Origin of the sequence: Corynebacterium sp. NML180780, assembly GCF_007786415.1 — a bacterium.
GTDB classification, from domain to species: Bacteria; Actinomycetota; Actinomycetes; order Mycobacteriales; family Mycobacteriaceae; genus Corynebacterium; species Corynebacterium gottingense.
In genome coordinates this window covers 114,621-171,131 of sequence record NZ_VNKN01000002.1, presented here as the reverse complement: position 1 = coordinate 171,131, position 56,511 = coordinate 114,621, and the positions used below count along the sequence as shown (strand labels likewise).

Sequence of the window (56,511 nt, the reverse complement as noted above, 5' to 3'; positions counted from 1 at the left end):
CGTCGAAGATGCGCTTGTAGCGCTTCACGCGGTTCGCCACAGACTCGACGGATTCGAGGGTGCCTTCCTTCATCTCCATCGTGTCGGGGTTGTGGCAGTACAGGCAGCGCAGGGGGCAGCCGGACAGGAAGATGGTCATGCGGGTGCCGGGGCCGTCGACGGCGGTGACGAGCTCCCACGAGTGGACGAGCCCGATGTCGCCGGTGCGCCGCGCCTCGAGCAGCTCGGGTCGGGTGATTTCCATGTCGGCGTCGGCGGTGCCGCCAAGGCCCGCGGCGACGCCTCTGATGCGTTCGCCCTGCTGGGGTTCGAGTGTGACTACGCCGGTTGTGCCATCTTGCGCCATGGCTGGCCTCCTGTGCTGTGTGCTTATCGACGCGCCCCACCGCCCACCCCGAAGGGCGAGTCAGTGGGGCGCTACGTCCTGGTTACGCCGCTGGTTATGCGCCGCGGTGGAAGGTGCGCGAGATCACGTCGCGCTGCTGCTCCTTGGTGAGCTTGACAAAGTTCACCGCGTAGCCGGACACGCGAACCGTCAGGTTCGGGTAGTTCTCCGGGTGCTCCATTGCGTCCTCGAGGGTGTTCTGGTCCAGCACGTTGATGTTGGCGTGGTACAGACCGGAGTTCATGTTGTTGGCCTCGCGGGAGGACTTCATGGAAGCCATACGGTCTTCGAAGGTGTGGGTAGACATTGTGGTGTGCTCCTTTTCGGGGAAGTGGTGATTAGTGGGGTATTGAGTTGTCCGTTGCCGGTCGGCCGGTGGGCCGACCGGGCGGGCCCGGGTTTATGCCGGGTGGATCTCTGCGTCCGCGTTGTCCATGATGAAGCCCGCGTCGAGGACGCCGACCAGGTTCTTGACCTGCTCGTCCTTGTTACGGCCGAGGCCGGACGGGGTGATCGTGTTGGTCAGCGAGATGCCGTCCAGCGCGTCGTTGTAGTCGAGCTTACCCACGGACAGCATGGAGGCGACCATGCCGTGGTTGTCGGCGCCGTTCTCCGGGTTTGCGCCCGGTGCGAACGGAGTGCCGGCCTTGTGCCCGGACGGGAACGCACCGGTGGCCTTGCCGTAGACCACGTTGGAAGTGATGGTCAGGACGGACTGGGTCGGGATCGCGTCGCGGTACATCGGGATCTCTTTGATCTTCTGCATCACGGTGTGGACCACGGTGGCGGCGATGTCGTCAGCGCGGTCGTCGTCGTTGCCGTAGAACGGGAACTCGCCCTCGGTCTTGTAGTCGACGACCAGGCCGGATTCGTCGCGAATCGGCGTGACCTTCGCGTACTTGATGGCGGACAGCGAGTCGGCGACGATGGACAGGCCGGCGATGCCGCAGCCCATGGTGCGAACGATGTCGGAGTCGTGCAGCGCCATCTCGACGGCCTCGTACGCGTACTTGTCGTGGCAGTAGTGGATGATGTTCAGGGCCTCGACGTAGGTGCCGACAACCCAATCCAGCATCTCCTCGTACTTCTGCCAGACCTCGTCAAAGTCCAGCGGGCCGTCGCCGGTGATCGGGGTGTGGCCCTCGGTGACCTGCTTGCCGGTGACCTCGTCGCGGCCGCCGTTGATGGCGTACAGGAGGGACTTCGCCGCGTTGACGCGGGCGCCGAAGAACTGCATCTGCTTGCCCACCGGCATCGGGGAGACGCAGCATGCGATGGCGGCGTCGTCGCCCCACTGGTCACGAATCTGCTTGTCAGACTCGTACTGGATGGAGGAGGTCTCGATGGAGATGGCGGAGCAGAACTCCTTGTAGCCCTCCGGAAGCGCCGGGTCCCAGAAGATGGTGATGTTCGGCTCCGGTGCCGGGCCCAGGTTGCGCAGGGTCTGCAGGAGGCGGAACGAGGTCTTGGTGACCTGGTGGCGGCCGTCGGAGGAGAAGCCAGCGTCGGACCAGGTTGCCCAGTACGGGTCGCCGGAGAAGATCTGGTCGTAGTCCTCGGTGCGCAGGAAGCGGACGATGCGGAGCTTGAGCACCAGGGCGTCAATAATCTCCTGTGCGTCTTCCTCGGTCAGCGTGCCGTTGGCCAGGTCGCGCTCGAAGTAGATGTCGAAGAAGGGGGAGAGGCGGCCGATGGACATTGCGGCACCGTCCTGGCTCTTCACGGAGGCGAGGTAGCCGAAGTAGGTCCACTGCACGGCCTCGTGAGCGTTGGTCGCCGGGCCGGAGATGTCGAAGCCGTAGTCGGCTGCCATCTTCTTGAGCTTCTTCAGCGCCTTGATCTGCTCAGCGTGCTCCTCGCGGTAGCGTGCCCAGTGCTCGGAGAAGCCCTTGTCCAGGGAAGCGTCCTTGGCGGCGAGCTTGTCCTCGATGAGCTTGTCCACGCCGTAGAGGGCGACGCGGCGGTAGTCACCGATGATGCGGCCGCGGCCGTATGCGTCGGGCAGGCCGGTGACAATGTGGGAGGAGCGGGCCGCGCGGATGCGCGGGGTGTAGATGTCAAAGACAGCGTCGTTGTGGGTCTTGCGGTAGGAGGTGAAGATCTTCTTCACGTCCGGGTTGACCTCTTTGCCGGCCTCCTTGATGGCCTGCTCGACCATGCGCCAGCCACCGTTCGGCATCATCGCGCGCTTGGTCGGGACGTCGGTCTGCAGGCCGACGATCACGTTGTCGTCTTCAGAGATGTAGCCGGCCGGGAAGGCGTCGATGTCTGCCGGGGTCTCGGTGTCAACGTCGAAGACGCGACGCTCGCGCTCGACGGAGAGGTACTTCTTGTCCAGCGTGTCCCAAACGCGGAGGGTCTTTTCCGTCGGGCCGGCGAGGAACGATGCATCGCCGTCGAAGGGGGTGTAGTTGCGCTGGACGAAATCGCGAACATTGATCTCGTCGGTCCACGGGCCTTCGGCAAAGCCGTCCCATGCGGTGTTCTGCGATGCAGCAGTTGTAGCAGTCACTTTGAAAAACGATCCTTCTAGTCTCGAGGGTTTTCCACGATGGGGACGCGCTAGCACTTTCCCAGGTTCCCGTTCAACATCTGCCACCGGAAGTCGTTCCGGCCGATGATTTGAAGCGCTACCATCGTTGTGTCCCAATTATAAGGTGAGACCATTGCGAACCCGCTACTTTCAACCGTGTGACCTTGGCCACCGGGGGTGAATTACCCCCGCCGACACAGCAAAAGGCCCGGTCGTGTGGACCGGGCCTCGAATCGCGGGTGTAGGCGGGGGTACGCTACTGCACCCGACGGGGGGAGTGCTTAGTTTTCGCCGTTGGTATCGCGAACCTCTTCAAAGGTGTCCTCAGCGCCGTCGACGTTGGCGCGCAGCTTGTCCAGCGCGTTGCGGCCGTGCTGCTGCTGCAGCGTGGTGGCGAGGTTGTAGCGATTCGGGGTGAGCGCGTTGTTGGTCCAGGTGTACATGGACACCAGGCGGTTGCGCACGCCGACGAGGAAGGAGACGTGAACTGCCAGCCACATCATCCAGCCGAGGAAGCCTGCGACCTCGACCTTGCCCATCTTCACCACGGCGTTGTAGCGGGAGACGATCGCCATAGAGCCCTTGTCAAAGTACTCGAACTCGTCGCGGGCGGACGGCGCAACGTCGTGCTCGACCTGCTCCTTGATGATCCGACCGACGTACTCGCCGGACTGGATCGCCACCTGAGCAACGCCGGGGAGGCGGTTGCGGTTCATCATGTCGCCGATGATGAACAGGTTGTCCTTGTCGCCCACGGTGAGGTCCGCGTTGACCGGAACCTTGCCGTTGCGCTCTGCCTCGACGCCGACCTGCTCGGCGATCTGCTTGCCCAGCGGGGACGCCTGCACGCCTGCGGACCAGATCTTGGTCGCCGCGCGCAGCGTCGTCTCCTCGCCGGAATTGGTGTCCTTGTAGGTGACGCTGCCGGCATCCACGTTGGAAACCAGGGCGTTGAGGACGACGGTGACGCCCTTGCGCTCCAGCTCACGCTGCGCCTTCTTGCCCAGGCGCTTCCCAAATGGCGGGAGGACCTGCGGCATGCCGTCGATAAGCACGATCTTTGCTTGCGACGGAACGAAGTTCTTGAACTGGCCCTTGAAGGAGCGGTGGGCCATCTCGGCCACCTGGCCAGCCAGCTCGACGCCGGTCGGGCCTGCGCCGACGATGACGAAGGTGAGCAGCTCGTTGCGCTCTTCCTCGGTCTCGGCGAGCTCTGCGCGCTCGAAGGCGGAGACGAGGCGGGCACGGATTTCGAGGGCGTTGTCCACGGTCTTCAGGCCGGGGGCGAACTCGGCGAACTGGTCGTTGCCAAAGTAGGACTGGCCGGCGCCCGCGGCGACGACGAGGGAGTCGTACGCGTAGGAGCGGGTGAACGCGCCCTCGTTGGCGGTAACGGTCTGGCCCTCAACGTTGACGTCGGTGACGTCGCCACGTACGACGCTCACGTTGTCCTGGCCCGCGAGGATCTGGCGGACCGAGGTGGCAATCTCACCGCTGGAAAGCAGGCCGGTCGCCACCTGGTAGAGCAGCGGGGCGAAGAGGTGGTAGTTCGTGCGGTTGATCAGCGTGATGTCCACGTCCGCATCCGCGAGCTCGCGGGCGGCGAACAGGCCACCGAAACCAGCACCAATAATGACGACGTGGTGGCGGTTGCCTGCGGGACGGTACGGCGCTTCTGCCATAGGTAAGACTCCTTGTACCTAATTTAAAGACAAGTCTGGAAATTTCCCCTGCATATACTACGCCGAATTCTTTGAAGCTCCACAGGCGGGTGCCGACGTGGCATCGCCGGGATCCGGCGCGCACCCGCTACCATCAGCCGCGTGACCTCCCCACACGACATGAACGCGTCCAGCGTCCCCGAGCATTTGGCAATTATCGACGCCACCGCGTGGCCCAGCGTGGCCGCAGTCCCCGGAGGGCGACTCGATAGGTGGCGGGCGGGCCGGGCAGAGGCGCGCTTTGCGGCGGCGTGCGCCAACGCCGGCATCCGCGTTGACGGCGATGCCCCGGACGTCGTGGTGGATTACGCGGAGGTGTTCCAGCGCGTCGTCGCCAACGGCTGGGTCGGGCTGGCTGAGGGGTACTTGGCCGGGGAGTGGCACACGCCGGACTCTGAACGGCTTGTACAGGTGCTGCGCAAACTCGTCCAATCCGGCTACGTGCCGTCCACGCTGCGCGTCGCGCCGGCGAGGTCGCACGAGAGCGGGGAAGTGCCGCCCAGCCTGATTCAGCACTACGCGGGCGACGGCGTGAGCCCGTTCCAGGGCCACTTCGCCACCGGCGTGCCGACGCGGGAGCGGGTGCGCGTGAAGTCGTACGCGCGTGGCGCGGGGCATGGCAACGAGCCTGCGCGACACTTCGTGGACGTGACCGAGATCGCCGCGCCCCAGGACGAGGGGACGACCCGCTCGGATTTGGCGGACGCGCAGGCGCGATCCGTAGCAATGCTCCTGCAGGCGGCTGGTGTGCGCGACCGGTCCCGCGTGCTGGAGTATCCGGCGTCCGGACCCGCGGTCACGCTGGCGGCCGGGGACAAGGTCGAGTGCGTGACCAATTCGCCGGAGTCCGCGGACGCGCTGCGCGAGCAGCTCACGTTCGCGGGCGTACCGGGTCAGGTCAGGGTCAAGCGGCTCGGGCGCGGGTACGACGCGGCGGTGTCGCTCGAGCACCTCGAGACGCTGAGCGACGACGACAAAGCCGAGTTTCTCACGCAGCTCGGGTCTGCGGTTGCGCCGGGTGGCAAGGTGGCGATCCAGACGATCGTGGCAGGGCCGGAGATGAATAAGGCGGCGCGGGCGGCGTTGGCGTCGTTGAGGGCGTACGTGTGGCCGGGCCTGAGCTACGCATCCACGGAGACGTTGGCGCGGATTGTGGACCGCAAGACCGGGCTGCGCATCATCGCGGAGACGCACGCGCCTCAGCACCTGGCGACGTCGCTGGGATTGCAGCGCGCCACCTTTGATTCGCACCTGCGCGACGCGGCCGCGGACGGGTTCGATCCGGTGTACCGGCGACTGTGGGTGTGGCAGCTCGCGCTGCGTCAGGCGCTCGCGGAGCTGCGGATGATTGATCTCACGCAACTGACGCTCACGGCGCGGAACCGGCGGGGGCGGCGGTAGATGGAGGGGCGTGGTGGCGTCGAGAAGCGTGGGCCCGCGCGTTAGTTGACATAATGTACATTATCGGACAAATACGCATATATATTACGTCAAGTGACGTAATATAGGACGGCTACTGGTGCATGTTGAGGCGGATGTTGACCTCACCCTGCTCGTCAATCTTGGCCGCCACGAACTCCGGCGACTCGACGCCGTAATCCGCCCGGTTGATCGGGACATCGCCCGCGACGATCAGCGACGAGCCGGAGCGCGCGACGTCGAACTCGTGCGTCACCGTGTTTGTCTCGCCGTGGATGGTCATCTCGCCGGTGAGCTCCACCTTGGCCACGGAGCCGTCATCCGGCACCTGGGATACGTCCGCCGGCTCCGTGACGCGGAACGTCGCCTCCGGGAACTGGTCCGTGTGTAGGATCTTGCGGCGGACGTTGGAATCGCGGACGTCGCTATCGCTCGTCAGGTTGGTCATGTCGACGGTGATCTCGCCGGCAGTGAGCGTGCCGGCCTCAATGTCCGCCGAGCCGCTCACGCCCTCCGTCGAGCCCGAGGTGACCTTCTCTTGGCCCGGGAGGATCTCAAAGAACGTAAAGCCCGCCGACGAGCCGTTTGGGCCCGGGCGTGACGAGACTTCCCAGTGGCCGTCGAGAGGCGTATCGGCGGCCTTGAGGCGCGACTCATCAATGCCTTCGGTCTTCACGCCGTTTCCAAACAGCCCCCCGAGCGCGAGTGGGACGAACGCGACCGCAAGCAGGATGACCACGATGATCGACCCGGCGACGATGAGCAGCGTCCGCCTGCGCTTCAGTGCGGCCTCGTCGAAACTTTTGCCAGCTTCAGTGCCGTTGTGCATACCTGTTACCTTAACCTCTCGATGCTGTGGGACAGATTCACCATTTCGTCACATAAGTGACGTAATTCCTCCGGGGTTGCGCCCTCGCTTGCCGCGGTCTGGACGTCCTCCGCCGCGCACCGCAGCTGATATAGCTGATCGCGCAGGTCAGCAACCTTTTTCGGCGAGAGAATGACCGCGTCCGCCGGGATTTGGGTGCCGGAGAGCGAGTGCCGCTGCTCGTACGCGCGCTGCTTGCACGAGGCGCTACAGAACTTCCTCCGGCGGCCCCTACCCTGCTGCTCGGGCATTTGCCCTCCGCACCAGGCGCACGTGGGCGCCTGCTTTCCTTCGCTAGCCACACGGCAAGCCTAATACACGCCGCCGCGCCAAACCCCATCCGCGGGAACAATGCGGGCAGGTTGACCGTTATACTGTATCGACTGGGAATGCTTGCAATGGCTTGCAGTGACTCGCAATGAAGGGATTGATACAGCATGGCTGATCGTGTGCTCCGTGGAAGCCGCATGGGTGCAGTGAGCTACGAAACCGACAGGGACCACGACCTGGCCCCGCGCCAGATGGCAAAGTACCGTACCCCCGACGGGGAGGTTTTTGAGGTCCCCTTCGCTGATGATGCGGAGATCCCCGAGGAGTGGATGTGCAAGAACGGCCAGCTCGGCACCCTGATTGAGGGTGAGGGCGTGGAGTCCAAGCCGGCCAAGCCACCGCGCACCCACTGGGACATGCTGCGGGAGCGCCGCAGCATCGAGGAGCTTGACGTCCTGCTCGAGGAGCGCCTCGAGCACCTGCGCAAGCGCCGCCGCGCCGCCGCGCGACTGGCAAAGGAGCAGGGCGAGAAGTAAGCCCCGAACATACGCAACGGCCCGGCACAGTGAGTCCACTGTGGTCCGGGCCGTTGGTCGTTGGTGCTTAGCGCTGCTTCTTGGTCGCCTCGTAGCGCACGAGACCGAGGCCCTCGCTGATCATCTCAGTCGCCTGGCTCACCATGTCGGTGACCTTGCCCGGCACCTTGCGCAGGGGGCTGTTGTTCAGCTCGTAGTTGCCCAGCTTCGCGCCCTCGGAGATCATGTTGACCACCTGCTCCGGCAGCTGGTCGGCCTTCGCGCCGAGGCGGGAGAGCTTCGAGTTATCAAGCTCGTACTGAAGCAGCTTGCCGCCCTCCTTGGCCATCTCGCTGACCTTCCAGGACTTCTCCTTCACGCCCCACTTCGTTACCTCGATGAGGGACTGGCCGGCGAAGCTCGCGTCCAGCTTGGACTCGCCCAGCGTGCGGTCCTCAAAAGTAATGGGTACCTCGCGCACGTCGAAGCCGGCGTCGATGACCTTGTGCGCCAGGTCCACCTGGAAGATGTAGCCCTTGTTGGACAGCGCGTCCAGGTCGATGGCCTCGAGGACCTCGCGGCGGAACGCACGGTAGCCGGCGGTCATATCGGCGACGTCGTCACCGAGCGCCAGCGAGATGTACTGGTTGCCCAGCTTGGACAGCAGGTAGCGCTGGCGGGGCCAGTTCTTCGCCTCGCCGCCCTCGACGTAGCGGGAGCCGATCACCAGGTCGCCGCCGCGCTCAATCGCGGTGAGCAGTCGCGGCAGCTCCTCCGGCTTGTGGGAGCCGTCCGCGTCCATCTGGCACAGCACGGCGTAGTCACGCTCCAAGCCCCAGCGGAAGCCGGCGCGGTAGGCGGCGAGCAGGCCCTCCTTGCCAGCGCGGTGCAGGACGTGGACCTCATCGTGCTTCGCCGCCAGCTCATCAGCCTTGTCGCCGGTGCCGTCCGGAGAGTTATCGTCCACGATCAGTAGGTCGACCTCCGGGTTCGCCGTCAGTACGCGCTCCGTAATCAGCGGGATGTTCTCCAGCTCGTTGTAGGTGGGGATGATCACCAGCGTTGCGTTCGCCATGGGCGATTGACTCCTTTTGCAGATACGTCTTGTTGGGTATTCGTTTCGGTTCGCGGAAGTGGGTGCGGGCCTGTGGTGGGGCCGCGTGGGCGTCGCTAAGCCATACGCTCCTTCTCCGCGGGACTCTTAGCAGCATACTCGCGCTTGGGGCGCGCCACGGCACCGAGCGCGACCGCGGCACCGCCGAGTACTAACATCCACTCTAGCCACTGGCCGAACCGCACGGCTGGGGTGATGGAGTCCTTGAGCGGGAGCTCCTCCTGCAGGTGCGCGGCCTGGAAAATCTCGCTTTGTTGGGAGACGGAACCGTCTGGGTGCACGATCGCAGAGACCCCGGAGGTCGCGGCGACGACCACGGCGCGGTCGGTCTCGATCGCGCGCATGCGGCTCATGGCCAGCTGCTGGTAGGTCATGTCGGTGAAGCCGAAGGTCGCGTTGTTCGTCGGGGTGGCCAGCAGCTGCGCGCCGTTGCGCACCGCCATGCGGTAAGCCGGATCCTCCGCGACCTCGTAGCACGTGGCCACGCCGACGACCGTCGTTCCCATCCGGACCACGCCCGGGCCATCGCCGGGCTTGAAGTCCCCGGCCAGATCCACCATGTCGGAAAAGTTGCGGAAGAAGTCGCGCATGGGCATGTACTCGCCAAACGGCTGGAGGAAGCGCTTGTTGTGCCGCTCGCCCACCGAGCCGTCCGGGTTGATGACCACCATGGTGTTGCGCTCCCCCACCTGGTCGCGCGTGAGTGTGCCCACCAGGACGGGGACGCCGACGGCCGCAGCGGCCTCCTTGACCAGCGCGCCCGCCTCCGGGTCCGTAAACGGGTTGACGTCCGAGGCGTTCTCCGGCCAGATCACCAGGTCAAGCGGCTGTCCTTGATCCTTCGCGTCCTGCGCCAGCCGCTTGGTCTCCTCCACGTGATTGCTCAGCACCGCGCGGCGCTGCGCGTTGAAATCCAGCCCGAGCCGCGGGACGTTGCCCTGCACTGTCGCCGCGCGGGCCGTCCCAACCTCGTGGGCGGGCGTGTTGACCGCAGCCGACGCCGCCAGCCCCAAGACCAGCGGCGCCACGACCGCGACCCCGCCCGCAGCGCGTGCGCGCCCGTGGGCGACCACCAGCGCCGCCAGCCCTGCGCCGGCGAGCACCACCGCCAACGTCACGAGCGCGGGCCCGCCGAAATGCGCAAGGTTGCCAAGCGGACCGCCGATCTGCCCCCAAGCGAGCCGCACCCAGGCGAACCCACCGAACGGGAACGAGGAGCGACAGAACTCCACGGCCACGTAGACCAGTGCGAATGCGGCGAAGCCGTAGCGCCAGCGGGCAACGAGCGTGCCGAAGGCGCCGGTGGCCAGCGCGTACAGCGCCAGGAAGACGGAGAGCGCCACATACGGCATCGCGCCCACGAACTCACCGATCCACGGCAACAGCAGGAGGTAGCACACCAGCGCCTGGACGAGGCCGAGACCAGCGCCCGTCCACACCCCGGGCCGCGCGCTCCCCCACGGCGCGAGCGCGCCAAAGAGCAGCGCCATCGCGAGGACGCCCGCCCACCAGAGCCCGTGCGGTTCGTAGGACAGGTACGCCAGCGCGCCCGCCCCCGCAGCCAGCAGCAGTCGCAGCACTCCCTGCACCTACTTGTCCTTTCCGCCGTCGGGCTCTTTGCTTGTCGACGCCCCTCCGTCCCCGTCGCCACGATCACCCTCCGGACCTTCGGCGCGGAACATGGCCTCGAGCTCGTCGGCGTCAATGACGTCGTGCTCCGTGTCCTGCTCGTGCGCCTGGTGGCCGCCTGCCTGCCGGTCGGCGCCGAAGTTGCCGTAGCTGGTCTGGAACTGCGACAGCGGCGAGGTGTTGTACACGCGGACACCGAAGTTTTCCATGCTCCGGATCGTCCGCGTTCTGATGAAACGGCGCAGGAACCCGCGGGTGGGGCCGAAGATGAGCAGGAACCCGAGCAGGGAGCTGACGAAGCCGGGAATGATGCACAGCAGCCATCCCGTCATCAACAGGGCGGAGTCCCCCGCTACCCTGCCGAGCGACGAGCGCCCCTCGGCGGCGTTGACTAGCGTGCCACGCAGCGCGAGGCTGGCGAGCGCACCACCGAGAAACATCAGCGCGAAGATGGCGAGCAGTGCCCAGCCGACGCCGATGAGCTTGGCAACGCCGAAGAACGCGAGTGCCTCAATGAGAAAGTAGGCGAAAATAAACAGCGGCATGCGGCCAGACTACCTGTCCAGCTGTCGCACGAGCCATTTGACGTCACCCGCCAGATGTTGGAAATACGGGCCATAGTGGTTGACGCCAGTCCTGCCCGGCACGCGCGGCATGCGGCGCGTCTGCAGCGGAATCTCCCACGCGTCCGCAAGCGCGGTGAGCTGCGGGTACGGGATGATGTCGTCGTGGAGCGAGCCCCAGAACCGGGTCGGGATGCGCAGCGGCCGCCTGCGTCCGAGCGCGATCGACTCGAGGTGCTCGGAGGTGCCAGGGAGGGAGTGGAGGAGCTCCGCCATGCTGAGGCCACTGCGAGTCCACCGGGTCGTGTGCGCCCAGGGGCGGCGAAGCGACGCCCCGACGGCACAGAGGTCCGAGTCCGCCAGGATCGTCGCGGCACCTTCGGGGCTGAGGTGCGGCAGGATCTCATCCGCCAGATCCGGGTGGTGCGCCATGAGGCCCGCGACGGCGTAAAGGATCACTACGGAAGGCATGGCGCCGTCGACGTGGTCGAGCATCGGCACGAGCGCGGCCGGGGGCGCGCCGACGACGGCGGCTTGCGGCTGGAGCTCCGGGGCGTACTCCGGGCGTTCGAGCCAGGCGCCCACTGCCCCGCCGCCCTGGGAGAAGCCCCACAGGCCGAGCACGGTGGTGTCGACGGAGAGGGATGAGGCGGCGCGGGTGGCGTCGATGAGCGACTGCGCGGCGGCAACGTGGTTGCAGTAGAGCTGCACGTTCTCGGCCGGGTTGCGGGGGTAGTCGGTGAGCACGACGTTGGCGCCCGCCGCGAGCAGCAGGTTGATCGCCGGCTGCTCGTAGGCGGCGATGAGGTCCCACGGCGCGCGGCGCGGGGCGAGGCCGACGGTGCACGAGTACGAGGGGTTGCAGCGCGGGGCGACGCCCTGCGTGGAGGGGGCGAACGCGATGGTGGGGCGCGGGCCGTGGCCCGGCCAGGGGGTGCGCGAGCGGAAGACCGCCCCGGTGGCGGTGAGGGCGCGGCCGTCCTCGTCCGCAGTAACGTAGTCGATCCCCCAGACGTCGGCGGGGTTGAGACGCTTGGTCAGGCCTACGGCCTTGATTTCGCGGGCGTTGAGGAGGGATCCGGGAGTCATGCCCGTCACCCACGTCGGCGTGGTGTGCTTCGGCTCGGTGCGGCGGGGGTCGTGGAGGGCGTCGACAAGCAGCCCCGCGATTGTGCGGGTGAGAGGAAACATGTGTCCTACCTCGGCATATGACGCCAGATGGGGCGCGGGACGAGGCGCATGACCAGCGCGAGCGCGGCGAGGCGGCGCGGGATCCACACGGTTGTGCTGCGGCCCCGCTGGGCGGCGTCTACGACCGCATCGGCGACTTCGTCCGGAGTCACCGACATGATCGCGGGCGTCATCCCCTCCGTCATCGAGCCGATAACAAACCCGGGGCGCGCGGTGATCAAGTGCAGAGCCGAGCCGTGGAGCCGGTCCGCCAGGCCCTGGCAGAACGCGTCGAGCCCCGCCTTGGTGGAGCCGTAGACGTAGTTCGCGCGGCGGGCCCGCCAGCCGGCGATGGATGAGAACGCGACAATGTTGCCGCGACCCATGACGTCCGCCAGCACGGTCAGCGCGCTGATTTGTGCGAGGTAGTCCACGCTGCCGATGCGGACGGCCTCGGACTCGTCGCGCTCGGCACGCGCCTGATCGCCGAGGACGCCAAACGCGACAACGGCGGTGGTGATCTCCTCCGCGGCGTGCACGGATTCCACTATCCGGCGGTGGGACTCGAGCTCCGTGGCCTCGAACCGGATGCACTCGATGCTGGCGGCGCCGGCTTCGCGCAGACGCTCCGCGATGGCGCGAGCGTCAGCGCGTTCGGGCTCGCGCATGGCCAGCACGACCCTCCGCCCGGAGCAGACGCGCAGGGCGATGGCGGTGCCAATGTCGCTGGTGCCGCCGAACACGAGCACGGTGCCGGTGGTGGGCGGTTCGACGGTCCTCCCGCCGCGGATGCGTCGAGACATGGGCTTAGCGGAGGTCGCGGGAGACGTTATCCAGCGAGACTGCGCCGTCCTCGTCCAGGTAAACGATGTCTTCCAGGCGCATGCCCCACTTGCCCGGCACGTAGATGCCCGGCTCGATGGAGAACGCCATGTTGGCCTGCAATGCGGTGTCGTTGCCGGCGATGATGAACGGGTCCTCGTGGCCCGCCAGGCCGATGCCGTGGCCCAGGCGGTGCGTGAAGTACTCGCCGTACCCGGCTTCCTCGATCACGCCGCGCGCCACCGCGTCCAGCTCGCCGGCGGTGATGCCGGGGCGTGCCGCGGTGACCGCCGCCTGGTGGGCGCGGAACAGTACCTCGTAGGCCTTGACCACCTCGGGATCCGCCTTCGCAGGGTCGCCGCCCACGATGTAGGTGCGGGTGCAGTCCGAGTGGTAGCCAGAATCCAGCGTGCCGCCCAGGTCCACGACAACTACGTCGCCGTCTTCCAGCACACGCTCGGAGAAGTCGTGGTGCGGGTTGGCGCCGTTTTCGCCGGAGCCGACGATGACAAAGTCGACGGACTCGTGCTCGTCCATGATCAGGCGGTCCAGCTCGGCGGCCACCTGCGCCTCGGTGCGGCCCGCCACCAGGAACTCCGGCACGCGGGCGTGGACGCGGTCGATTGCCTCGCCGGCGCGCTTGAGCTCTGCCAGCTCGGCCGGTTCCTTAGCCATAAACAGCTCGGCGAGCGTGTCCGTTGCCAGACGGGTCTGCGGGAGCAGGGCCTGCAGCGCGAAGACGTGGTTGGCGGTCAGCGAGCTGCCCAGCGCCACGGGTGCGGACGCATCGAGCGCCTCAGTTGCCAGCTGGTACGGGTCCTGCCCGTCCTGCCAGCCCCGGATTTCCACATCGTCGCCGGCAACGCCCAGGCTGCCAATGTCCGTCACCGGAGCGACGAGCACGACCCGCCCGTCCGGCCCGATGGCCAGGGCGGTGAGCCGCTCGTGCGAGGAGGCCCAGGAGCCGGTGAGGTAGGCAAACTCCGGGCCGGTGCCAACAACCAGGCCCCCGAGCTTGTGCGCCGCAACGAGCTCGGCGGCACGGGATCGACGGTGTGCGAACGTGGACTGATCTATACGCGTCATGCTGGCAATGATAGGCCAGTTACACTCGAGCGCGTGACCGACCCTGTCCCCTGCTACCCCGACTTGATCGTCCGCTGCTCCGTGGGCGCGCGCTACTGCTCGGGCATCCTCGTTGCTCAGGACACGGTGCTCACCTGCGCCCATTTCCTGCTTCCAGAGCGCCCCGCCCCGTCCCGCATCACGGTGCGCCTGCGGGGCACCCGCCGTCGCGTCCGCGAAGTGCGCATCTTCGAAGGCACCGACGTGGCTCTCATCACGCTCAATCGCGTCCGCACCGCCGACGACGCGCCGCCTGGACCGTACCCGCCCCTCGCCCCGCCGGCGCGCTTGCTTGGATGCGCGCTGAAACGTACGGTCACGTTCGGATTCGGCGGCGGCGCCACCTCCCCCGCGGCCCGCGACGGGCGATTCCTCATCACGCTTCCGCTCGCCTTTTCGCGCAGCATGCGCACCATCGTGCGCCCGGCGGGCATCGTCGCCAACGCCGCCCCCGCGATCAAGGGGGACTCCGGGGGCCCAGTGCTTATCGACGCCCACCTCGCCGGCATCCAGTCCCTCATCCTCGACCCGTGGCGCGTCAACCTGCACCTCGCCACCGTCTCTCTGCTGAACCGGGAAGTGCGCGACGCCATCGAGGCGGCACGGGCCGCCTGCTAGCTGCCGATGGCGACGACGCCGCGTCGAATAGCGTCAATGGCCCGGTTGGCGCTGTCGCGGACCTCGTCGCTGTACCCGGTCTTTTTGACCTGCTCGAGCAGGTCGATGACCTGGCGGCACCAGCGCACAAAGTCGCCGGGGGTCAGCTCGGTGCCGGACTCCGCGGCGGCCGCCAGCGCGTACCCGAGCGGGGCGCCGGCGGTCCACTGGTGCATGGCGAGCGAGAACGCGGGATCCGGGAGTCGCGTCACCGGCAGCTGGTGGCGCTGCTCATCAAAGGAGAGCTCGCCGTAGACGCGCATGGTCTCCCCCATCGCCTCCGCCATTCGGTCCGTGGCAGCCTCCGGTTCGCCGTGCGTGGCCTTGCGGTTTTCAAACACCACCATGGACGCCACGCCGGCGAGCTCCGCGGGGTCCAGCTCGTCCCAAATACCGCGCTTGAGGCACTGCGCGACGAGCAGGTCGGAGACGTTGTGGATGCGCGCCAGGCGCTCGCCTTCGTCGGTCACGCGCGGCTCGCCGCCGATGAGCTCGACGTAGTCCATCTCCGTGAGCAGTCCGATGATGCGCTCGAAGGTGCGGCCCAACGAATCGGTCGAACGATCCACGCTGTTGGTCAGCCGGCGCAGCTTGCGCTCGTTGCGCACCAGCTCCTCCCCGACACGCGCGAGCACCTCGCGGTCATGCGGCGGCCACGCGTGCACCGGGTGGTTGTGCATGGCCTCGCGCAGCGCGGTCACCTTCTTGCTGGGCCGGACCCGCACCTTGTCCTTGAGCTTACGCGGCGCGTTGAAATTCCCGCTGTGCAGCATGTTCACCACTTTGCGGGTGTGCTTGCGCGGCTGGTCCTGCACGTGGCGGGGTACCTTGATCTGCCCAACGACGACTGGCGCGTTGCGGAACGAGCCGGCGTCGATGCGCCCGGACCAGCCGCGTTCCGTGGTCACCCACGGGCGGGGATCGCGCTTCTTTCCCGCCACCTGTACGACGGCGGCTAGCTCCGGCTTCTTCTTCCCCGGCAAGGCGATGACCTCGCCGACGCGCAGCCGCCCCAGGATCGTCTCCGTCTCCGCCTGGCGGTTTTCCAGCGCGTGGCGGCGCGCGTCCTTCTCAGCCTCGGAGAGGTCGCGGCGCAACTGCAGGTACTCCTCCAGGGCCGCCGCCGGGTCCGTGCCCGGCGGGTTAAAGCCGGCCACGTCTCGTTCCAGTTGCGCGCGCAGGCTGCGTACCTTGGAGCGCAGGCGGTCGATGTCACGCACCTCGCCCACCACGGAGCGGTTGGTCTGAAACTGGGCGAACGACTGCTCGATGAGCCGGATGGAGTCGTCGTAACCGTTCATGCCCAGCATGTTGATCGCCATATTGTACCCGGGCTGGAACTGCGAGATGAGTGGGTAGGTGCGCGTGGACGCCAAGCCTGCCACCTCGTGCGGGTCCATCGCCGGAGACCACTGCACCACCGCGTTGCCGATATGGTCGATGCCGCGGCGGCCCGCGCGGCCGGTGAGCTGCGTGTACTGCCCCGGCGTGAGGTCGACGTGCGCCTCGCCGTTGAACTTGACCAGCTTCTCCAACACGACGGTGCGCGCCGGCATGTTGATACCCAGCGCAAGCGTTTCGGTGGCGAAAACTACTTTGACCAGACCCCGGACGAACAGCTGCTCCACAATGTGTTTGAACGCGGGGAGCAGGCCAGCATGGTGGGCGGCGAAGCCGCGCAGCCACGCCGTGCGGAGTTGGCGGAAGTTGAGCACGTCGAGGTCTTCGTCGGGGATGCCTTCGACGCCGGCGTCGATAATAGCCCTTGCCTCCTCCTGCTCCTCCGGGGTGGTGAGCTCCTTGCGGGAGCGCAAGCACTGGAAGAGGGCGCCGTCGCAGCCCGCGCGGGAGAAGATGAAGACGATGGCCGGGAGCATGTCGCGGCTTCCCAGTGCTGCGACGACCTGCGGGCGGCCGACGGGTTTGACCTTGTCCTGGGCGCGCTGGCTACCGCTGCGGCGGCCGGTGGAGCGGGCGCGAAAGCCGCGGCCCTCCTTGAAGTCGCTGCGGCCCTCGTCGCGGGAGCCGGACTCGATGCGCTCGATTGCGTGGACGAGGGCGCGGTTCACTTTCCCGCCGTCGGTGCTGTCGGTGCCGTATGCGCCGCCGTCCGTGCCGGGTTCGAACAGCGGAAAGATCTTGCGACCCACCATCATGTACTGGCTCAGCGGGACCGGGCGGTGCTCGGAGACGATCACGCGGGTATCACCGCGCACCGCGTCGAGCCACTCGCCGAACTCCTCGGAATTGGACACGGTGGCGGACAGCCCGACGAGGCTGACGGACTCGTCCAGGTTGAGGATGATTTCCTCCCACACCGCGCCGCGGTCCCGGTCGGCGAGGTAATGGATTTCATCCATCACCACGTGCGAGAGCCGGTCAAGCTGCCGGGAGTCCGCGTAGATCATGTTTCGTAGCACCTCGGTGGTCATCACGACGATTTCGGCGGACCCGTTGATTGAGGTGTCGCCGGTGAGGAGGCCGACGGCGTCCTCGCCGTGCTCGGCGACGAGGTCGTGGTACTTCTGGTTGCTCAGCGCCTTGATGGGCGTGGTGTAGAAGCACTTCGTGCCTTGGTGCAGGGCCAGCGCAACGGCGAACTCGCCAACAACCGTCTTGCCGGAGCCGGTCGGTGCGCACACGAGGACGCCGTGGCCGCGCTCGATGTCTGCGCAGGCCTCCACCTGGAAGTCGTCGAGTGGGAAGGGCTTAGCGTCGCGGAACTCCGGCAGAAACGCTAAGGGTGCGGAAGCCTCAGTGGCCCCTGTGGTCTCGGCGGTGTTGTCCTCCGAAAGACTTTGGTTGTCTGACTGTGAGGGGGTAACGCTGGAATCCATGCCCCTTACAGTACGTCGTTGAACGGATCCCCGTGACCGTAGGTGTGCGAGCCACCGCGGCCCGGGGCGGGCGGGGCGCTCGGGGCCGCCGGCGGTGCCGACGGGGAAACCCTCGACGGCGCGCTTGGCCGGGAGGTCGCGCCGACGGGCTGTGCGCGCCCGATGGAGCCGGATGAGGTGACGGGGCCGGACGATTGCTCGTCGTCAAGGTCCATCCACTCCGGGCGCGACTGGTTCGTGCGCTTGTCATGAATGCGGCAGAACTGGAAGGCCATCTCCACTAGCACGGTGATGGACAGCGCGAGCGCGACCATGGAGAACGGGTCTTGGCCCGGCGTCATGATGGCGGCGAAGATGAAGATGAGCACGATGATCATGCGGCGCTTGTCCTGAACATGCTCGTAGCGCAGCACGCCGATGAGGTTGAGCATCACGATGATGAGCGGCAGCTCGAAGCTCACGCCAAAGATGACGATAAGCGCGAGCACGAAGTTGTAATACTCGCCACCGGTGAGCGCGGCGACCTGGAACTCTTTGCCGATGGACATCAGCACAAGGAGACCCTTGTCCAAGACAAAATAGGCCAGGACAGCGCCGGCGACGAACAACAAGGCGGCGAGTGTGACGAAAGAGAACGTGTAGCGGCGCTCGTTTTTATGCAGCCCGGGGGTGATGAAGTTCCAGATCTGCGTCAGCCACACCGGGGAGGCCAGGACGAGGCCGGCGAGGGCGCCGACCTTCAGGCGCAGCATGAACATCTCGAACGGGCTGGTGGCAAGCAGGCGGCACTCGCCGTCACCCGAGAAATCTGCACGGAGATCTTCTGGGAGGTTGCAGTAGGGCCCACGGATGATTTCTCCAAGTGGCATCACACCTGGTGGAGAATTCTGATACCAAATGAAGCCGACAATGGTGCCCACCAAAATTGCGGCCATGGACACCATGACGCGCCGGCGTAGCTCCTGGAGGTGCTCCACCAGGCTCATCTCACCGGTCGGGTTTTTCGGCTTCCTCGCGCGCTTGAGCTTCAGCGCCAACGCTTTTCCCCTCTCTGTCGCGAGCGGTTACTGCTGCGCGGGCGGGGTCTGGTTGCGCTGGTGCTCCGGCTTGTCCCAGAAGCTCTCCGGTTGCGCAACGGACTGGGTCTCCGCGTTGCGGCCGGACTCGATCGCGTTCGGCTGAGCCTTGGGTGCCTCGCCCGCGTCGTCGTGCTTCATCTCATCGACCTCGGACTTGAAGATGCGCGCGGAGCGACCCATCGATCGCGCGAGGTCCGGCAGCTTGTTTGCGCCGAACAGCAGTAACACGATGACCAGGATGATGATGAGCTCGGTCCAACCAATGTTTGGCATGGTTTCTCTTTCCACGGGTATCGGCGATGCCCTGCAACGAAAACATCGACATCGAATGTTTGAATTTCTGAATATCTAACGCGTCATCTTAACGCGTCGAGCGCGCGAAGTGAACGCTCGCGCACCGTGTCCACCAAGCTTTCCGGTTCCACCAGGCGCAGTCGGTCCGCGTGGGCCAGGCAGAACCTCACCAGCCAGTCCTCACTGCCAAAGCGAAACGTCGCAGGCACCCACGCTCCGGTGCCGCCCACCTCGTCGATCTCCAGTTCCCAGTAGTCGGCCATCCACGTCGCGTCGCTGCGCACCAGCAGTTGCGCGAGTGGCGCATCGGCCAGTCCGAAAGGGTTGTCGGGGTCAAGGGGCGCGACGCTTATCGACGCCTCCGCGTCCCCCTCCCCCTGCCTGACCTCACGAATTCGGTCGAGCCGGAAGGACTTGACGCGGTCGCCGTCGAGCGCCTGCAGGTACGCCTGCTCATCGCGCTGAAACACGCCGACCGGGGAAACGGTTCGCTCGGTCACCCGGTCCGAGGAAGCGGAATAGTAGCGGAGCTCGAGCTGCTTGCCGGCGTCGATTGACTGGCGGATCTCCTGCGCGACGGACCCCAGGCCGCCGACCTGGTCCACGTCCGCTACCCCGCGCTTTCGGTTGACGCGGCGGATCTTGTCCGCGGCGGAGCGCACGGCGTCGACGTTGACCAGGCCGGGCAGCGTCTCGAGCGATTCCAGCAGGAGCAGCAGTGCGTGGGCCTCGGTGGGCTTGAGGTGGAGTGGCGCGGTGAGACCCTGGTCATCCAGGACGGTCACACCGCGCCAGGTGTGCTCGAGGTCGAACATCTCGCCCGGGCCGCGTCCGACCCCGGAGAGCAGGAGCCGGTTGAGGTCGTCGCGGACCTCGTCCACGCTGGACCCGAGGTCGCGAGCGATCTCCATGAGTGATTTCCCCTGGTGCCGCGTGATGTACGGCAGGAGGTTGAGGAGGCGGACGAGCCTGGTTGACCCGGTGGAGTTTGCGTGACCCGCGGGGCGCTGGCTCCCCGATTCCTCCGGCGACGGGGTCTTGGCGCTCGTTGCGCTGCGGAGCGGGGCGTCGTGGGGCGTGGCGGATTGTTTGAGTAGGGCGATGACCTGTTCGCGGACCGCTTCCGGCTCCACGGCGACCAGGTCGGCGGCGTGGGCCGCCGATGTGCGCACCACCCAGTCGAGCTCGGCGTCGTGCAGACGAATCTCGTCGCGGTCCGCACTGGAGTCGCCCCGGGCACCGGATGCGCGAGTGCCGGCGGCGGCGAGTTCCTCACAGGTGCCGCGGCGTACGGTGACGATGGCGTCGGTGACCGGTCCGCGCAGCACGTCGCGAACCAGCTCCCCGGTGTTCTCGGGCGACTGGTGGAAGTCTTCGGTCTCGCGCACGAGGGTCACGTTGGCGACGCGGACCAGCCGGAAGATGCGGTCGGCGTCGCGCTCGATGTCCCACCCTACGAGGTAGGCGCGGTTGTTCAGCGAGACGATGTCCCACGGGTCCAACGTCCGGCGCTGCGGGTGCCCTCCGCCGGCTGGGGTGAAGTCGAACGAGACTCGCTTCTGCAGCTCAATCGCGGCGAGGAGGTTGTGGAATGCCTGAGGGTCGATCCGGTTGGCGTCGCTGGCCGCAGAGGTCAACGGCGCGCTGTCAAACACGCGGGTCGCGCCGGACGCCGCGAGCTTGGTCCAGCCGGAGCGGGCAAACGCGCCGAGCGAGCCGCCGGTGCTGAGATCTACCGCCAAGCCCACGGCGCTTGCCTCTTCTTCGGTGAGGTCAACGGGTTCCAGCTCGTAGCGGTCCCGGTCCATGGTGAGGGTCCCGCCGGAATACGAAATAGGCACTCCTGCCCGGCGCAGCGCCTCAACATCGCGCCGGATCTTCACGCGTAGCGCTTCGGTCTCCAGGTCTTGGTAGCCGTCCACGTTGCGGGCAACCCACTCCGATTCGCGGTCGTGCGAGGACCCCAGCATGGCAAAGGCCAGGTTCGCCTGCCGGACTTCCGGTTCGAGCTCTGCCACGTAACTGCCTTTCTCCCTCGTCCCCGGTCCGGCTAGTCGGCGGCGCCCATCGCGCGGATCTGTGCGATGAACTCGTCGACACGCTGGTCCTCGGTAGCGAAGGGGTCGAGCAGCTCCAAGGTGCGGGGTTCCGGGCGGTTGGTTTTCAGGTGGACCCAGTCCACATTGTGGTCCATCCCCGCCGAGCGCGCAGCGCTGAGGAACCGGCCGCGCAACGACGCGCGCGTCGTCTCCGGCGGTGCCGTCGCGGCGTGGGAGATCGCTTCGTCGGTGGTCCACCGGCGCACGAGGCCCTTGCGCTCCAGGAGGTAGAACAGCCCGCGCTCGCGGTTGATGTCGTGGTAGGTCAGGTCGATCTGCGCGAGCTTTGGATGGTCCCACTCAGCCCCAAGCTTGTCTTTGACCTGGAGCAACAACTTTCGCTTGATTACCCAGTCAATCTCTTGGTCCACGCCGGAGAAGTCTTGCGACGCAATCGCGTCCAGGGTGCGCTGCCACAAGTCAATGACGCGTGCCATTTCCTCGTTCGGCGTGCCCTCGTCCGGCCGGGACTCCAACCAGCGCCGTGCGGCATCCAACGTGGCCTGCTGGACCTCGAGCGCGGTGACTGTGCCCCCGCTCTTGAGCGCGAGTGGCGTCTGGCCCGTGGGGTCCGCCGCGATGTCGCGGATGTGATCGATGGCGTTGTCGAGCGTGAAATCCGGGAGGTCGAAACCAGCCTCGAGCATCTCAATGACCAACAGTGTCGAGCCGACCTTGAGCGCGAACGTGGGCTCCGCCATGTTCGAGTCGCCCACGATGACGTGCATGCGCCGGAAGCGGTGGGAATCGCCGTGGGGTTCGTCGCGGGTGTTGATGATCGGCCGGGTACGGGTGGTGGCCGAGGAGACGCCCTCCCACACCTGGTCCGCGCGCTGCGAGAGGACGAAGCGCCCCTTCTTGATCATCCCGGCCCCGCAGAGAAGTTGGCGGGTGATGAGAAACGGCAGCAGTTGCATGCCGAACGACTTCAGGGCGAGCTCGCGGCTGATCAGGTAGTTTTCGTGCGTGCCGTAGGAGTTGCCCTTCGAGTCCACGTTGTTTTTAAACAGGAAGACTTTGCCACCCACACGGTCCCGCTCGAGCGCCTGCTCTGCTTGCGTGGCGAGGTCGCTGAAGATGACCTCGCCAGCCTTGTCGTAGTTGAGCAGCTGGGTGATCGAGTCACATTCGGCGGTGGCGTACTCGGGGTGCGAGCCAACGTCGAGGTAGAGGCGCGAGGCGTTGTCGGTGAAGATGTTGGAGCTGCGGTGCTCGGCGACGACCGGGCGAAAGAGGTAGCGGGAGATTTCCTCGGGCGTCAGCACGACCTTGCCGTGCTCAAACGCGGTGACGCCGAACTCGGTCTCCACGCCCATGATGCGGCGGGGGTAGACGGTGGCCATGCGGGTTACTGCCCGCCCTTCTGCACGAACGAGCGCACGAATTCCTCGGCGTTGGTGTCCAGCAGGGCGTCAATCTCGTCGAGGATGTCGTCGGTGCCAGAGGTGTTCAGCTGGGCCTGCCCGGCATCAACGGCGCCCTCGTCCGCGCCGTCGTCGCCGTGGTTGCCACCTTGTACAATCTGCTGCTTAGACATGTCAGACATGGTGCGATTCTAATCCTTTCAGTAGTGATTCGACGGTCTCGGCGCGCTCGATAAGCTCGCCGACCTCCGCCCTGGTCAAGCCGTCGACCTCGTCCATGGGGAACCGGATCGGCTGGTCGCCCACCGCAAAGAGGACGGACTGCCAACTCGACGCGATGATGACCTCGCCGAACTTTTCGCTCACCTTGCCGCGGAACCACGCTCGGGAGTCCTCCGGCGGCACGGTCACTGCGCGGCGGATTGCGTCCTCGCCCACGAGCGTGCGCATCTGTCCCTTGCGCACGAGGGCGTGGTACAGCGACTTCGCGGGGTCAATGTCGGCGTATTGGATGTCAATCAGCTTGAGCTTCGGGTCCGAGATGGGTACGCCGCGCTCCAGGTACCGGCTGATGAGGGCCCACTTCGCCGTCCAATCGAGGCGGTCCGCGGTAGACAGCGGGTCGCGCTCGAGGTCGTCAAGCACCTCGCCCCACAGGCGCAGGACCTTTGCATCGACCTCGTCCAGGTCCGGGAGTGCTGCGGCACGGTCGCGGTACTCGCGCAGGAGGTCGATTGCGGTGAGCCGGCGCCCGTCGACAAGCAACAGGCGATGCGTGCACGTTGGGTCGTGGGAGACCTGCTTGATCTCGTCGACGGCGTTGGTCAGCCGCAGGTCGCTGAAGTCGACGTCAGCCTCGATGCAGTCGAGTACGAGCTTGGTCATCCCCATTTTGAGAAAGTTAGCGTACTGGCTCATGTTCGCATCGCCAACGATGACGTGGAGGCGGCGGAACTTCTCGGCCAGCGCATGTGGCTCGTCGCGGGTGTTTACGATGCCGCGGTTCAGCGTGGTTTCCAGGGAGACTTCCTGCTCGAAGTAGTCCGCGCGCTGCGAGATCTGGAAGCCGTCGCGCTCGGATTCCTGGCCAATGCCCACGCGGCCTGCGCCGATGATGACCTGGCGGGTGACGAAGAACGGGACGAGCGCCTGGGTGAGCCGCGAGAAGTCGGTCTGGCGGGAGTACTGATAGTTCTCGTGGCTGCCGTACGACTGGCCTTTGCCATCAACGTTGTTTTTGTAAAACTTCAGCGGCGGGCACGGCGCGGTCTTGTCCAGCACGCTGACCTGCTGCTCCCACAGCTCGCGGATGTCCGCCGCGGCCTTGTTGAGGACGTAGTCCCCGGCAGCGTCATAGATCATCGCGTCCCATGCGTTGGACACCTCCGGCGAGGAGTACTCGGGGTGGCCGTGGTCGACGTAGTAGCGCGCGCCGTTGGTGGTCACCACGTTGGCCACGCCCATCGCGTTCGGGTCCACCACGGGAACCGTGCGGTAGCGCTGCAGATCGAACCCGCGGGTGTCTTTGAGCGGTGCTTCCTCCTCGTAGTCCCAGCGGGAGCGGGCGGCCGTATTCATTGCGGCATACGCCACCACCGCGTGCGTCGAGGTGAGCAGCGGGCTTATCGACGGGTCGTCCGGGGTCGTGATCCCGTACTCGGTCTCGGTCCCCATGTAACGTGTCATACTGAACTACCGTACTCGTTGGTATGCCTATTTGTGTGAAAAATGCATACTGGCGTATTTTATTTACATGAGTTCTGAGACCCTCGCAAGCGACCCAGGTGTAGTGCCGAAGGAACGTAAATTCTTCGGTCAGCCCTGGGGACTCGCTAACCTCTTCGGCATTGAGCTGTGGGAGCGCTTCAGCTTCTACGGCATGCAGGCCCTCCTGGCCTTCTACATGTACTACTCCACCACCGAAGGCGGGCTGGGCATTGACCAGACCACGGCGCTTAACCTCGTGGGCGCTTACGGTGGCTTCGTCTACATGATGGCGCTGGTCGCCTCGTTTGTGGGTGACCGGTTGCTTGGCGCGGAGCGCACACTGTTCTACTCCGCGATCCTGGTGATGGTCGGACACATCGTCCTCGCCCTTGTGCCTGGCGGTCTAGGCCTTGCCACTGGCTTGGTGTGCATCGGTATAGGCTCCGGTGGAGTCAAAACGTCCTCGCAGGTGGTGCTCGGCGATTTGTACTCGCGTGAGGATCCCCGCCGAGACGCTGGCTTCTCCATCTTCTACATGTCGGTCAATATTGGTTCCCTATTTGGCCCGGCGTTGACTGGCCTAGTGTGGGGCAAGGCCGGTTTCCACTGGGGCTTTGGGCTTGCCGCGATCGGAATGGCAATGGGACTGACGCAGTACATCATTATGCGGAAGTCTTCCATCGGCGCTGTCGGATCTGAAGTTCCAAATCCACTGCCGCGCGAGCGGCGTGGTGTGTGGGCGATTGGTGCAATTGCTGTCGTTGTTGTCGTAGTCGCGCTGCTGGTCACCGGCATTGTTCCGCTCGGATCGCTGTCGTGGATCGTGTTTGCTATCGCTCTTATCGCCACGATTTACCTGTTGTGGGAAATGTTCCACTCTGATGAAGTTACCCCTGCTGAGAAGTCGCGTCTAACCGGCTACATTCCGCTCCTGTTTGGTTCTGTGGCGTTTTTCGCGATCTTTCAATCCCAATTCACTGTGGTCGCGGTCTACTCCGATCAGCGCGCTAACCTGAATTTCTTGATGTGGGAGCTCACGCCGGCCCAGGTACAGGCGTTTAACCCTTTCTTCATCGTGGTCTTCTCCCCCATCTTTGCAGCCATGTGGACTGCGCTGGGGCAGCGCCAGTGGTCATCTGCGGTGAAGTTTGGTGTGGCAAACTTGGTTACAGGTAGCGCGCTCTTCTTCTTCCTGCCGTACGCGGGTGGTGGTCCGAAGTCGACGCCGCTGCTGGTCTTGGTGCTTATCCTCTTTATGTTCACGATGGGCGAGCTGCTGTTGTCTCCTGTGGGCAACTCGCTGGCAACGAAGGTAGCACCTGAGGCGTTTAAATCTCGGCTGTTTGCTGCCTGGTTGATGTCGCTGTCTATGGGCACGGCGCTATCTGGCGTGCTCGGCTCGCTGTACAACCCTGATGATGCCTCCGCCGAGCGGACGTTCTTCATTACGCTGTCGGTGATCACCATTGTGCTTGGCGTAGTGTTGATCTCGATTCGTCGCTGGGTGCTGAAGAAGTTCGTCGACGTGCGCTAGCGCGCCTCGCTTCACGACGCCACCGCGTCCCCATCCCAACCACAAAGCCGGCCCCTCGGGGCCGGCTTTCCTCGTTACCTCAGTTCCGCGACGAACGGGGCGTGCGCTACCAGCCGCGCTCTGCCAGGCGGAGCGGTGCGGGCAGGTCAGCAACGTTGATGCCCACCATCGCCTCGCCCAGGCCGCGGGACGCCTCGGTGACGACGGCGATGTCGTCCCAGTTGCGCACGGCCTTGACCACTGCCTTGGCGCGTGCCTCCGGGTTCCCGGACTTGAAGATGCCGGAGCCGACGAAGACGCCGTCGGCGCCGAGCTCCATCATCAGCGCGGCGTCGGCAGGCGTTGCGACGCCGCCGGCGGTAAACAGCGGTACCGGCAGCTTGCCGTGTTCCGCGACGTAGCACACCAGCTCGTAGGGTGCCTGGAGCTCCTTTGCGGCGACGTAGAGCTCGTCGCGGTTGGCGTTATAGGTGGCTTGCAGCGCTGCGATCTCGCTGCGGATGGCGCGCATGTGCTTCGTGGCTTCGGAGACGTCACCGGTGCCGGCCTCGCCTTTGGAGCGGATCATCGCGGCGCCCTCGTTAACGCGGCGCAGCGCCTCGCCGAGGTTGGTGGCGCCGCAGACGAAGGGAACGTCGAAGGCGCGCTTGTCCACGTGGTGGGCGTAATCGGCGGGGCTGAGCACCTCGGACTCATCGATGTAGTGGATGCCCAGGTGCTCGAGGACGCGCGCCTCCATGGTGTGGCCGATGCGGGCCTTCGCCATCACCGGGATGTTTACGGCGTTCAGGATGCCCTCGATGAGGTCGGGGTCGGACATGCGAGCAACGCCGCCCTCGGCGCGGATGTCCGCGGGAACGCGCTCGAGCGCCATGACGGCCACGGCACCGGCCGCTTCGGCGATCTTCGCCTGCTCCGGCGTGACGACGTCCATGATCACGCCGCCCTTGAACGAGTTGGTGAGTTCTGCAAACTTGGTGAAATCTGTCATAGTGCTCCATTGTCTGAGCACAACTGGTAGATTCCAAGGTCCAGTATCATTTTCATTCCTTGTACCAGTTGGTGATCATGTACTCCTTAGCATCTCCGCCGAGCTGCCTATCCCCTTGCCCACGCAGATCGCACAGCAGATTCGGCTCGCCGTTACCAACGGCACGCTGCAGCCCGGAGACACGGTCTCCAGCACACGCGCACTCGCCCGCCAGCTCGGCGTCTCCCGTGGCACGGTCGTTACCGCCTACGACCAACTCATCAGTGAGGGCTTCCTTCTCGCTGCACAGGGCGCACCGACTCGGATCCACCCGGCGCTCACGCTTGCGCCACCGGCGCAGGAGCCGCAGCGCGACACGCGCCCAAGGACGACACCCCGCCCTCGGGTGTCATTGCGGCCGTCCGCGGGCAGCGCCGGCGCAGTGCGCCCGGCCGCGTGGCGCAAGGCCTGGAGGGACGCCCTTAACGCGGACGGTGCCAGCCTGGATAAGACCGGAGAACCAGAACTCAGAGCCGCCATCGCCGAGCACCTGCGCCTCGCGCGTGGCATACAGGTCGACCCCGCACACGTGGTGGTCACTGGAGGATCGCGCGAAGGGCTGCAGCTCATCCTGTACACACTGGGGTCGCGGCTGCGCGTGGGCGTTGAAGACCCGGGCCACCCCGGCCTGCGTCGCGTGATCCCCCTCAGCGGACACGAGGTGGTCCCCTGCACCACCGATCCCGGCGGGGTGGTCGTGGGCGAGCTTTCAGACCGCCTCAACGCGCTCTTGGTCACTCCGTCCCACCTGTACCCCTTTGGCGGTGCGATGAGCGCCTCGCGCCGCTCCTCCCTGCTCAACTGGGCAACGCGGACCGGCGCCGTGCTCATCGAGGACGACTTCAACACCGAGCTGCGCTACCTCATCTCGCCACAGCCCCCGCTCGCGGCGCTGTCACCGGGCGCCGACGTGCTCACGCTCGGCACGTTCTCCACGCTCCTCTCCCGCGAGCTCGCCGCGGGGTATGTCGTGGCCTCCCCCACGCTTGCTCCCGCGCTGCGAGAGACCCGAGAGCTCCTGGGAATGCCTGTGGCCACGGTGACGCAGCGCGCCATCGCGCACCTCCTCGACCGCGGGTACGTGCGCCGAAACGCGCGTGCAGCACACAATCGGCTCGCGCGACGGCGCAAAGCCGTTGCCGCCGCGGTGGTCCCCGCCCTGGAGGCGCGCGGCGCGCGGGTGACCGTGCCGGAAGCAGGCGGCGCGGACATTACCGCCGAGTTTCCCACCGTTGCGCTGCGGCAACAGTTCGAGGACCAGCTTGCCGCCAGCGGCGTGGAGTGCGGCCACGAGTCCAGCCTGTGGTCGGGTGGTGGGGATGGGCTTGTCCTGAGCTTTTCGCACCTGACGGATGAGGACTTCGAGTACGCGCTCGAGGCCATCCACCCGGGAAAGACGGCCTGACCTAGCCAGCTGCGGCCGCGACCTCAGCGCGACGCGGGGGCTCGCCGGCAGGTGTCCCCGCCTTCCGGCGTACTGCCCAGGCGTAGATCGCGCCGGTGATGTTGTGTAGCACCGCGGCGACCGCGCCGGGCAGCGCCGCCTCTGGGGAGAAGAACTTGCCGGCCATGCCACTTGCAAGACCCGCCGACTGCGTGCCCACCTCGATCGCCACCGTCCGGCGGTAGCTCTCTGGCTGCCCTGTCACCTTCGCCGTGAAGTAGCCCAGCAGGTAGCCGAGCGCGTTGTGCAGCAGCACCGCCGCGAACACGAGCAGCCCGACCTCGATGAGCGCCTCGCGGTTCTTCGCCACGGTTGGGAAGACCACGCCGCCAATGCCCAGGATGGAGATCCACGGCAGCACCGGAGCGATCTTGCCCATCCACGCATCGAGCGCGTAGCGCAGCGCGATCCCGCCGATCACCGGGATGAGCACGGTCTGCGCGAGCGACCAGGCCATCCCCGCGCCGTCCACCGCCATGTCAGCGCCGGCGAGTAGCAACATGATAACTGGGGTCACAATCGGGGCGAGCAGCGTGGAAACGCTCGTCATCGCCACGGATAGCGCCACATCGCGCTTGGCCAGGTACGCGATCACGTTCGAGGAGGTGCCGCCGGGAACCGAGCCCAGCATGAGCAGCCCCACTGCGAGCGCAGGGCTCAGGCCTAGGAGCTTGGCCACCGCGACCGCGCCGAGCGGCATGATCACGAACTGCGCGACGACGCCAATGGCGATCGGGACGGGCCGTTTTGCCACCTCCTTAAAGTCCGGGATGGTCAGCGTGAGCCCCATACCGAACATGATGATCATCAGGAAGTACGTGATGAAGCTGGTCAGCGGGAGGAACGGCCCTGGCGCGACAAACGCGAGCACCGAACCGAGTAGAATAAAGGCCGGGAACGCGGCGACGGCGATGGCTGCCGAGCGATCTTCCTGTGTGCTCATGGCGAACTCCTACTCACTCTGTGGGATGAAATTCCGCATAACGGAATATGGGTGAGTATAAGTGATGCCGCGCACATGTTTGGGCGTTTCGCCCGATTGCTACCCGACGACCTCCGCGGCCACCACTCGCTTGCCCTGCCGGCCGGAAATGCGCGCCCACTCATCGGGGTTCGCCGTGTTCGGCATATCCTCGCTCTCGTCCTGCTCAGCGCGCACGGCCGCCCGGAGATGCTCCGCGGTAATCCCCTTCTGCACCGCGCTGGGCTGCTTATCGACGCCCACCGCCCCGATCCAGTCCTTAATCGCCAGCTTCTTCGCGCGGTCCACCACGTTGGCGATCATCGCGCCGGAGATGAAGTCGGAATAGTGGAGGAGCTGCGATGTGCCGTCGACAAGCTCCAAGCGCACAAACGGACGCGGGGCGAACATGGCGTCGGCGGCCGCGGCGATGAGCTCCTCGGGTGCCGCAGCGAGCGGGATAGCTGGCGTGATGTAGCGGGCGAGAATGTCTTCGGCCTCCGCGCGGTTCGGGCGCGAGACGCGGACCTTGATGTCCAGGCGTCCGGGGCGCAGGATGGCGGGATCGATGAGCTCCTCGCGGTTGGTTGCGCCGATGACGATCACATTGGCGATACCCTCGACGCCGTCGATCTCGGTGAGCAGCTGCGGCACCACGGTGGTTTCCATGTCGGAGCTGACCCCGGAGCCGCGGGTGCGGAAGATGGACTCCATCTCGTCGAAAAACACGATGACGGGGCGGCCGCCCTCGGCCAGCTCGCGGGCGCGCTCGAAGATAAGGCGGATGCGTCGCTCGGTCTCACCGACGAACTTGTTCAGCAGCTCGGGGCCCTTGACGTTGATGAAGTGGGCCTGTCCCCCGTCGCCGATGCGCTGCGACAGCGAGTTGGCCACGGCCTTGGCAATAAGCGTCTTGCCGCACCCGGGCGGGCCGTAGAGCAATAGTCCCTTCGGCGGGGTGAGGTCGAACTCTCGGTAGAGGTCCGGGTGCGAGAACGGGAGCTCGACCGAGTCCTGGATCATCTCAATCTGCGAGCTCAGGCCACCGATGTCGGCGTAGGTGACGTCCGGAACCTCGTCGAGGGAAAGTTGGTTGACCTCGGTCTTAGGGACGCGCTCGAAGGCGTACCCGGCGCGGGTGTCCACCAGGACCGTATCGCCTGCGCGTGCGTGCTCCCGGAGTGGCTGCGCGAGGTAGACCAGGTGCTCGGCACCCTGTTGGTCCGCCACGATCGCGCGCTCGGTGTTGATCTTCTCGGACAGGGTGGCGAGCTGGCCGACGGCCTCGTACCCGCAGGACTCGACGACGATGGCGCCGTCGCCCAGGCGGACCAGCGTGCCCGGGCGCAGCGCGTCCGGCGACACGGTCGGCGCGACCTTGACGCGCATGCGGCGTCCGGAGGTAAACACCTCGGCCTCGTGGCCGCGCGGGGATCCCTCGAGGAACACCCCGTACGTCGACGCCGGCTCGCCGAGTGCTTCCACCTGCGCATACAGGTCGTTGAGCTTGTCGCGGCTCGCTTTAAGCAGCTCCGCCAACTTCTTGTTCCGCGAGCTCATCGCCTGATTCTCGCGCTTGAGTTCCCGCAGCTCCGGGCCGAATGCGTCGTCGTTGATTGTGTTGCCAGCCATACCCACCACACTAGTGGGTGCCGGTAACAGCTACTTGCGTGCCCGGCGTTGCGGGCGCGGCGGCGTGACGCCGTCGGCAAGCCTGCGGGTCCACACGAGAAATGCCGTGTGCGCGTTCATGCGGTGCTCCGGACGGGTGGCCAGGCCCTCCACCTTCCACTCACGCAGCAGCGTTTCCCAGGCGCGCGGCTCGGTGAAGCACTTCGCCTCGCGGATCGCTTCCATGATGTTCATCAGCTGCGGCACGGTGGCCACGTACGTCATGAACACGCCGCCGGGGATGAGTACGTTTTTCACCGTGTCGATGAAGTGCCAGGGCTCGACCATGTCCAGGATGACGCGGTCGACCGGGCCGTCGAGGTCCTCGGTGGTGATCTCGCCGAAGTCGCCTAAGCGCGGGGTCCACCACTCCGGGGTGCCGTTGAAGTAATCGGCCACGTTGTCCTTGGCAAAGGCGAGGTGGTCGTCTCGGATTTCGTAGGAGAACACCCGGCCCTCGGGCCCGACCGCGCGCAACAGCGACATGGTCAGCGCGCCGGAGCCCGCGCCCGCCTCCAGCACGCGCGCGCCCATGAAGATGTCGCCCTCCACCAGGATCTGCGCGGCGTCCTTGGGGTAGATCACCGCGGCGCCGCGCGGCATGGACAGCACGTGGTCGACCAGGAGGTGGCGGAAGCACAGGTAGTCACTGCCCAGCGTGGACTTGACCACCGAGCCTTCGTCCGCGCCGATGATGTCATCGTGCATGACGATGCCCTTGTGCGTGTGGAACTGGCCGCCCTCGACCAATTGGATCGTAAAGTGACGGCGTTTCGCGTCGGTGAGCTGGACTTTGTCACCTGCTTGGAACGGGCCTGAATACATGCGCCTAAGTATGCCCTACTCGGCTCGCGCACCGTAAAACGCGGTGAGCGCGCGGACGAAGTACTCCATGTCGCGCGCGCCGCACAGCTCGCGCGCCGAGTGCATCGACAGCAGCGGCACACCCACGTCGACGGTGCGGATGCCCATGCGCGTCGATGAGATCGGTCCGATCGTGGATCCGCAGGGCACGCTGTTGTTGCCCACGAAGGTTTGCGAGGGCACCTCGGCCGCGCGGCAGGCGCGGAGCCACTCCGCCTCGGTGACCGCGTCCGAGGCGTAGCGCTGGTTCGCGTTGATCTTGAGCACCGGCCCCCCGTTGAGGCGCGGCCGGTGCGTTGGGTCGTGCTTCTCCGGGTAGTTCGGGTGGACGGCGTGCGCGGCATCCGCGGAGACCTGGAACGATTCAGCAAACACGTCGAAGGGCTCGCCGACCTCGCGGGCGATGCGGGTCAGCACGCGCTCGAGGAGCGGGCCGCCGGCACCGGTGGTCGACGCGGAGCCGACTTCCTCGTGGTTGAATGCGGCGAGCACCAGGATGTCCTGGGCGGTGTCCTTCGCGGCCAGCAGCGCCTCGAGCGACGCCCACACGCTGGAAAGGTTGTCCAGGCGCCCGGCGGCGAGCAGGTCCCCGAGCAGCTCGCCGCGCTGCGCGTCGGCGGTGATGAGCTCGTGGGACACGATGCGCTGCGGGTCCACGCCGGCAGATTCACCGACGAGCTCCATGAGCGGTCGATCCCCGCCGAGGACGGGCGGCGTGTGCGCCTGGCGCTCCACGGTGGGCGCGTCGGCGCGGTAGAGGTGGATTGCCAGGTTGGGCACGCGGGCGACGGCGCCGGTATCCACGAGGTGCTGCGCGCCATCATCGGTGACCACCCGTCCGGCAAATCGCAGGTCTCGGTCCAGCCACGTCTGCAGGATTGGTCCGCCGTACACCTCCACCGCCACCTGGCGCAGGCCCTCGCGCTGGAAGTCCGGCTGCGGTTTGGCCATCAGGCCCGGCGAGTCCGTGTGGGAGCCGACGATGCGGAAGCGCGGGCGCGGGTGCTCGGGGACCCACCACGCGATCACGGCGCCGCCGTCGACCAGGACGTGGCCACCGGGTGCGGCCGGGTCGGCGGGGGCGGGCGAAGTGGCGTCGATAAGCGAAAAGCCCTGCGCGGTGAGTGCCTGCGCGACGTTGTGCGCGGCGTGGAAGGCGCTGGGGCTGGTGTGGAGGAAGTCGATGAAGCGAGCGTGCATACCTCCACTCTAAGATGTGGGACACGATGACTCCACGACCGCTCGCACTTTCCCCGTCCCGCGCCTCCGACTACCAGCGCTGCCCGCTGCAATACCGGCTGCGCACCATTGACAAGATTCCGGAGCCGACCACGGAAGCGCAGGTCAAAGGTACATTGGTGCACGCGGTGCTCGAGGAAATGTTCGGCTGGCCGCGCGAGGAGCGCACGTTCCCGGCCGCCGTCAAGCGCATCAAACCGGCGTGGGAGGAAATGTGCGAGAAGGACCCGAGCTGCGCGGAGCCGATTGACAACGAACTGGCGCTCTTCCAAGCCGCACGCGAGCTGCTTCGCGGGTACTTCCACATGGAAAATCCGCTCGGTTTCGACGCGCACGAGCAGGAAATGTACGTGAACACCGTCCTGCCCAACGGGGTGCCCGTGCGCGGATTCATCGACCGTGTGGACATCGCGCCCACGGGCGAGGTTCGCGTGGTGGACTATAAGACCGGGAAGAAGCCACTGCCCCGCTACTCGCAGGACGCGCAGTTCCAGATGCGGTTTTACGCGCTCGTGTACTGGCGGCTGTTCCAGACCATCCCCACCCAGCTGCGGCTGATGTACCTCAAGGTTATGGACTCGATGATCCTCACCCCGTCGCGCGAGGAGCTGGAGTACTTCGAGCGCGACCTCGCGGACCTGTGGGCGAAGATCGAGGCGGACGGGAAGGACGGTCACTTCCGGCCGAAGAAGTCCAAGCTGTGCGGCTGGTGCGCATTCCAGGACCTGTGCCCCGAGTTCGGCGGAACGCCGCCGGAGTACCCGGGCTGGCCGGGCTCCGCGGCGGACGGCACCACCTCGCCAGAGGATTAGAACAGCCCGGAGACGCGACCCTCGCTGTCGACGTCGATGTTGTTCGCCGCCGGCTTCTTGGGCAGGCCGGGCATGGTCATGACGTCGCCGGTCAGCGCGACGACGAACCCGGCACCGGTGCGCGGGATGAGGTTGCGCACGTGCAGCGTGTGTCCCTCCGGGGCGCCGAGCTGCTGCGGGTCGTCCGAGAACGAGTACTGCGTCTTGGACACGCACACCGGCAGCGTGTCAAAGCCGTTGTCCTTGAGCATCTTGAGGTCGCGCAGGGCGGCCGCCGAGTACTGGACGTCGTCTGCACGGTAGATCTCGCGCGCGATGGTTTCGATAGAGGCCTCTATACCGTTGGCCGGGTCGTAGAGCTGCGTGGACGTGCCCTCGGTCAAGTTGTCCAGCAGCGTGGTCGCCAGCTCCGTGGCCCCCTCACCGCCCTTGGCCCACACGTCGGCCTCCGCGATGGCCACGCCGGTGCGCTCCGCCCAGTCGCGGACCCACTTAAGCTCCGCCGGCGTGTCCGTGTCGAAGCGGTTGAGGGCGACCACCGGGGTTACGCCGAACTTGCGGATGTTGTCCACGTGGCGCTCCAGGTTGGCAATCCCCTGCTCCAGCGCATCGACGTTTTCCTGCTTGAGCTCCTCGCGCGCGATGCCGGCGTTGTACTTGATCGAGCGCACGGTGGCGACGACGACTGCACCGGCGACGTCCAGGTCGCCGTAGCGTGCCTTGATGTCAAAGAACTTCTCCGCGCCAAGGTCGGAGCCGAAGCCGGCCTCCGTGAGCACGATGTCCGCGTACTGCATCGCGGTGCGGGTGGCCAGCAGCGTGTTGCAGCCGTGCGCGATGTTGGCAAAGGGGCCGCCGTGGATAAACGCGGGCGTGCCGCCGAGGGTCTGTACCAGGTTCGGGTGAATCGCCTGCTTGAGCAGTGCCGCCATCGCCCCCTCCGCGCCGAGGTCGCCCGCGGTGACCGGCTTCTGGTCGTAGGTGAGGCCGATGGTGATGTTGGCCAGGCGCCGCTTGAGGTCCTGCAGGTCCGTGGCCAGGCCGAGGATGGCCATGATCTCCGAGGCGGCGGTGATGGTGAACCCCGTCTGTGCCGGAACACCGCTGGTCGGCCCGCCGAGGCCGGTGACCACGTTGCGCAGGGAGCGGTCGTTCACGTCCAGGCAGCGCTGCCAAGTGACGCGACGTGGGTCGATGCCCAGCTCGTTGCCCTGGTGGATGTGGTTATCAATCAGCGCCGCGAGCGTGTTGTTGGCTGAGGTGATGGCGTGGAAGTCACCGGTGAAGTGGAGGTTGATGTCCTCCATCGGCACGACCTGCGCGTAGCCGCCACCGGCCGCGCCGCCCTTGATCCCCATGACGGGGCCGAGGGAGGGCTCACGCAGCGCGACCATGGCGTTGTGGCCGAGGAGCGAGAGGGCGTCGGTAAGCCCGATGAGCACCGTGGACTTGCCCTCCCCGGCGGGAGTTGGGGACACGCCGGTGACCAGGACAAGCTTCGCCTTCGGCTGACCCGGGTGCTTGGTCACGTCGACCTTGGCCATGTGCGTGCCGTACGGGACGAGCGCGTCGGCCGAAACGCCGGCCTTCGCCGCAATGTCCGCGATGGGCGCGAGCTGGTGCGCCTGCGCGATCTCAACGTCGGATTTCGGGGTGTGGTTTTGGGACGCAGATTGCGTTGCTGTGGTGTCTGACATACCACCACAGTACCCGGTGCCAGGGACGCCACCCCCCCCCGTGCGATGTGTCGTTAGAGCACGAGGGCGCCGATGCCGTACCCCAGCAGGATCGCCGTGGAGATGCAGACGACGCCGGGGGCGATAAACGGGTGGTCAAAAACGTATTTGCCGATGCGGGTACTGCCGGTGTCATCCATCTCCACCGCCGCGAGCAGCGTCGGGTAGGTCGGCAGCACGAACAGCGCCGAGACCGCCGGGAAGGCGGCGACGGCGGTGAGCGGGCTCACTCCGATGGCGAGCGCTGCCGGCATGAGCGCCTTCGCCGTTGCCGCCTGCGAGTACAGCAGGCACGCGGCGAAGAAGAGGACCACGGCCAGCAGCCACGGCTGCGCCTGCAAAACGGTGCCGGCGACCGCCTGGATGTCGTCGATGTAGTAGTTGATAAACGTCGTGCCGAGCCACGCCACGCCCAGGACGCACACGCAGGCGGACATCCCGGAGCGGAACACCTGGGTGGTGAGCACCTCGGCCGCTGCGTGCTTGGTCACCCAGAGGATGATGGCGGCGGCTGACAGCATGATCGCCATGATGGCCTCGTTGCGCGGCACCGTCGGGTTCGGAATGAGCCCGATCTGGTCCGAGATCAACGTGGCGTAGGCCATCACGATGAGGATCGCGGCGACGAAGATGCCCACCGAGGTTTTCGCGCCCGCCTTCGGTGCGAACTCCGCGGACGCCTGCGGCTGCGCGACGAGCCCGTCAGCCACACGCTGCTGGTACACGGGGTCGTCCTCGAGATCCTTGCCCAGGCGGTTGGCCAGCCACGCCGTGGGGAAGATGGCCAGCAGCGTCGCCGGGAGCATCACCGCGAGTAGTTGCAGATAGCCCACCCCGTGATCCTCCAGGAGAGAGGCCATGAACACGACGGCCGCGGAGATCGGCGAGGCCACAATAGCCATCTGCGAGGCAATGACCGCGACAGAAAGCGGCCGCGACGGACGCACCTTGCCCTCCTTCGCCACCTCAACGATCACGGGGAGCGTAGAGAAGGCGGTGTGGCCGGTGCCCGCCAGCACCGTCATCAGCCAGGTGACCACCGGCGCGTACACGGTCACCCGCTTCGGGTTGCTGCGCAGGAACCTCTCCGCCAGGTACACCAGATAGTCCATTCCGCCGGCGAGCTGCATGGCGGAGATCGCCGCGATCACGCACATGATGATGCCGATGACGTCGAACGGGATCGCTTCCGCGCTCACCGGGATGCCGGTCGCGCCGAGGAGCAGCACCCCGAGCCCGCCGGCGAAACCGATAGCGATGGACCCCATCCGCGCGCCCAGCACAATGGCGCCGAACAGGATGATGATGTGCACGACGAGCAGCAGCGACACAGACCATTCCCCTCACGAGTTCAACGAATATAAATCGCGTACCATTATCGCCCGGATGGTACGACCATTCCAACTCGCGGTGCGTGCTCCTCCCCTGCAACGCGGGTGCCTGCGCCTATCGACGCCACGCCACCGGCACCCGCGCACCCCCGATCAATGTGGCGTGCTTGATGTCGGCCTAGTCTTCGTCGACGTAGAGCTTCCCGCGGTACTCCGGGTGCATGAGGTTTTCCTTGCTTAGCACCGCGTCGAGCTCCTCCTCGCTGAGCAGCCCCTTCTCCAGGACGAGCTCGCGGACGCCGCGGCCGGTCGCCGCGGCCTCTTTGCCAATCAGGTCGCCGTTGTGGTGGCCAATCACCGGGTTGAGGTAGGTGATGATGCCGATCGAGTTGGCAACGTAGGCCTCGCACACCTCCTTGTTGGCGGTGATCCCGGTGACGCACTTCTCGCGCAGCGTGCGCGCCGCGTTGGAGAGGAGCGAAATCGAGCTGAACAGTGACTGAGCGATCACCGGCTCCATCACATTGAGCTGCAGCTGGCCGGCCTCCGCCGCCATGGAGACGGTGAGGTCGTTGCCAAACACCTTGAAGCAGGCCTGGTTGACTACCTCGGGGATGACCGGGTTCACCTTCGCCGGCATGATCGACGAGCCGGCCTGGCGCTCCGGCAGGTTGATCTCATTGAGGCCGGCGCGCGGCCCGGAGGACAGCAGGCGCAGGTCGTTGCTGATCTTGGACATCTTCATCGCAGCGCGCTTGATCGCGCCGTGCATCATGACGTAGCCGCCGGTATCCGAGGTCGCCTCGATCAGGTTCGGGGACGCCTGGATCTCCAGCTCGGTGACCTCGCGCAGCGCCGCAACAACCTGGTCGCGGTAGCCCTTCGGCGTGTTGATGCCGGTGCCGATGGCGGTCGCACCCAGGTTGATCTCCAGGAGCACGTTCGCCGCGTTGACCAGCGTGCGGTTCTCCTCGCCCAGGTTCTCGCCGAAGGCGGTGAACTCCTCGCCCAGCGTCATCGGGACGGCGTCCTGGAGCTGCGTACGTCCCATCTTGATGATGTCCGCAAACTCATCGCCCTTGGCGCGGAACGCCTTCTGCAAGAGGTCGAATTCCTCGATGAGGCCCTGGACGGCGTAGTACAAGCCGAGGCGGAAGCCGGTCGGGTACGCGTCGTTCGTCGACTGCGACATGTTCACGTCGTCGTTCGGGTTGATCTCGCTGTACTCGCCTTTGCCCTTGCCAATGTGCTCCAGCGCAAGGTTCGCCACGACCTCGTTGGTGTTCATGTTCACCGAGGTGCCGGCGCCGCCTTGGAACGCGTCGATCGGGAACTGGTCCATGCAGCGCCCCTCTTCCAGGATCTGGTCGCAGGCCCACACGATCGCCTCCGCTTTCGCCTTGGGCAGTGCGTGCAGGCGGCGGTTGGCCAGCGCCGCAGCCTTTTTCACCTGCACCATGCCGCGAATAAAATCGGGCACATCGTTGATCGTTTCGCCGGAGATTTGGAAATTCTCCATGGCGCGCAGGGTGTGGATGCCGTAGTAGACGTCCGCCGGGACGTCCATCGTGCCGAGCAGGTCTTCTTCTTTGCGAGTCGTCATGCGGACCATCGTACGGAACGGACTTTTACCGCTCATCATTTGCCCGCTTCGGGGGTGAAAACTAGAGGCGCGCGATGCGCAGCTCAGTGGCGATCGTGCCCTCTGTGCCCAGCTCAGCCAGCTGATCCATCACCTGGTTAGCCGTCGCGCGCGGGACCATCGCGCGGACCGCAACCCAGTTCTCGCGCGACAGCGGCGAGACCGTCGGCCCCGTGATGCCCGGGGTCAGCGCCAGTACCGCGTCGAGGTTATCGCGGCAGACGTTGTAGTCGATCATCAGGTAGTTGTGCGCGTTGAGGATGCCCTCGATGCGGTTGAGGACCTTCACGTGGGCGTCGTCAAGCTGCATGCCCTGGCGCTTCACGACAACCGCCGCGCTGGAAATAATCGGCTCGCCGAACGGAGCGAGCCCCTGCTGGCGGAGGGTGGCGCCCGTGGAGACGACGTCCGCGATCACGTCGGCGACGCCGAGCTTGATTGAGATCTCCACTGCCCCGTCGAGGCGGATGACCTGGCTGGGGGTAATCCCGCGCTGGGCGAGGTAGTCCTCCACGAGGTGTGGGTAGGAGGTGGCGATGCGCTTGCCTGCGAGGTCCTCGACCGCCCACTGCTCACCCTGCTTCGCGGCAAAGTGGAAGGTGGAGGAGCCGAACCCGAGGTCCAGGACTTCCTCGACCTGCGCGCGGGAGTCTGCGGCGAGGTCGCGGCCGGTAATTCCCAGGTCGAGGTGGCCCTGGGCAACGTAGATGGCGATGTCCTTCGGGCGGAGGAAGAAGAACTCGACGCCGTTGGGCTCGTCAACAATATTGAGCGCCTTGTTCGCGCCGCGGCCCTTGTACCCGGCCTCCTTGAGCACCTGCAGCGCGTGCTCCGAGAGCGAACCCTTATTTGGAACGGCGAGCTTGATCAACGATTTCTCCATGGGTGGTTCTCCGCTGGGGATCTAGAGGTACTTGTACAGGTCGTCCGGGGTGAGGCCGCGCTTGAGCATCATCACCTGCGTCCAATAGAGCAGCTGGCTCATCTCCTCGGCCAGCTCCTCGTCCGACTGGTATTCGGCGGCGATCCAGACCTCGCCGGCTTCCTCGATGATCTTCTTCCCAATGAAATGCGCGCCCTTGTCCAAGGCGTCAACCGTGCCGGACCCAGCCGGGCGGTCTGCGGTCTTTTGGGTCAGTTCTGCGAAAAGGTCATCGAAGGATTTCACGCCTTCAAACCTTAGCGGACCTCGCGCGCCGCCGTGGCAAACCAGGAAAAGAGATCCTCCGCGGTGGCGCCGACAAAGCGAGCCGGGTCGAATTGGTAGACCCCGCTCGGGACCGGGTCGCCGAGCCCGAGGACGCGGCACCCGGACTCCGCGGCGGCGGACATGCCAGTCCAGGAATCCTCCACGACGAGACACTCCGCGGTGGGAGCACCAACCCGGCTCGCTGCCTCTTCGTACATGTCGGGCGCCGGCTTGGGGTGGGTGACCTCGTCGCCCGTGATGGAGTCCGTGAACAGTGCCGCGCCGATGGCCGCGATACAGCGGTCCGCCAGAGTGCGCTCCGTGTTCGTTGTGACAAACATGGGCACCCCGGCAGCGCGCAGCTGTTCGAGCAGGGGGCGGATGCCCGGGTTGAGTTCGATACCGCCGGCCAACTTCTCGGCCATGCGCTGGTACATCCAGGCGCGGAGCTCGTCCTGCTCGCCGTTGGCAAGCTCGTAGCCCGCCCACCGCGCGCAGATGCCCAGGGATTCCGCGAAGCTCGCGCCCTCGGTCTTCTTGCGCTCTTCAGGGGACAGCCTGCGTCCGAGCTTCTCCGAGAGTTCGAACGTGGCCTCCGCCCAGAGGGGTTCGGTGTTGATGAGAGTGCCGTCCATGTCCCAGAAGATGGCTGCTGGAGCGGCGATCGCGCTACTCAAAGTCGGGCAGCTCCCCGAGGGCCTCATCGTCCGCGCCGGACGCGATTGCGGCGCGACGGACCACGTCCGCAAGCTCCGACTTCTCCTCCGGTTCGAGCACCGCGTACTCGTGCTTGGCGTTGAACTGCTCCAGGTTGTCGTAGAACGGCTGCACGAGGGCCTTCAACCGCTCTCCGTCCGGCGATGACTCAATGAGGTCGAATGCGTCAAGGAACATTTCGATGATCTGCTTGAGCTCCGGCAGCGCCTCCGGGTCGAACGGCTGCTCCCACAGCTCCTTGTCGCTTTCTTGCAGGTAGGAGCCGGTGGCAAAGGTGCGGAGGTCATCGATGAACTGGTCAACGTCCGGCTGCAGTCGGGCGCGAATCGAGGTCTCTGGTTGCGTCATGCTTCCCATTGTGATCGACTACGCGAAAACGCGCACCCCGAGCAGGCCGTCGATCGCGTTCACCAGGATGTTGTCGTGGTCGCCGCGGGCCATGTCCAACACCCGCAGGGCGCGCGGGGTGTCCAGGTCGTCCGCCAGCGCGGTGCGCAGCTCGTTGACGTTGGCCAGCGCTTCCGCCTCCGTGACGGGTTGCGCGAGTCGCTCCTGCCAGCGGGCCAGGCGCTGCTCTGCGGCCTCGAGGCCGCGGTAGGAAAAGTCACGGTCCTCGCGGTAGTGCCCGGCAAACACGGCGAGTCGGATCGCGGCGGCGCTGTGTCCCTGCGCGGTCAGCTTGTGCACGAACACGAGGTTGCCCAGCGACTTGGACATCTTCACGCCGTTGAGGGCGATCATGCCCGAGTGCACGTAGTGGCCCGCCATGCGCGGTTCCGCGTAGGCCGCCTCCGCGTGCGCGGCGGAGAACTCGTGGTGCGGGAAGGCGAGGTCCGAACCGCCGCCCTGGATGGCAAAGGTGCGCCCCAATCGGTTGGTCGCAATGGCGGAACACTCGACGTGCCATCCGGGGCGCCCCGGGCCGATCTTGGTCTGCCACGCGGGCTCGCCCTTACGGGGGCCGCGCCACACCAGTGCGTCGAGCGTATCCTGCTTGCCTTCGCGATCGGGGTCGCCGCCGCGCTCTGCGAAGAACTTCTCCATCGTGGCGCGGTCGTAGTTGGACTCGTAGCCAAATTGCTTGGTGGCGTGAATCGACGCGTACACGTCGCCCTGGTCGAGGCGGTAGGCGGAACCGTTGTCCAGCAGCGTTTGCACCATGGCGGCAACTTCGTCGACAGCTTCCATCGCGCCGATGAAGTCGCGCGGCGGTATCACGGAGAGCTCCTCCATGTCACTGCGGAACAGGGCAATCTGGCTGCGGCCGAGCTCGCGCCAGTCCACGCCGTCACGATCCGCGCGCTCGAAGAGGGGGTCGTCCACGTCGGTGACGTTCTGGACGTAATGCACTTTGTGGCCGTTGGCCAGCAGCTGTCGGTGCACCAGGTCAAAGGTCAGATAGGTCGCGGCGTGCCCGAGGTGCGTGGAATCGTACGGGGTAATGCCGCAGACGTACATGCCCACCTCCCCGTTGGCGTTCGGCGTGACGTCGACGGCGTGAACGTGTCGATCCGCGGTGTCGTACAGCTGCAGGGGGCGAGGGATGCCAGCAACAGCAGCGACATGAGGAGTAGGCCAGGATTGCATGGCCACTACCCTACCCACTGCTGCCGGGGGCGCCGCTAATCGACGCTGTGCGCTGGCCCCATGGCTCTTAGCCGGCCGCCATCACGCCGGTTCCCAGCAGCAGCATGACCACGAGGCCGAGCGGGATGCGGTACGCGGCGAACCAGGCGAAGGAGTGGTTGGACACGAACTTCAGCAGCCAGGCGATGGAGACGTAGCCAAGGACGAACGCGATGGCGGAACCAATGAGGAGTTGGCTGCCGCTGGCGGCTTGTCCGCTTTCGGGGTTGAAGGCGTCGGGAAGCGAAAAGAGGCCCGACGCGAGCACTGCGGGAATGGCGAGCAGGAAGCTAAAGCGGGTGGCCACCTCGCGTTCGAGGTTGAGGAACAGGCCGCCGGAGATGGTGCCGCCGGAGCGGGAGACGCCCGGAATCAGCGCGAGGCACTGCCAGAAGCCCATGAGCACGGCGTCCTTCATGGTCAGGTCCTCGAAGCCGCGGGTCTTGGTGCCGCGGCGCTCCGCAAGAATGAAGACGAGCGAGAAAATGATGAGCACCGTCGCGGTAATCCAGAGGTTGCGGAAGTTGTCTCGGATGAGGTCCTTGAGAAGGACGCCCAACACAGCGACGGGGATGGTGCCGGCGATGACCATCCAGCCCATGCGGTAGTCAAAACCGCGCTTGTCCTTGTTTGCAAGGCCGACGAACCAGCCGGAGAGGTAGCGCCAGATGTCCTTGGCAAAGTAGACCAGGACCGCGAGCTCGGTCCCCAGCTGAATGACGGCGGTGAAGCTCGCGCCGGCGTCTTCGCCCCAGAAGAGCTGCGAGACGATGCGGAGGTGCCCGGACGAAGAGACCGGGAGGAACTCGGTGAGCCCTTGCACGATAGAGAGGACGATGACCTGAACCCAGGACATGGATTCGGCCAACTGTGTCGGATCAGTCATGGCAGAACACACTACCCGCGAGTGGCTGCAGGGACCGAACACACACGGCCGGAGCGAAGCTGGCAGGTTGCTAGGGTTAGGGGTTGTGAAATACGGAAAGAGATTTGCCGTTGCGCTCGCGGCCGCGACGTCCTTGGCGCTCGTCGCCTGCGGTTCGGATGTGACGGGTGACCAGCTGGAAGAAAGCATGGGCAACGCGACGCCCGATCCGTCGCCGCAGGCCGCGGACCCCGCCGGGACGGTCTTCCCCTTCGACGCCATCGAAGACCTCGACACCACCGACGGCGTGATCGCCGTCCGCACCGCCAATGCACTCACGGTGGGCACCCTCGACCAGCTGCGGGACGGCAGCGCCGCCGCGCATCCGCTTTCCGGCGAGTGCGGCGATGTCTCTGCAAACGCGGGCACGTTCGCGCTGGGCTGCGGCACCTCGATCATGCTGGTGCGCGCCGATGACCCCGGGCAGGCGGACACGCTCGATGTGGATGAGCGCGTAACGTCCGCGACGGTGACTTCCAGTGGTGACGTGCTCGCCGGCAGCAACAGCGAGCGCGATGTCTGGCTCTACCGCGACGGTGAGCTCGCGGACACCTTCTCGGTGGCGCGCGAGACCGACCAGCTCCAGGCCATACCCGTCGACGGCCAGGCGGACAGCGTTGTGCGTACCAACCGCTTCGACACCACCGTCCAGGACATCGATTGGGGCAACGGGCGCCAGGGCGGCACACTGCGCGCAGGTCTCGGGGTGGGCAAGATCGCCGCCGGGGCGAATGGTCTGCTGCTTGCCGCCGACGCCACGGGCGACCAGCTCCTCGTCTACACCACCGACGACATCATCCGTCTGCACCAGATGGCCCCGGTCCCGGAGAGCCCGTGGGACGCCGCCTGGGACAACAGCAACCAGGTCGCGTGGGTCACCTCGACGGCGACGAACACCGCCACCGGCTACGACATCTCGCGCGGCGTTCCGCTTCAGCGGGGTGAGCTGGCCACGGTGGGCGATGCGCAGAGCATTGCCACGCTTGACGACGCCACGCTGCTCATCGCCTCCGCCTCCGGCGGCGGCCTCCAGGTCGTTGAGCCGGACGAGCTCCACCTCGACGAACTGCCGGCGGCGACCGCAGCGGCCGACGCCCCGACCCAACAGTCTCCTTCCTCCCAGCACAACGAGGGTTAATCATGACGTTTCTCCAGAAAGCAATGCACTCCCTGCCCGACGGTACGCAACTGACGAAGGCTTCCGAAGCGGCCTACGACGCGGCGTACGCCGCCGCGCTGAAGGCGATGTTCCTCCTTCCGCCCGAGCGCATCCACGGGATCATCAACGCAGGCTTGCGCGCGCTGCACGTGGCGAGCCCGGTGAACCGACTCGCGGAGCGCGTCGTGCGCGTGCACGACTCCGCGCTCGAGCAGGAGTGCTTTGGCGTTCGTTTCCCCGCGCCGCTGGGCCTTGCCGCCGGCTTTGACAAGAACGCGTCGTCCCTCGACGCGTGGGGCGCGCTCGGCTTTGGCTACGCGGAGGTCGGGACGGTCACGCCGAAGGCGCAGCCCGGTAACCCGGCTCCGCGCCTGTTCCGCCTCCCCGCGGACAAAGCGATCCTCAACCGCATGGGGTTCAACAACGACGGCGCCCTGCCCGCCGCGCTGAACCTGGACGCCCGGAAGTCGGACGACATTGTGGGCATCAACATCGGCAAGAACAAGACGGCGACCGACGCGGTGGCGGACTACCGGGCCGGCGCCACCGTGCTGGGGCCGCACGCTGATTACTTGGTGGTAAACGTGTCCTCGCCAAACACGCCCGGCCTGCGCGACCTCCAGGCGGTTGAGGAGTTGCGCCCGATCCTCTCCGTCGTTGCAGAGTCCACCGCCACTCCGGTGCTGGTCAAGATCGCCCCGGACCTCTCCGACGAGGACATCGACGCGGTCGCCGACCTGGCCGTGGAGCTGGGGCTCGCCGGCATCGTGGCCACCAACACGACCATTTCGCGCGAGGGCCTGCGCACCCCCGCGGATGAGGTGGAAGCGATGGGCGCCGGTGGCATCTCAGGCGCGCCGCTGAACGATCGCGCCCTTGAGGTCCTGCGCCGGCTGCACGCGCGCGTGGGCGACCAGCTGACGCTCATGAGCGTTGGGGGTATTTCCACGCCGGAGCAGGCGTGGGAGCGCATCGCCGCAGGCGCCAGCCTTCTCCAGGGCTACACCGGGTTCATCTACGGCGGTCCGGCCTGGATCAGCCGTATTCACCGCGGGATCGCGGCGCAGGTGCGCGCCCACGGGCTGGAAAACATCGCGCAGGCGGTGGGCAGCGAGCTGCCCTACCTGCGGTAGTCGCTCCCCCGCTTACGCCCGTGGGCGCGTAGTGCGTCGCAGCACGATGGCGCAGAGTAACGCTGCGACGCCCCACAGGGCGGGCCAGTACGTCTGCGTGTAGAAGAGCGTGTGCGTAGGCAACGCGACGCCCAAGCCGATGAGCACGAGCGCGATAATAAGCGCGGCGACCTGCGTGCGCGAACCCTCGTGTGAGGTGCTCACCGTAGCGAACGCGCCGATGATCACCGCAGCGATGAGGACGGTCAGGGTTTGGAGTGTGAGGGCAAAGAGCTCCTCACCACGCAAGACCGAGAGAATAGTAAAGAGGAAGAGCGCGGCGGCGAGCGTGATAAACGCTCCGCCGACGCGAAGTTGAAGCGGGGCCATGACGGATCGGTCTACTTGGTCTCGGTCCAGCCCCACGCGATCGCGCGGCCCACGCTGTGGAAGTACAGGTTAAAGCCGAGCTGCGTCGGGTTCGCGATCTGGTCCGCCGGCAGCTCCTCCACGTCGACCGCGTGCACCGCGAACAGGTAGCGGTGCGGGCCGTGCCCCGCGGGCGGGTTCGCGCCGTAGAAGCCAGGCGCGCCCGAATCACCAACCAGCTGGATCGCACCGACGCCCAAGTCCTCCTTGGACGCATCGCCGGTCGCAATGGACTGCGTGCTCACCGGAATGTTGAACGCGGCCCAGTGCCAGAAGCCAGAGGTCGTCGGCGCGTCTGGGTCGTAGCACGTAATGGCCAGGGACTTGGTCCCCTCCGGAAGGTCGGACCAGGCCAGCTGAGGCGACGTGGCATCGTCGCCGACCAGGGAGTCGGGCAGCTCGGCGCCGTCCTCGAAGTCGGTGGAGCTAAGCGGGAACGACGGCAGGTCCTTCAACGCTGCGTACGGGTCCGGGCCGGGAAAACGGTCTGAAACGTAGGAAGCAGTCATACAGATATTTCTACCCCAGCGCTGTGACTTTCGCCATGATTTTCACTAAAAGTTCTGTGGGATCACGGCGTGATGCGTGATGGGCGGGAGCGGCAGAATGCCAAGGGTGTGGTTTGGAAGCGCAATTGTGTCCATTGCACCCTAAAAAGCGGCGTTGTGCAGGCGATTTGTGTGTTTTACGCCGTGCACCTTATAGTGTTTCAAGTGCCCAGCCGAGAGGTTGAAACACCCGGCCCGGGTGGCGGAATGGCAGACGCGCTAGCTTGAGGTGCTAGTGTCCTATTAACGGACGTGGGGGTTCAAGTCCCCCCTCGGGCACAACCGACCGGCCTCCTACGATGGAGGCCGGTTTTCTTTTTGTACAAGGAGGTTTGGCGGTGGCGCAGCGTCAACCTACAGCGCGCCCCTCAACCGGTCGGATCGCGCTGCTCGCGCTCGCTGCGGTGGGGTTCGTTGCGGCGTGGTGGCTCCTGGACGTCCCCTCCCTCGCCACGCTCCGCACGTGGGCGGAATCGACCGGCCCCTGGTTCCCGCTCGTTTTCTGGCTGCTCTACGTACTCATCACGCAGTTCCCCATCCCGCGGACGGTCATGACACTGTCTGCAGGCATCCTCTTCGGCACCGGGCTCGGCATCGCGCTCTCGCTGACGGCGACCACGGTCGCCGCGGTCATCTCGCTCCTCATCGTGCGATTCCTGCTGCGCGATTGGGTCGAACCCCGCCTCACCCACCCCGCCGTGCAAAAGATCAACGCGCGCCTGGAGCAGCGCGGCTGGCTGGCCGTGACCAGCCTGCGCATGATCGCTGGAGTCCCCTTCTCCATCATGAACTATGCCGCAGCACTCACCCGTGTACGCGTCCTTCCCTTCGCCATCGCCACGCTCCTCGGCTCAGCGCCCAACACCGTGCTCGTCGCAGTCTTCGGAGACACGCTCACGGGCCACGCCAACCCGTGGGTCATCGTCGCCGTTGTCGTGTTAGCGGTGCTGGGTGTCGGGGGCTTGCTTATCGACGCCACCATGCCCACCCGCGACACGCCCACCCCGAAGAGTAAAGGCCTGAACGTAGACCAGGCGTAACATCTCGGTCATGATTGCAGTCCACGCGAGGTACCGGGGAAGGGATAAGGCGCGCGCCGAGGTCGTGCGGCGCTCGGCTGAGGCGCTCGCGACGCTGCCTGGCGTCGGCGAGTTTGAACTGTGCAGCGTGGAGGACATCCGCGCCGATGTCGTCGGGCCCGAGCACGCGCTCAACGTGATCATGGCGCTACTCTCCGACGGCGACTGGGCCATCGGCCTGGGGATCACGGGACACGGACGCGCCGTCTTCGCGGCGACGGACGCGGTGGGCACGCGACCCGCGCAGGTGAAGGTCGTAGTGGACACGCCGGACCCGGGCACCTCCGCAAACGACATCGAGGCGACGTTCGCGCTTCTGGGCTACGTGCTGCACAAGCGCACCCTGGAAGGCCGAGAGGCCACCTCGCTGGTGCGAGGCGGCCTCAATCAGAACGAAGCGGCTGCGGAGCTGGGCATCTCCAAGCAGGCGATGAGCCAGCGGCTGCAGGCCGCCGGCTGGCAGGCGGAGCAGTCGGGGTGGAAGCTGGCGCTAAACTTGCTCACGCAGGCGTCGCAAAGCGCTTGATGCGCTACCCCTGATACGGGCGATTCGGTTCGTCGGCTGGCAGCGGATCCTGCGGGCCCGCACCGAGTTCACGGCGACTGCTTCCCGGGGCAACCTGCGGGGCGTCTTGCGTCGGATCCGGGTCGTCGACATGCTTGTTGGCTACCGCGCGGGCCTCGGCGAGCGCCTTAGCCAGCTCCGGGTCGGTCGAGGTGTCGAACCAGGAGTCCGTGTTTTCCGCCTCCGCCATCTCCTTGGTTTCCTCGTCCACGTTTGCAGGTTCGTAGCGGAACACGCCGTCCTCGCCCTTGCCCGCGAACGCCTGCGCAAACTGCTGCAGCGAATCGCCGAACTGGGACGGGATCATCCACATCGTGGCCGCTTCGTTTTCCGCGATCTTGGGCAGCTTCTCCAGGTACTGGTACGCCAGGAGCTCCGGTGTGACGCCTGAGGACTTCACGGCCGCGTTGACCTTCTGGATCGCGCGTGCCTCGCCCTGTGCGGCCAAGTACTTCGCGGCGCGCTCGCCCTCTGCGCGCAGGATCATAGCCTGACGCTCCGCCTCCGCGTTCAGAATGGCGGCGTGCTTCTCGCCCTCGGCGGAGAGGATGCGTGCTTGCTTCTCGCCCTCGGCAGTTTTGATGTCGGATTCGCGCCTGCCCTCTGCGGTGAGGATCATTGCGCGCTTTTCTCGGTCCGCCTTCATCTGCATCTCCATGGACTGCTGGATCGACGGCGGCGGTTCAATGGCCTTAAGCTCAACTCGGCTGATACGAAGGCCCCACTTGCCGGTGGCCGCGTCAAGTTCGCCGCGCAGGCGGCGGTTGATGGTTTCGCGGGAGGTCAACGTCTCTTCAAGCGTCATGCCGCCAACCACGTCGCGCAGTGTGGCGGTAGAAATCTGCTCCACGCCGACAAGATAGTTGTCCACGCCGTAGATGGCCTTGGCGGGATCGTTGATCTGAAACGTGACCACCGTGTCGATGGCGACGGTGAGGTTGTCCTGCGTGATCACGGCCTGCGGCGGGAAGGACACGACGCGCTCGCGGGTGTCCACGCGTGCGCGGACGGAGTCAATGAACGGGATGAGGAGGGTCAAGCCACCGGAGACCGTGCGGGTGTAGCGGCCAAGCCGCTCGATCACCGCGGCTTCACCCTGTGGAATCAGTTTCACCGATGCGAAGAGGAGCGCCGCCACCAGCGCAATGATGACGACGAGGACAATAGTTGGGCCCATCTAACGTTCCTTCCAGACGACCGCGACAGGGCCGTCAATGTCTGCCACTGTGACAATATCGCCGGCGACGATCGTGTCCGCCGGATCCAGCGACCTCGCGGACCAGATGGAACCGTCCATCCGGACCTGGCCGCCCGTGGGGCCGAAGGCCTCGAGCACCTCCGCGCGCTGCCCCACCAGGGCTCGCGGGGAATCGTCGTACACCTTCGGCTGGTGGTAGCGCTTGTGCAGGTAAGGCCGCAAGAAAAACCAGAACGCCGCCGAGGAGGCGACGAACGCGAGGACTTCCGCCCACAGCGGAACCCCGGCCAGTGCCACCCCGGCGGTAGTGAGTGCGCCGGCCCCGAGCATGAGTAGCGTGAACTCACCCACCGCCAATTCAAGGCCGGCGAGGACAGCTGCTGCGACAAACCAAACGAGTGCTCCCACGTGCTCAAGGTTACAGGAGCTTACAGATCCTCTTTGGACAACTCTGGATTGGTGACAAAGTCGACGAGCCGTTCTACGGCGCCGATCAGGGTCGAGTCGAGATCGCGGAACGTCTCCACCGCCGAGTACACACGGCGCCACCCATCCTTCGGGTCCGACCAGCCGAGGCGTTTGCACACGCCCGTCTTCCAGTCCTCCCCGTACGGCACGTCTGGCCAGGCGGGGATTCGCAGCTTCTCCGGCTTCACCGCGGCCCAAATGTCGATGTATGGGTGCCCCGTCACGAGCACGTGTTCGCCGACGTTGCGGACCAGGCGCGACTCCTTCGTGCCCTCGACGAGGTGGTCTGCGAGCACGCCGATTCGGCGCCCAGGCCCCGGCTGAAACTCGTCTAGGCGCGCCTGGAGGTTGTCCAACCCTTCGAGGTACTCCACGACGACGCCTTCGACGCGGAGGTCGTGGCCCCAGACCTTTTCCACAATCGCGGCGTCGTGAATGCCCTCGACCCAGATCCGGCTCGGCATGGCCACCTTCGCGCGGACATTTTCAACCTTTCGGGACCCCGAGTTGGAGCGCTTCGGCCCGGAGTCCTGCTTGGGCACGTAGCGGGTGAGCGTGACGCGCTGTCCCTCCACCATGAACGCGCCGGGCAGCATCTTAAACAGTCGTTCGGTGCCGTAGCGGTCTTCGAGGCGGACGAAGTCGCCGTCGTAGGTGCGCTCAAAGCCGATGACGGCCCCAACGAAGTCGTTGCCCACGATCTCGACGATGATCCCGGGCTTTGCCGGCATCTCCGGGTAGGTCGGGCGCTTGCGTCGCGCATGACCCTGAAAAATGTCTGCTCCGTAGCGGTCGTCATAGCTCATAGTGACCAGAGTGTATCTTCCCCAACCCCCGGTTCCTGTTAGGATACCCCGGATGCAAACTCGTGCCGAGGTTTATTCACCGCTCCAGAACACTGCCGTGTGGCTCGCCGCATGGCTGTACAACGTCGAATCCAGCGACGAAACCATGGACTCCTTGCGCGACCTCGGCGGCACCCACGAATACCTCGGCGGCCCGTTGTTGCCGCTGCTTCGCGACGTCCGCGCCGCAGCCGACCTGGACACCCCGGGTCCAGCGGTCCGCCTCATCCTCTGGGGACCGGGCCAGGCCGCCGGACTCATCGCAGGCAGCCCCGCTATGGAAGCTCTCACCCCGGCCGGCGCGATCGTCGTCCGTGGCGCGGACCAATCGCACATCCTCGTCCCCGAGTACACGGGCGCGTCCGTGCACTGGCGGTGGTTCGAGGAGTCCCGCCGGCTCCCGGAGCCCGCGTGGCTCAGCCCCGGCGAGGCCGACGCGCTCCTGTCCCAGGCAACCAACCAGGCAGCAGTGCTTATCGACGCCACCCGCTCCGCCAACCCCGCAAACCAAGTACTTCGCGAACTCCCCCACCCGCGCCTGACTGTGGGGACGCTCGCGGACTTCTACGACACACCCGGCTTGCCTGCGGGCGTCACGCCGCGCGCGGCGAAGCTGTTCGCCCGTGCTGACCGGGTGGCGGCGATCATTGAGACAGTGACCGACCGGTTGGACGATCACTCCTTCGACCCCCAGCTCTTCGCGCTGTGGCGCCATATCCGTACCGCCCGCATGGCAGGCGTCGCCGACGCGGTGGTGGACTACCAGCGCGAGTACGCGGGGTCCACCGGCGGTGCTTAGCCGTTGAGCGCGCGGGCGGGCCGCTTCTGCGGCTCGCAGCACCCTTCGCAGCACGGGGCGCCGTTGCGGGTGCAGCCCTGGACGGTGAGCGTCGACAGGCTCGCTGGTTGCTCGCCCCGGGCGACCGCCTCCGCGATGTCGACGACCATGGACGCAAACTCCTGGGTCAGCCCGACGGTCGCGACGCGGTCCAGCGTGACCCCGCGGTTGTCGCAGGCGTGCTGCAGCTCAGTGTCCAGGTCCCACACGACCTCCATGTGGTCCGTAATGAACCCGATGGGGACGCAGATGAGGTGCTGCACGTTGGCGTCGGCAAGCGCCTCCGCCCGGTCCACCACATCCGGCTCGAGCCACGGCGTGGCCGGGTTGCCCGACCTGGATTGCCAGACCACCTCGTAGTCGGGCGCGCCAGCGCGCTCCGCGACGAGCCGCGCGGCCTCCGCGACCTGCCGGGAGTAGAGGTTTGCGTTATCGGGGCCGCCCGAGGCGACATCGGCCGCCGTGGGCACGCTGTGGGCGGTAAACAGCACCCGGTAGTCCTTCCCCTGCGCCTGCGCGAGCGCCTCCTTGAGGCCTGCCGCCACCTGGTCGATGAACGCCTCGTTGCCGTAAAACTGCCACAGCTTGGTGAACTCGACCTCGGGTGCCACCTCGCGCATGCGCTGGATGTCCTCGTCGTACTGCCTGCAGGCGGAATAGCCGCCCCACGCGCTCGTGGCGAAGACGAGGACGCGGCGCGCGCCGCCTGCGGCGAGCTGCTTCGCGGTGTCCTCGGCAAACGGGTGCCAATTGCGGTTGCCAAAATAGACGGGCAACTCGATCCCGCGGCGCTCCAGCTCGGCGTTGATGTTGGTGATCAGCGTGCGGTTCTGCTGGTTAATGGGGCTCACACCGCCAAAGTGGAAGTAGTGCTCGCCGACGGTAGCCAGCCGTTCCTTGGGAATGCCCCGGCCGCGCGTGACGTTCTCCAAAAACGGAATAACCTCGTCCTTTCCTTCGGGGCCGCCGAAGGAAAGGACGAGGAGTGCATCGTAGTCAGATAACTTCATGCCACTGATGGTAGTGCGGTGGCGATCCGCGGCGTCACACCGCTTCGCCGCCTAGAGCAAACGCACCGCGTTCGGGGCCATTCCGGAATAACGCACCGGGGAAATCTGCACGTTCTGCCCGGCCTGCGGGGCCTCGATCATGGTGCCGTCGCCAAGATAGATGGCCACGTGCTGGTTGCCGCCCGGACCCCAGAACAGGAGGTCGCCGCGCTGCGCCTCGCTCGCCGGCACCTGGGTGCCGCGCTGGTACTGGTACCCGGTGTAGTGGGGCAGCGAAATGCCCACCGCAGCGAAGGCGTAGAGCACGAGGCCCGAGCAATCGAAGCCCGCCTGGCTGCCGCCGTCCACGCCCGTGGTCGGACCGTTGGCGTCACCGCCGCCCCACACGTACGGGGTGCCGATGGCGGATTGGGCGCGGGCGATCACGGTCTCGATGGAGCCGGAGCTAGAGGCGCTCTGCGAGCCGCTGGCCTTGCTCACGGCGCTCTGAATCGTGTCCGAGACCGTTGCTGCGGAGTCGACCTCCGGGAGCACGGAGTTGAGATTGTCAGTGGTGCCAGTGGATGCGGATTCTTCGTCCGAGGTCTGGTTCACCTGCGCGGCCCCACCGGCGCCGAGCGCGTCGCTCAGCCCGCCGGCGAACGCCGCGATGACCTCGCTGTCGCTCGAGGAGCCGTACGGGCTTTCCAGGCTTGTGTGGTTGGCTTGGGTCGCGCCAACCATCGCGGCGGCGGCGATGATTCCTGCCGCCGCGGCGATGGTGTCTTCGGAGATGTTCAGGTCACTGGACATGCCGCCGAAGGACGGCGCTGGCGCGTCGGGTGCGCCGGCTGCGCCCGCCTCCGGCTCCGATTGCAGGCTCTCCCCGTTCGCTGCGGCGGCGTTGGTGAGGGCTTGCGCGACCGTCTCCGAGCTCAGCTGTGCGACCGAGGGATCGATGTCCGCCGCGTGCTGCTCGACGCGAAGCACCACGTCCTCGGGGATCTCGTCAGCAGTGACCTGCTGCTCAGGGGCGGCAGCGGACGCTTCAATGCTCGGCTGCGCGGCTTGGCCCTGCGCGGACTGTTGCTGCGCCCCCTCCGACTCAGCCGTCTGGGAGGTTGCAAGTGCCGCCGTCTCGCCCGAGTCCGCCGCCTCAGTCGGGCTACCGGACTCGCTCGCATCGGTCTGGGGGGCCGATCCCGACGCCTGGCGCTGCTCGGCTAACGACGCCTGAGCGCTGTCCAACTCGGACTGCGCCCGATCACGCTCCCGACGCTGCTCGGCCAGGGCCTCGCTGGTGGAGTCGAGCAGCTCGCGGGCCTCGGCCTCCGCGGCCTCCGCCTCGCTGGCGGTCGACTCGGCGAGCTGGCTCGCTTTGCGCTGGATCGACGCCTCGTTGGCTGCCTCGGTGCGTGCGCGCTCGACCTCGTCGAGCTTCGCCCGGCGTTCGTCGCTGCGCTGACGCAGGTACAGCGAACGGTCGAGCACGTCCTTCTGGGCGTCACCGCTGGTGGCCATGTCGAGCCCGCCGCTCTGGCCGGCGCCGCGGTACTGCGACCGCGTGACCTCGTCGAGCGCTGCTCGCGCCTCCTCGACGGCGTGTTCCGAGGCCTCCAGGCGCTTCTTCGCTTCCTCTGCACCCTGGCGAGCCTGCTCGGCGCGGCCTTGGGCGTCCTTGAGGTCCACGAGCGCCTGATTGACCTTTTCCTGCAGGTCGCCGATGTTCAAATTCAGGTCATCGATGTTGGACTGCGCCTGCGAAATGCTGGTGACCAGCTCCGTCATGGACGCAGGTTGCGCGGTTGCCACTGGGGTGACCAGCGTCGCCGCGAGAGACAGAGTTGTGGAACACGCGATCGTGCCGAGCGCAATGCGCGCGCGACCCGACCGGGTGAACCTCGATGGTTCTACCACGGAATGGGGCTCCTCACGCCGCGCGCCCAGGCATGACAAATCAAGCGAGGAGCAAAGTGCTTCTCGACGATTCACCGCCACAGGTGACTAGCCTGCAGCCTTGACGCGCAGCCCTAATGGGTTGACTACTGATGCAGGCACGCGAGCCTTCAGCCCCACCTTCGTTACCGGCCTGGTTCTTGGCGTGCTTCCCCACATGCCCGAACCGGGGCCTTGACCGAATGACGAGTTCAGTCAAGGAGTAAGGCCTGAAACGATTGGTGTTGCATTCAGCTCACGAGCCGACAGCAAGACCATACGACACGTAATCAACTTGTGGCACAATCTTTACCAAAAACCACAACAGTCAAGGCTTTTCACATGACCTGATAGCGCCAGGTACAGCAGATATAGCCGATACGAACAAGTAGTGTGAAGTTCGACACATTTCCCGGCAGGGGGAACAAGTCGCCATGGCCGTTGCGCTGGGATCGCGATGCGGCTGCGTATCCCTTGATGCAAGACAAAACCGTCAAGGCGAACGACTTGACTTATTGAGGGGGTGGCTAACGGCGTGCGCGCCAGGCGGACAACGCCGCGATGCACGCAAGCGCGAGCACCACCGATCCAACGGCAATCCCCCACGCCACGGAGTGTCCCTGCGCCGCCTCCGCGAACGCGACGACCCCTTGCGGGTAGTCAGGCTGGGCCACCATTGCGGTTTGCCCGCGCTCGATCGCCGCCCGGCTGAGCGAATCGCTCACCGCGATAGCGGCGTTCGGCGTCCGGACCACGACCGTGTCGTAACCGGTGCCATTGAGGAGGTCCTGTGCGACGTCGCGAAGGTCTGCAATCTGCGGTGGGGTCTGCTCAAGCACAACGAGCCCGGCCGCCCCCATGTCGTCGGACGGTGCTTGCGTCAGCGCGTCGCGCATTGCGGCTTCGAGCGGTACGTTGACGGGGTTTTCCGTCCCAAAGGCGATCCCATCCTCCTGGAGCTGGGCTTCCAGACTCGCCATGTCAACGTCTACTGGAATCACGTCGTCCCTTTCCGCTCTCATTCGCCGTCGTTTCGAAGTGTAATCGGCTCGCCGTCGCGCTTGGCGCTCCGGTCTTCCAATGCGCGACCGGAAACCTACCACGCGTTTGGGGGTAGGCAGTGTGGTCAGAGTGAGCACGGTCCGCCCTCACCGTCGCTGCGTTTGCCCAGGTGCTGTGGTTATCCGGGCGTGTTTGCCCCCGCGGATGAGGGGATTTGGGTACTCGGGGGCGTCGATAAGCGCGCCCTAGCGCAAAACATAACGACCGTACTGTTATTATGGCGACGGAACCGTGAGAGGTCGCATATCATTATTGGTTGACCATCACGTGTCATAGTTCCCAGATTTGCATTACGACGAGAAATGGAGCTCACTGTGGCTGAAAGCAAGAACTCCTTCAACGCTAAGCAGACCCTCGAGGTCGGCGGTAAGTCCTACGACTACTTTGCCCTCGATGCGGTTGACGGCATGAAGAAGCTGCCCTACTCCCTGAAGGTGCTCGGCGAGAACCTGCTGCGCACCGAGGACGGCAAGAACGTCACCGAAGACCACATCAAGGCAATCGCCAACTGGGATCCGTCGGCAGAACCGTCGATTGAGATCCAGTTCACCCCGGCCCGCGTCCTCATGCAGGACTTCACCGGCGTGCCCTGCGTCGTCGACCTTGCAACCATGCGCGAGGCGGTCAGCGATCTCGGCGGCAGCCCGGACCAGGTCAACCCGCTGAACCCGGCCGAGATGGTCATTGACCACTCCGTCATCATCGAGGCATTCGGCTCCGACGCTGCACTGGATAAGAACGTCGAGATCGAGTACCAGCGCAACGAGGAGCGCTACCAGTTCCTGCGTTGGGGTGCTGAGAACTTCTCCAACTTCCGCGTCGTTCCGCCGGGAACCGGCATCGTCCACCAGGTCAACATTGAGTACCTCTCCCGCGTCGTCTTTGACAACGAGGGCCTTGCCTACCCGGATACCTGCATTGGTACCGACTCCCACACCACCATGGAGAACGGCCTGGGCATCCTGGGCTGGGGCGTCGGCGGCATCGAGGCAGAGGCGGCCATGCTGGGCCAGCCGGTGTCCATGCTCATCCCCCGCGTTGTCGGCTTCAAGCTCACCGGTGAGATCCCGGTCGGCGTGACCGCTACCGACGTCGTGCTGACCATCACCGAGATGCTCCGCGAGCACGGCGTGGTGCAGAAGTTCGTCGAGTTCTACGGCAACGGCGTCAAGCAGATTCCGCTGGCAAACCGCGCCACCATCGGCAACATGAGCCCGGAGTTCGGCTCCACTTGCGCGATCTTCCCGATCGACGAGGAGACCATCAACTACCTCGAGCTGACCGGCCGCGACCAGGAGGACATCGACCGCGTCGAGGCATACGCCAAGGCACAGGGCATGTGGCTGGAGCAGGACGCCGAGGAGGCCGAGTACTCCGAGTACCTCGAGCTGG

Annotated in this window: 52 protein-coding genes and 1 tRNA gene (2 of these 53 running past the window's edge); 13 read left to right on the top strand and 40 right to left on the bottom strand. The window is 66.0% G+C overall.

What is annotated here, in order from left to right; all coding sequences use genetic code 11:
• The 4 genes from pflA to FPP74_RS01980 all read right to left on the bottom strand — a co-directional run.
• Positions 1-346, bottom strand: the beginning of a protein-coding gene (gene pflA, locus FPP74_RS01995) for a pyruvate formate-lyase-activating protein (protein WP_095276661.1). 530 nt of this gene lie to the left of the window's left edge; 346 of the gene's 876 nt are visible here — the first part of the coding sequence; the start codon lies at positions 344-346; its stop codon lies beyond the left edge, outside the window.
• Positions 347-440: 94 nt separating this feature from the next.
• Positions 441-692, bottom strand: a complete 252-nt coding sequence (grcA2, locus tag FPP74_RS01990) for an autonomous glycyl radical cofactor GrcA2 (protein WP_144716995.1) — start codon at positions 690-692, stop codon at positions 441-443.
• Between the two features lie 93 nt (positions 693-785).
• Positions 786-2,897: a formate C-acetyltransferase gene (gene pflB / locus FPP74_RS01985; RefSeq protein WP_144716994.1), complete on the bottom strand. Its 2,112-nt coding sequence runs from the start codon at positions 2,895-2,897 to the stop codon at positions 786-788.
• Between the two features lie 302 nt (positions 2,898-3,199).
• Positions 3,200-4,600 carry an NAD(P)/FAD-dependent oxidoreductase gene (locus tag FPP74_RS01980; RefSeq protein ID WP_144716993.1) on the bottom strand — a complete coding sequence of 467 codons (1,401 nt, stop codon included), beginning with the start codon at positions 4,598-4,600 and terminating at the stop codon, positions 3,200-3,202.
• Between the two features lie 141 nt (positions 4,601-4,741).
• Here FPP74_RS01980 and FPP74_RS01975 point away from each other — a divergent pair, with 141 nt between their 5' ends.
• The gene (locus tag FPP74_RS01975) at positions 4,742-6,040 is read left to right on the top strand and encodes a cyclopropane-fatty-acyl-phospholipid synthase family protein (protein ID WP_255456033.1); all 1,299 of its coding nucleotides are present in this window, start codon (positions 4,742-4,744) and stop codon (positions 6,038-6,040) included.
• Positions 6,041-6,152: 112 nt separating this feature from the next.
• Here FPP74_RS01975 and FPP74_RS01970 read toward each other — a convergent pair whose 3' ends face one another.
• Positions 6,153-6,887, bottom strand: coding sequence for a YceI family protein (locus tag FPP74_RS01970; RefSeq protein ID WP_095548205.1), 735 nt, complete (start codon positions 6,885-6,887; stop codon positions 6,153-6,155).
• Positions 6,888-7,363: 476 nt separating this feature from the next.
• Here FPP74_RS01970 and FPP74_RS01960 point away from each other — a divergent pair, with 476 nt between their 5' ends.
• The gene (locus FPP74_RS01960) at positions 7,364-7,732 is read left to right on the top strand and encodes an RNA polymerase-binding protein RbpA (protein WP_095548204.1); all 369 of its coding nucleotides are present in this window, start codon (positions 7,364-7,366) and stop codon (positions 7,730-7,732) included.
• Between the two features lie 67 nt (positions 7,733-7,799).
• Here the strand turns inward: FPP74_RS01960 and FPP74_RS01955 are convergent, their stop codons facing one another.
• From FPP74_RS01955 to FPP74_RS01930, 6 genes are all read right to left on the bottom strand, one after another.
• Positions 7,800-8,786 (bottom strand): polyprenol monophosphomannose synthase, encoded by a 987-nt coding sequence (locus FPP74_RS01955; protein ID WP_144716992.1) that lies wholly within the window; start codon positions 8,784-8,786, stop codon positions 7,800-7,802.
• Between the two features lie 95 nt (positions 8,787-8,881).
• Positions 8,882-10,414, bottom strand: a complete 1,533-nt coding sequence (gene lnt / locus FPP74_RS01950) for an apolipoprotein N-acyltransferase (RefSeq protein ID WP_186439359.1) — start codon at positions 10,412-10,414, stop codon at positions 8,882-8,884.
• Positions 10,415-10,999, bottom strand: a complete 585-nt coding sequence (locus tag FPP74_RS01945) for an FxsA family protein (protein WP_144716991.1) — start codon at positions 10,997-10,999, stop codon at positions 10,415-10,417. It lies immediately after the preceding gene.
• 9 nt (positions 11,000-11,008) lie between these two features.
• Positions 11,009-12,208 carry a lipase family protein gene (locus tag FPP74_RS01940; protein WP_144716990.1) on the bottom strand — a complete coding sequence of 400 codons (1,200 nt, stop codon included), beginning with the start codon at positions 12,206-12,208 and terminating at the stop codon, positions 11,009-11,011.
• A 5-nt stretch (positions 12,209-12,213) separates the two neighbouring features.
• A complete protein-coding gene (locus FPP74_RS01935) occupies positions 12,214-12,990 on the bottom strand; it encodes an SDR family oxidoreductase (protein WP_144716989.1) in 777 nt (258 codons plus the stop codon).
• 4 nt (positions 12,991-12,994) lie between these two features.
• Positions 12,995-14,095: a Xaa-Pro peptidase family protein gene (locus FPP74_RS01930; protein ID WP_095536137.1), complete on the bottom strand. Its 1,101-nt coding sequence runs from the start codon at positions 14,093-14,095 to the stop codon at positions 12,995-12,997.
• A 33-nt stretch (positions 14,096-14,128) separates the two neighbouring features.
• Here FPP74_RS01930 and FPP74_RS01925 point away from each other — a divergent pair, with 33 nt between their 5' ends.
• Positions 14,129-14,752, top strand: coding sequence for a trypsin-like peptidase domain-containing protein (locus FPP74_RS01925; protein ID WP_186439358.1), 624 nt, complete (start codon positions 14,129-14,131; stop codon positions 14,750-14,752).
• On the opposite strand, the gene FPP74_RS01920 is transcribed toward FPP74_RS01925, so the two are convergent.
• The 7 genes from FPP74_RS01920 to dop form a co-directional block, all read right to left on the bottom strand.
• Complete coding sequence (locus FPP74_RS01920) at positions 14,749-17,628, bottom strand: RNA helicase (protein ID WP_144716988.1); 2,880 nt, start codon at positions 17,626-17,628, stop codon at positions 14,749-14,751. The genes FPP74_RS01925 and FPP74_RS01920 overlap by 4 nt on opposite strands.
• Positions 17,629-17,633: 5 nt before the next feature.
• On the bottom strand, positions 17,634-18,614 hold the full coding sequence (tatC, locus tag FPP74_RS01915; protein WP_144717019.1) for a twin-arginine translocase subunit TatC: 981 nt from the start codon (positions 18,612-18,614) through the stop codon (positions 17,634-17,636).
• Between the two features lie 78 nt (positions 18,615-18,692).
• A complete protein-coding gene (gene tatA / locus FPP74_RS01910) occupies positions 18,693-18,980 on the bottom strand; it encodes a Sec-independent protein translocase subunit TatA (protein ID WP_095553698.1) in 288 nt (95 codons plus the stop codon).
• Between the two features lie 83 nt (positions 18,981-19,063).
• On the bottom strand, positions 19,064-21,019 hold the full coding sequence (locus FPP74_RS01905) for a YafY family protein (RefSeq protein ID WP_144716987.1): 1,956 nt from the start codon (positions 21,017-21,019) through the stop codon (positions 19,064-19,066).
• Positions 21,020-21,051: 32 nt separating this feature from the next.
• A complete protein-coding gene (pafA, locus tag FPP74_RS01900; protein ID WP_095553700.1) occupies positions 21,052-22,443 on the bottom strand; it encodes a Pup--protein ligase in 1,392 nt (463 codons plus the stop codon).
• Positions 22,444-22,448: 5 nt separating this feature from the next.
• Positions 22,449-22,637, bottom strand: coding sequence for a ubiquitin-like protein Pup (locus tag FPP74_RS01895; protein ID WP_186439360.1), 189 nt, complete (start codon positions 22,635-22,637; stop codon positions 22,449-22,451).
• Position 22,638: 1 nt separating this feature from the next.
• On the bottom strand, positions 22,639-24,150 hold the full coding sequence (gene dop, locus FPP74_RS01890) for a depupylase/deamidase Dop (RefSeq protein WP_144716986.1): 1,512 nt from the start codon (positions 24,148-24,150) through the stop codon (positions 22,639-22,641).
• Between the two features lie 67 nt (positions 24,151-24,217).
• Here dop and FPP74_RS01885 point away from each other — a divergent pair, with 67 nt between their 5' ends.
• On the top strand, positions 24,218-25,705 hold the full coding sequence (locus FPP74_RS01885) for a peptide MFS transporter (RefSeq protein ID WP_095276604.1): 1,488 nt from the start codon (positions 24,218-24,220) through the stop codon (positions 25,703-25,705).
• Positions 25,706-25,811: 106 nt separating this feature from the next.
• Here the strand turns inward: FPP74_RS01885 and pdxS are convergent, their stop codons facing one another.
• On the bottom strand, positions 25,812-26,696 hold the full coding sequence (gene pdxS, locus FPP74_RS01880) for a pyridoxal 5'-phosphate synthase lyase subunit PdxS (RefSeq protein WP_095276602.1): 885 nt from the start codon (positions 26,694-26,696) through the stop codon (positions 25,812-25,814).
• Between the two features lie 115 nt (positions 26,697-26,811).
• Between pdxS and FPP74_RS01875 the strand changes: the two genes are divergently transcribed.
• Positions 26,812-28,140, top strand: a complete 1,329-nt coding sequence (locus FPP74_RS01875) for a PLP-dependent aminotransferase family protein (RefSeq protein WP_255456032.1) — start codon at positions 26,812-26,814, stop codon at positions 28,138-28,140.
• Position 28,141: 1 nt separating this feature from the next.
• Here the strand turns inward: FPP74_RS01875 and FPP74_RS01870 are convergent, their stop codons facing one another.
• The 4 genes from FPP74_RS01870 to FPP74_RS01855 all read right to left on the bottom strand — a co-directional run bounded on the left by FPP74_RS01870 (position 28,142) and on the right by FPP74_RS01855 (position 32,875).
• Positions 28,142-29,122 (bottom strand): bile acid:sodium symporter family protein, encoded by a 981-nt coding sequence (locus FPP74_RS01870; RefSeq protein WP_144716984.1) that lies wholly within the window; start codon positions 29,120-29,122, stop codon positions 28,142-28,144.
• A 99-nt stretch (positions 29,123-29,221) separates the two neighbouring features.
• Positions 29,222-30,772, bottom strand: coding sequence for a proteasome ATPase (arc, locus tag FPP74_RS01865; protein ID WP_144716983.1), 1,551 nt, complete (start codon positions 30,770-30,772; stop codon positions 29,222-29,224).
• A gap of 30 nt (positions 30,773-30,802) precedes the next feature.
• Positions 30,803-31,636: a tRNA (adenine-N1)-methyltransferase gene (locus FPP74_RS01860; protein WP_095276590.1), complete on the bottom strand. Its 834-nt coding sequence runs from the start codon at positions 31,634-31,636 to the stop codon at positions 30,803-30,805.
• A 15-nt stretch (positions 31,637-31,651) separates the two neighbouring features.
• Entirely contained in the window at positions 31,652-32,875 is a 1,224-nt protein-coding gene (locus FPP74_RS01855) for a M18 family aminopeptidase (RefSeq protein ID WP_144716982.1), read from the bottom strand.
• A gap of 26 nt (positions 32,876-32,901) precedes the next feature.
• Here FPP74_RS01855 and FPP74_RS01850 point away from each other — a divergent pair, with 26 nt between their 5' ends.
• On the top strand, positions 32,902-33,726 hold the full coding sequence (locus tag FPP74_RS01850; RefSeq protein WP_370511782.1) for a RecB family exonuclease: 825 nt from the start codon (positions 32,902-32,904) through the stop codon (positions 33,724-33,726).
• Here the strand turns inward: FPP74_RS01850 and FPP74_RS01845 are convergent.
• The 9 genes from FPP74_RS01845 to FPP74_RS01805 form a co-directional block, all read right to left on the bottom strand.
• A complete protein-coding gene (locus FPP74_RS01845; protein WP_144716980.1) occupies positions 33,723-35,423 on the bottom strand; it encodes a formate--tetrahydrofolate ligase in 1,701 nt (566 codons plus the stop codon). The two genes, FPP74_RS01850 and FPP74_RS01845, sit on opposite strands and share 4 nt — an antisense overlap.
• A 53-nt stretch (positions 35,424-35,476) precedes the next feature.
• Complete coding sequence (locus FPP74_RS01840; protein ID WP_095536831.1) at positions 35,477-36,784, bottom strand: anaerobic C4-dicarboxylate transporter; 1,308 nt, start codon at positions 36,782-36,784, stop codon at positions 35,477-35,479.
• Positions 36,785-36,971: 187 nt separating this feature from the next.
• Entirely contained in the window at positions 36,972-38,396 is a 1,425-nt protein-coding gene (gene aspA, locus FPP74_RS01835; RefSeq protein WP_095554930.1) for an aspartate ammonia-lyase, read from the bottom strand.
• A 61-nt stretch (positions 38,397-38,457) separates the two neighbouring features.
• On the bottom strand, positions 38,458-39,306 hold the full coding sequence (hisG, locus tag FPP74_RS01830) for an ATP phosphoribosyltransferase (protein WP_144717018.1): 849 nt from the start codon (positions 39,304-39,306) through the stop codon (positions 38,458-38,460).
• A 33-nt stretch (positions 39,307-39,339) separates the two neighbouring features.
• Positions 39,340-39,603 (bottom strand): phosphoribosyl-ATP diphosphatase, encoded by a 264-nt coding sequence (locus FPP74_RS01825; protein WP_095536153.1) that lies wholly within the window; start codon positions 39,601-39,603, stop codon positions 39,340-39,342.
• A gap of 11 nt (positions 39,604-39,614) precedes the next feature.
• Positions 39,615-40,328, bottom strand: a complete 714-nt coding sequence (locus FPP74_RS01820; protein WP_255456031.1) for an HAD family phosphatase — start codon at positions 40,326-40,328, stop codon at positions 39,615-39,617.
• Positions 40,294-40,698, bottom strand: a complete 405-nt coding sequence (locus FPP74_RS01815) for a hypothetical protein (RefSeq protein ID WP_095536154.1) — start codon at positions 40,696-40,698, stop codon at positions 40,294-40,296. The genes FPP74_RS01820 and FPP74_RS01815 overlap by 35 nt, the downstream gene beginning before the upstream one ends.
• A gap of 9 nt (positions 40,699-40,707) precedes the next feature.
• Positions 40,708-41,928 carry a cysteine--1-D-myo-inosityl 2-amino-2-deoxy-alpha-D-glucopyranoside ligase gene (mshC, locus tag FPP74_RS01810; protein ID WP_144716976.1) on the bottom strand — a complete coding sequence of 407 codons (1,221 nt, stop codon included), beginning with the start codon at positions 41,926-41,928 and terminating at the stop codon, positions 40,708-40,710.
• A gap of 67 nt (positions 41,929-41,995) precedes the next feature.
• Positions 41,996-42,853: an undecaprenyl-diphosphate phosphatase gene (locus FPP74_RS01805; RefSeq protein WP_095536156.1), complete on the bottom strand. Its 858-nt coding sequence runs from the start codon at positions 42,851-42,853 to the stop codon at positions 41,996-41,998.
• Between the two features lie 85 nt (positions 42,854-42,938).
• On the opposite strand from FPP74_RS01805, the gene FPP74_RS01800 reads away from it, so the two are divergent.
• Both FPP74_RS01800 and FPP74_RS01795 read left to right on the top strand, forming a co-directional pair.
• A complete protein-coding gene (locus tag FPP74_RS01800; RefSeq protein WP_255456030.1) occupies positions 42,939-44,030 on the top strand; it encodes a hypothetical protein in 1,092 nt (363 codons plus the stop codon).
• Positions 44,031-44,032: 2 nt separating this feature from the next.
• On the top strand, positions 44,033-45,184 hold the full coding sequence (locus FPP74_RS01795) for a quinone-dependent dihydroorotate dehydrogenase (protein WP_370511781.1): 1,152 nt from the start codon (positions 44,033-44,035) through the stop codon (positions 45,182-45,184).
• A gap of 12 nt (positions 45,185-45,196) precedes the next feature.
• Here the strand turns inward: FPP74_RS01795 and FPP74_RS01790 are convergent, their stop codons facing one another.
• Both FPP74_RS01790 and FPP74_RS01785 read right to left on the bottom strand, forming a co-directional pair.
• On the bottom strand, positions 45,197-45,553 hold the full coding sequence (locus FPP74_RS01790; RefSeq protein WP_095276562.1) for a hypothetical protein: 357 nt from the start codon (positions 45,551-45,553) through the stop codon (positions 45,197-45,199).
• An 11-nt stretch (positions 45,554-45,564) separates the two neighbouring features.
• Positions 45,565-46,101 carry a YbhB/YbcL family Raf kinase inhibitor-like protein gene (locus FPP74_RS01785; RefSeq protein WP_095276558.1) on the bottom strand — a complete coding sequence of 179 codons (537 nt, stop codon included), beginning with the start codon at positions 46,099-46,101 and terminating at the stop codon, positions 45,565-45,567.
• Between the two features lie 232 nt (positions 46,102-46,333).
• Here FPP74_RS01785 and FPP74_RS01780 point away from each other — a divergent pair.
• The 3 genes from FPP74_RS01780 to FPP74_RS01770 all read left to right on the top strand — a co-directional run bounded on the left by FPP74_RS01780 (position 46,334) and on the right by FPP74_RS01770 (position 47,745).
• Positions 46,334-46,419: transfer RNA gene (locus tag FPP74_RS01780), tRNA-Leu, on the top strand.
• A gap of 59 nt (positions 46,420-46,478) precedes the next feature.
• Complete coding sequence (locus FPP74_RS01775; RefSeq protein WP_233126965.1) at positions 46,479-47,180, top strand: TVP38/TMEM64 family protein; 702 nt, start codon at positions 46,479-46,481, stop codon at positions 47,178-47,180.
• Positions 47,181-47,190: 10 nt separating this feature from the next.
• Positions 47,191-47,745 carry a MarR family transcriptional regulator gene (locus tag FPP74_RS01770; protein ID WP_144716974.1) on the top strand — a complete coding sequence of 185 codons (555 nt, stop codon included), beginning with the start codon at positions 47,191-47,193 and terminating at the stop codon, positions 47,743-47,745.
• Positions 47,746-47,749: 4 nt separating this feature from the next.
• On the opposite strand, the gene FPP74_RS01765 is transcribed toward FPP74_RS01770, so the two are convergent.
• Genes FPP74_RS01765 through FPP74_RS01755 form a run of 3 tightly spaced genes read right to left on the bottom strand, consistent with a single transcriptional unit; the run spans position 47,750 to position 50,256 of the window.
• The gene (locus tag FPP74_RS01765) at positions 47,750-48,961 is read right to left on the bottom strand and encodes an SPFH domain-containing protein (RefSeq protein ID WP_095536159.1); all 1,212 of its coding nucleotides are present in this window, start codon (positions 48,959-48,961) and stop codon (positions 47,750-47,752) included.
• Positions 48,962-49,390 (bottom strand): NfeD family protein, encoded by a 429-nt coding sequence (locus FPP74_RS01760; protein WP_095536594.1) that lies wholly within the window; start codon positions 49,388-49,390, stop codon positions 48,962-48,964.
• A 20-nt stretch (positions 49,391-49,410) separates the two neighbouring features.
• A complete protein-coding gene (locus tag FPP74_RS01755) occupies positions 49,411-50,256 on the bottom strand; it encodes a DUF3097 domain-containing protein (protein ID WP_095545747.1) in 846 nt (281 codons plus the stop codon).
• Between the two features lie 52 nt (positions 50,257-50,308).
• On the opposite strand from FPP74_RS01755, the gene FPP74_RS01750 reads away from it, so the two are divergent.
• Complete coding sequence (locus FPP74_RS01750; protein ID WP_144716972.1) at positions 50,309-51,094, top strand: hypothetical protein; 786 nt, start codon at positions 50,309-50,311, stop codon at positions 51,092-51,094.
• On the opposite strand, the gene FPP74_RS01745 is transcribed toward FPP74_RS01750, so the two are convergent.
• The 3 genes from FPP74_RS01745 to FPP74_RS01735 all read right to left on the bottom strand — a co-directional run bounded on the left by FPP74_RS01745 (position 51,091) and on the right by FPP74_RS01735 (position 55,037).
• A complete protein-coding gene (locus FPP74_RS01745; protein ID WP_144716970.1) occupies positions 51,091-52,143 on the bottom strand; it encodes a ferrochelatase in 1,053 nt (350 codons plus the stop codon). The two genes, FPP74_RS01750 and FPP74_RS01745, sit on opposite strands and share 4 nt — an antisense overlap.
• A gap of 51 nt (positions 52,144-52,194) precedes the next feature.
• Positions 52,195-54,039 carry a DIP1281 family NlpC/P60 protein gene (locus tag FPP74_RS01740; RefSeq protein WP_144716968.1) on the bottom strand — a complete coding sequence of 615 codons (1,845 nt, stop codon included), beginning with the start codon at positions 54,037-54,039 and terminating at the stop codon, positions 52,195-52,197.
• Between the two features lie 545 nt (positions 54,040-54,584).
• Positions 54,585-55,037: a DUF6676 family protein gene (locus FPP74_RS01735; protein ID WP_144716966.1), complete on the bottom strand. Its 453-nt coding sequence runs from the start codon at positions 55,035-55,037 to the stop codon at positions 54,585-54,587.
• Between the two features lie 396 nt (positions 55,038-55,433).
• Here FPP74_RS01735 and acnA point away from each other — a divergent pair, with 396 nt between their 5' ends.
• Positions 55,434-56,511 carry the 5' end (the start) of an aconitate hydratase AcnA gene (gene acnA, locus FPP74_RS01730; RefSeq protein ID WP_208636479.1) on the top strand. The gene runs 1,703 nt beyond the window's last position, so 1,078 of the gene's 2,781 nt are visible here — the first part of the coding sequence; its start codon is at positions 55,434-55,436; the stop codon falls past the right edge of the window.

What these genes read in the sequence shown, in the direction of transcription:
- FPP74_RS01820 (WP_255456031.1), bottom strand. Translation starts at nt 40,328, where the DNA reads ATGAGGCCCTCGGGGAGCTGCCCGACTTTGAGTAGCGCGATCGCCGCT.
- FPP74_RS01845 (WP_144716980.1), bottom strand. Translation starts at nt 35,423, where the DNA reads ATGTCAGACACCACAGCAACGCAATCTGCGTCCCAAAACCACACCCCG.
- FPP74_RS01785 (WP_095276558.1), bottom strand. Translation starts at nt 46,101, where the DNA reads ATGACTGCTTCCTACGTTTCAGACCGTTTTCCCGGCCCGGACCCGTAC.
- FPP74_RS01960 (WP_095548204.1), top strand. Translation starts at nt 7,364, where the DNA reads ATGGCTGATCGTGTGCTCCGTGGAAGCCGCATGGGTGCAGTGAGCTAC.
- FPP74_RS01850 (WP_370511782.1), top strand. Translation starts at nt 32,902, where the DNA reads ATGACTCCACGACCGCTCGCACTTTCCCCGTCCCGCGCCTCCGACTAC.
- FPP74_RS01970 (WP_095548205.1), bottom strand. Translation starts at nt 6,887, where the DNA reads ATGCACAACGGCACTGAAGCTGGCAAAAGTTTCGACGAGGCCGCACTG.
- FPP74_RS01935 (WP_144716989.1), bottom strand. Translation starts at nt 12,990, where the DNA reads ATGTCTCGACGCATCCGCGGCGGGAGGACCGTCGAACCGCCCACCACC.
- tatA (WP_095553698.1), bottom strand. Translation starts at nt 18,980, where the DNA reads ATGCCAAACATTGGTTGGACCGAGCTCATCATCATCCTGGTCATCGTG.
- FPP74_RS01945 (WP_144716991.1), bottom strand. Translation starts at nt 10,999, where the DNA reads ATGCCGCTGTTTATTTTCGCCTACTTTCTCATTGAGGCACTCGCGTTC.
- FPP74_RS01930 (WP_095536137.1), bottom strand. Translation starts at nt 14,095, where the DNA reads ATGACGCGTATAGATCAGTCCACGTTCGCACACCGTCGATCCCGTGCC.
- FPP74_RS01980 (WP_144716993.1), bottom strand. Translation starts at nt 4,600, where the DNA reads ATGGCAGAAGCGCCGTACCGTCCCGCAGGCAACCGCCACCACGTCGTC.
- FPP74_RS01745 (WP_144716970.1), bottom strand. Translation starts at nt 52,143, where the DNA reads ATGAAGTTATCTGACTACGATGCACTCCTCGTCCTTTCCTTCGGCGGC.
- FPP74_RS01795 (WP_370511781.1), top strand. Translation starts at nt 44,033, where the DNA reads ATGACGTTTCTCCAGAAAGCAATGCACTCCCTGCCCGACGGTACGCAA.
- aspA (WP_095554930.1), bottom strand. Translation starts at nt 38,396, where the DNA reads ATGACGACTCGCAAAGAAGAAGACCTGCTCGGCACGATGGACGTCCCG.
- FPP74_RS01805 (WP_095536156.1), bottom strand. Translation starts at nt 42,853, where the DNA reads ATGACTGATCCGACACAGTTGGCCGAATCCATGTCCTGGGTTCAGGTC.
- FPP74_RS01765 (WP_095536159.1), bottom strand. Translation starts at nt 48,961, where the DNA reads ATGGGCCCAACTATTGTCCTCGTCGTCATCATTGCGCTGGTGGCGGCG.
- arc (WP_144716983.1), bottom strand. Translation starts at nt 30,772, where the DNA reads ATGGCTGGCAACACAATCAACGACGACGCATTCGGCCCGGAGCTGCGG.
- FPP74_RS01815 (WP_095536154.1), bottom strand. Translation starts at nt 40,698, where the DNA reads ATGGGAAGCATGACGCAACCAGAGACCTCGATTCGCGCCCGACTGCAG.
- FPP74_RS01920 (WP_144716988.1), bottom strand. Translation starts at nt 17,628, where the DNA reads ATGGATTCCAGCGTTACCCCCTCACAGTCAGACAACCAAAGTCTTTCG.
- FPP74_RS01885 (WP_095276604.1), top strand. Translation starts at nt 24,218, where the DNA reads ATGAGTTCTGAGACCCTCGCAAGCGACCCAGGTGTAGTGCCGAAGGAA.
- FPP74_RS01870 (WP_144716984.1), bottom strand. Translation starts at nt 29,122, where the DNA reads ATGAGCACACAGGAAGATCGCTCGGCAGCCATCGCCGTCGCCGCGTTC.
- dop (WP_144716986.1), bottom strand. Translation starts at nt 24,150, where the DNA reads ATGACACGTTACATGGGGACCGAGACCGAGTACGGGATCACGACCCCG.
- FPP74_RS01790 (WP_095276562.1), bottom strand. Translation starts at nt 45,553, where the DNA reads ATGGCCCCGCTTCAACTTCGCGTCGGCGGAGCGTTTATCACGCTCGCC.
- FPP74_RS01955 (WP_144716992.1), bottom strand. Translation starts at nt 8,786, where the DNA reads ATGGCGAACGCAACGCTGGTGATCATCCCCACCTACAACGAGCTGGAG.
- pafA (WP_095553700.1), bottom strand. Translation starts at nt 22,443, where the DNA reads ATGGCCACCGTCTACCCCCGCCGCATCATGGGCGTGGAGACCGAGTTC.
- FPP74_RS01735 (WP_144716966.1), bottom strand. Translation starts at nt 55,037, where the DNA reads ATGGCGAGTCTGGAAGCCCAGCTCCAGGAGGATGGGATCGCCTTTGGG.
- tatC (WP_144717019.1), bottom strand. Translation starts at nt 18,614, where the DNA reads ATGAGCCTGGTGGAGCACCTCCAGGAGCTACGCCGGCGCGTCATGGTG.
- mshC (WP_144716976.1), bottom strand. Translation starts at nt 41,928, where the DNA reads ATGCAATCCTGGCCTACTCCTCATGTCGCTGCTGTTGCTGGCATCCCT.
- FPP74_RS01895 (WP_186439360.1), bottom strand. Translation starts at nt 22,637, where the DNA reads ATGTCTAAGCAGCAGATTGTACAAGGTGGCAACCACGGCGACGACGGC.
- FPP74_RS01860 (WP_095276590.1), bottom strand. Translation starts at nt 31,636, where the DNA reads ATGTATTCAGGCCCGTTCCAAGCAGGTGACAAAGTCCAGCTCACCGAC.
- grcA2 (WP_144716995.1), bottom strand. Translation starts at nt 692, where the DNA reads ATGTCTACCCACACCTTCGAAGACCGTATGGCTTCCATGAAGTCCTCC.
- FPP74_RS01940 (WP_144716990.1), bottom strand. Translation starts at nt 12,208, where the DNA reads ATGTTTCCTCTCACCCGCACAATCGCGGGGCTGCTTGTCGACGCCCTC.
- FPP74_RS01770 (WP_144716974.1), top strand. Translation starts at nt 47,191, where the DNA reads ATGATTGCAGTCCACGCGAGGTACCGGGGAAGGGATAAGGCGCGCGCC.
- pdxS (WP_095276602.1), bottom strand. Translation starts at nt 26,696, where the DNA reads ATGACAGATTTCACCAAGTTTGCAGAACTCACCAACTCGTTCAAGGGC.
- FPP74_RS01755 (WP_095545747.1), bottom strand. Translation starts at nt 50,256, where the DNA reads ATGAGCTATGACGACCGCTACGGAGCAGACATTTTTCAGGGTCATGCG.
- FPP74_RS01750 (WP_144716972.1), top strand. Translation starts at nt 50,309, where the DNA reads ATGCAAACTCGTGCCGAGGTTTATTCACCGCTCCAGAACACTGCCGTG.
- FPP74_RS01855 (WP_144716982.1), bottom strand. Translation starts at nt 32,875, where the DNA reads ATGCACGCTCGCTTCATCGACTTCCTCCACACCAGCCCCAGCGCCTTC.